Annotated in this window: 49 protein-coding genes and 1 pseudogene; 27 read left to right on the top strand and 23 right to left on the bottom strand. The window is 64.7% G+C overall.

Translation table 11 applies throughout. The features are described 5' to 3' along the window. The 4 genes from PHD22_RS04430 to PHD22_RS04445 all read right to left on the bottom strand — a co-directional run. A partial coding sequence (locus PHD22_RS04430) for a pilus assembly protein PilP (protein ID WP_299862851.1) occupies positions 1-430 on the bottom strand: 430 nt, incomplete at its 3' end. Further along, entirely contained in the window at positions 430-1,104 is a 675-nt protein-coding gene (locus PHD22_RS04435) for a type 4a pilus biogenesis protein PilO (protein ID WP_299862853.1), read from the bottom strand. The genes PHD22_RS04430 and PHD22_RS04435, both read right to left, overlap by 1 nt. Then, a complete protein-coding gene (locus tag PHD22_RS04440; RefSeq protein ID WP_299862856.1) occupies positions 1,104-1,706 on the bottom strand; it encodes a PilN domain-containing protein in 603 nt (200 codons plus the stop codon). The genes PHD22_RS04435 and PHD22_RS04440 overlap by 1 nt, the downstream gene beginning before the upstream one ends. Then, positions 1,703-2,779 carry a pilus assembly protein PilM gene (locus PHD22_RS04445; RefSeq protein WP_299862859.1) on the bottom strand — a complete coding sequence of 359 codons (1,077 nt, stop codon included), beginning with the start codon at positions 2,777-2,779 and terminating at the stop codon, positions 1,703-1,705. Before PHD22_RS04445 ends, PHD22_RS04440 begins: the two co-directional genes overlap by 4 nt. A 175-nt stretch (positions 2,780-2,954) precedes the next feature. Here PHD22_RS04445 and PHD22_RS04450 point away from each other — a divergent pair, with 175 nt between their 5' ends. After that, a complete protein-coding gene (locus tag PHD22_RS04450) occupies positions 2,955-5,252 on the top strand; it encodes a penicillin-binding protein 1A (protein ID WP_299862980.1) in 2,298 nt (765 codons plus the stop codon). Positions 5,253-5,267: 15 nt separating this feature from the next. On the opposite strand, the gene cyaY is transcribed toward PHD22_RS04450, so the two are convergent. Continuing rightward, positions 5,268-5,588 carry an iron donor protein CyaY gene (gene cyaY / locus PHD22_RS04455; RefSeq protein WP_299862862.1) on the bottom strand — a complete coding sequence of 107 codons (321 nt, stop codon included), beginning with the start codon at positions 5,586-5,588 and terminating at the stop codon, positions 5,268-5,270. Between the two features lie 47 nt (positions 5,589-5,635). On the opposite strand from cyaY, the gene PHD22_RS04460 reads away from it, so the two are divergent. From PHD22_RS04460 to PHD22_RS04475, 4 genes are read left to right on the top strand one after another with little or no spacing between them, the layout of a single operon-like run. Further along, positions 5,636-5,836 carry a lipoprotein gene (locus tag PHD22_RS04460; RefSeq protein WP_299862865.1) on the top strand — a complete coding sequence of 67 codons (201 nt, stop codon included), beginning with the start codon at positions 5,636-5,638 and terminating at the stop codon, positions 5,834-5,836. Then, entirely contained in the window at positions 5,833-7,095 is a 1,263-nt protein-coding gene (gene lysA / locus PHD22_RS04465; protein WP_299862868.1) for a diaminopimelate decarboxylase, read from the top strand. Before PHD22_RS04460 ends, lysA begins: the two co-directional genes overlap by 4 nt. 42 nt (positions 7,096-7,137) lie before the next feature. Next, complete coding sequence (locus tag PHD22_RS04470; RefSeq protein ID WP_299862871.1) at positions 7,138-8,274, top strand: efflux RND transporter periplasmic adaptor subunit; 1,137 nt, start codon at positions 7,138-7,140, stop codon at positions 8,272-8,274. Continuing rightward, positions 8,271-11,330: an efflux RND transporter permease subunit gene (locus PHD22_RS04475; RefSeq protein WP_299862873.1), complete on the top strand. Its 3,060-nt coding sequence runs from the start codon at positions 8,271-8,273 to the stop codon at positions 11,328-11,330. The genes PHD22_RS04470 and PHD22_RS04475 overlap by 4 nt, the downstream gene beginning before the upstream one ends. A gap of 41 nt (positions 11,331-11,371) precedes the next feature. Here the strand turns inward: PHD22_RS04475 and PHD22_RS04480 are convergent, their stop codons facing one another. From PHD22_RS04480 to PHD22_RS04505, 6 genes are all read right to left on the bottom strand, one after another. Then, on the bottom strand, positions 11,372-12,811 hold the full coding sequence (locus PHD22_RS04480) for an exonuclease domain-containing protein (RefSeq protein WP_299862876.1): 1,440 nt from the start codon (positions 12,809-12,811) through the stop codon (positions 11,372-11,374). Positions 12,812-12,953: 142 nt separating this feature from the next. Further along, positions 12,954-13,142 carry a DUF3460 family protein gene (locus PHD22_RS04485; protein ID WP_299862879.1) on the bottom strand — a complete coding sequence of 63 codons (189 nt, stop codon included), beginning with the start codon at positions 13,140-13,142 and terminating at the stop codon, positions 12,954-12,956. Positions 13,143-13,179: 37 nt separating this feature from the next. Beyond that, positions 13,180-15,390 carry a bifunctional (p)ppGpp synthetase/guanosine-3',5'-bis(diphosphate) 3'-pyrophosphohydrolase gene (locus tag PHD22_RS04490; protein ID WP_299862882.1) on the bottom strand — a complete coding sequence of 737 codons (2,211 nt, stop codon included), beginning with the start codon at positions 15,388-15,390 and terminating at the stop codon, positions 13,180-13,182. A gap of 23 nt (positions 15,391-15,413) precedes the next feature. Further along, complete coding sequence (gene rpoZ / locus PHD22_RS04495) at positions 15,414-15,629, bottom strand: DNA-directed RNA polymerase subunit omega (RefSeq protein WP_299862886.1); 216 nt, start codon at positions 15,627-15,629, stop codon at positions 15,414-15,416. A gap of 1 nt (position 15,630) precedes the next feature. After that, positions 15,631-16,245: a guanylate kinase gene (gmk, locus tag PHD22_RS04500; RefSeq protein WP_299862889.1), complete on the bottom strand. Its 615-nt coding sequence runs from the start codon at positions 16,243-16,245 to the stop codon at positions 15,631-15,633. A gap of 9 nt (positions 16,246-16,254) precedes the next feature. Continuing rightward, a complete protein-coding gene (locus PHD22_RS04505; protein ID WP_299862892.1) occupies positions 16,255-17,121 on the bottom strand; it encodes a YicC/YloC family endoribonuclease in 867 nt (288 codons plus the stop codon). A gap of 96 nt (positions 17,122-17,217) precedes the next feature. Between PHD22_RS04505 and PHD22_RS04510 the strand changes: the two genes are divergently transcribed. Beyond that, the gene (locus PHD22_RS04510) at positions 17,218-18,165 is read left to right on the top strand and encodes a serine/threonine-protein kinase (protein ID WP_299862895.1); all 948 of its coding nucleotides are present in this window, start codon (positions 17,218-17,220) and stop codon (positions 18,163-18,165) included. Then, entirely contained in the window at positions 18,165-19,076 is a 912-nt protein-coding gene (locus tag PHD22_RS04515; RefSeq protein ID WP_299862899.1) for a PP2C family serine/threonine-protein phosphatase, read from the top strand. The genes PHD22_RS04510 and PHD22_RS04515 overlap by 1 nt, the downstream gene beginning before the upstream one ends. 144 nt (positions 19,077-19,220) lie before the next feature. On the opposite strand, the pseudogene PHD22_RS04520 reads toward PHD22_RS04515, so the two are convergent. Further along, positions 19,221-20,039, bottom strand: a pseudogene (locus tag PHD22_RS04520) (IS5 family transposase). A gap of 79 nt (positions 20,040-20,118) precedes the next feature. On the opposite strand from PHD22_RS04520, the gene PHD22_RS04525 reads away from it, so the two are divergent. The 19 genes from PHD22_RS04525 (at position 20,119) to PHD22_RS04615 (ending at position 34,752) form a co-directional block, all read left to right on the top strand. After that, positions 20,119-20,319 carry a type II toxin-antitoxin system HicA family toxin gene (locus PHD22_RS04525; RefSeq protein ID WP_299862901.1) on the top strand — a complete coding sequence of 67 codons (201 nt, stop codon included), beginning with the start codon at positions 20,119-20,121 and terminating at the stop codon, positions 20,317-20,319. A 13-nt stretch (positions 20,320-20,332) separates the two neighbouring features. Continuing rightward, a complete protein-coding gene (locus PHD22_RS04530; RefSeq protein ID WP_299862904.1) occupies positions 20,333-20,728 on the top strand; it encodes a type II toxin-antitoxin system HicB family antitoxin in 396 nt (131 codons plus the stop codon). 131 nt (positions 20,729-20,859) lie between these two features. Next, positions 20,860-21,201, top strand: coding sequence for a hypothetical protein (locus tag PHD22_RS04535; protein ID WP_299862907.1), 342 nt, complete (start codon positions 20,860-20,862; stop codon positions 21,199-21,201). Between the two features lie 152 nt (positions 21,202-21,353). Next, complete coding sequence (locus tag PHD22_RS04540; RefSeq protein ID WP_299862910.1) at positions 21,354-21,614, top strand: DUF4258 domain-containing protein; 261 nt, start codon at positions 21,354-21,356, stop codon at positions 21,612-21,614. Beyond that, entirely contained in the window at positions 21,611-21,808 is a 198-nt protein-coding gene (locus PHD22_RS04545) for a DUF2283 domain-containing protein (RefSeq protein WP_299862913.1), read from the top strand. The genes PHD22_RS04540 and PHD22_RS04545 overlap by 4 nt, the downstream gene beginning before the upstream one ends. Before the next feature lie 217 nt (positions 21,809-22,025). After that, positions 22,026-22,463, top strand: coding sequence for a recombinase family protein (locus PHD22_RS04550; protein ID WP_299862916.1), 438 nt, complete (start codon positions 22,026-22,028; stop codon positions 22,461-22,463). Between the two features lie 124 nt (positions 22,464-22,587). Next, positions 22,588-23,328, top strand: coding sequence for a ribonuclease PH (rph, locus tag PHD22_RS04555; protein ID WP_299862920.1), 741 nt, complete (start codon positions 22,588-22,590; stop codon positions 23,326-23,328). 23 nt (positions 23,329-23,351) lie between these two features. Next, the gene (gene rdgB / locus PHD22_RS04560) at positions 23,352-23,945 is read left to right on the top strand and encodes an RdgB/HAM1 family non-canonical purine NTP pyrophosphatase (RefSeq protein ID WP_299862923.1); all 594 of its coding nucleotides are present in this window, start codon (positions 23,352-23,354) and stop codon (positions 23,943-23,945) included. Positions 23,946-23,984: 39 nt separating this feature from the next. Next, positions 23,985-25,214 carry a radical SAM family heme chaperone HemW gene (gene hemW, locus PHD22_RS04565; RefSeq protein ID WP_299862926.1) on the top strand — a complete coding sequence of 410 codons (1,230 nt, stop codon included), beginning with the start codon at positions 23,985-23,987 and terminating at the stop codon, positions 25,212-25,214. A gap of 5 nt (positions 25,215-25,219) precedes the next feature. Beyond that, a complete protein-coding gene (locus tag PHD22_RS04570) occupies positions 25,220-26,455 on the top strand; it encodes a class I SAM-dependent methyltransferase (RefSeq protein WP_299862929.1) in 1,236 nt (411 codons plus the stop codon). Between the two features lie 141 nt (positions 26,456-26,596). Beyond that, complete coding sequence (gshA, locus tag PHD22_RS04575) at positions 26,597-27,892, top strand: glutamate--cysteine ligase (protein WP_299862932.1); 1,296 nt, start codon at positions 26,597-26,599, stop codon at positions 27,890-27,892. 14 nt (positions 27,893-27,906) lie between these two features. Beyond that, a complete protein-coding gene (gene gshB / locus PHD22_RS04580; RefSeq protein WP_299862935.1) occupies positions 27,907-28,848 on the top strand; it encodes a glutathione synthase in 942 nt (313 codons plus the stop codon). Then, positions 28,839-29,885 (top strand): FAD:protein FMN transferase, encoded by a 1,047-nt coding sequence (locus tag PHD22_RS04585; RefSeq protein ID WP_299862982.1) that lies wholly within the window; start codon positions 28,839-28,841, stop codon positions 29,883-29,885. The genes gshB and PHD22_RS04585 overlap by 10 nt, the downstream gene beginning before the upstream one ends. A gap of 42 nt (positions 29,886-29,927) precedes the next feature. After that, complete coding sequence (locus PHD22_RS04590; RefSeq protein ID WP_299862938.1) at positions 29,928-30,320, top strand: PTS fructose transporter subunit IIA; 393 nt, start codon at positions 29,928-29,930, stop codon at positions 30,318-30,320. 54 nt (positions 30,321-30,374) lie between these two features. Continuing rightward, complete coding sequence (locus PHD22_RS04595) at positions 30,375-30,644, top strand: HPr family phosphocarrier protein (RefSeq protein ID WP_299862939.1); 270 nt, start codon at positions 30,375-30,377, stop codon at positions 30,642-30,644. 31 nt (positions 30,645-30,675) lie between these two features. Then, entirely contained in the window at positions 30,676-32,397 is a 1,722-nt protein-coding gene (gene ptsP, locus PHD22_RS04600; RefSeq protein ID WP_299862941.1) for a phosphoenolpyruvate--protein phosphotransferase, read from the top strand. A gap of 162 nt (positions 32,398-32,559) precedes the next feature. Further along, on the top strand, positions 32,560-33,681 hold the full coding sequence (locus PHD22_RS04605; RefSeq protein WP_299862944.1) for a homoserine O-acetyltransferase: 1,122 nt from the start codon (positions 32,560-32,562) through the stop codon (positions 33,679-33,681). 10 nt (positions 33,682-33,691) lie between these two features. Then, positions 33,692-34,288: a methionine biosynthesis protein MetW gene (gene metW / locus PHD22_RS04610; protein ID WP_299862947.1), complete on the top strand. Its 597-nt coding sequence runs from the start codon at positions 33,692-33,694 to the stop codon at positions 34,286-34,288. A gap of 8 nt (positions 34,289-34,296) precedes the next feature. Continuing rightward, the gene (locus PHD22_RS04615; RefSeq protein ID WP_299862950.1) at positions 34,297-34,752 is read left to right on the top strand and encodes a ribonuclease HI family protein; all 456 of its coding nucleotides are present in this window, start codon (positions 34,297-34,299) and stop codon (positions 34,750-34,752) included. On the opposite strand, the gene PHD22_RS04620 is transcribed toward PHD22_RS04615, so the two are convergent. The 7 genes from PHD22_RS04620 to PHD22_RS04650 all read right to left on the bottom strand — a co-directional run bounded on the left by PHD22_RS04620 (position 34,705) and on the right by PHD22_RS04650 (position 39,542). Further along, positions 34,705-35,268: a Gx transporter family protein gene (locus PHD22_RS04620; RefSeq protein ID WP_299862952.1), complete on the bottom strand. Its 564-nt coding sequence runs from the start codon at positions 35,266-35,268 to the stop codon at positions 34,705-34,707. The two genes, PHD22_RS04615 and PHD22_RS04620, sit on opposite strands and share 48 nt — an antisense overlap. Continuing rightward, entirely contained in the window at positions 35,249-35,653 is a 405-nt protein-coding gene (locus tag PHD22_RS04625) for a NusG domain II-containing protein (protein ID WP_299862955.1), read from the bottom strand. Before PHD22_RS04625 ends, PHD22_RS04620 begins: the two co-directional genes overlap by 20 nt. Then, positions 35,653-36,492: an RNase adapter RapZ gene (rapZ, locus tag PHD22_RS04630; protein ID WP_299862958.1), complete on the bottom strand. Its 840-nt coding sequence runs from the start codon at positions 36,490-36,492 to the stop codon at positions 35,653-35,655. Before rapZ ends, PHD22_RS04625 begins: the two co-directional genes overlap by 1 nt. Before the next feature lie 135 nt (positions 36,493-36,627). Beyond that, complete coding sequence (locus tag PHD22_RS04635) at positions 36,628-37,638, bottom strand: nucleoid-associated protein (RefSeq protein ID WP_299862961.1); 1,011 nt, start codon at positions 37,636-37,638, stop codon at positions 36,628-36,630. A gap of 212 nt (positions 37,639-37,850) precedes the next feature. Continuing rightward, positions 37,851-38,222, bottom strand: coding sequence for a diacylglycerol kinase (locus PHD22_RS04640; RefSeq protein ID WP_299862964.1), 372 nt, complete (start codon positions 38,220-38,222; stop codon positions 37,851-37,853). A 21-nt stretch (positions 38,223-38,243) separates the two neighbouring features. After that, positions 38,244-39,047 carry an alpha/beta hydrolase gene (locus tag PHD22_RS04645; RefSeq protein WP_299862967.1) on the bottom strand — a complete coding sequence of 268 codons (804 nt, stop codon included), beginning with the start codon at positions 39,045-39,047 and terminating at the stop codon, positions 38,244-38,246. Positions 39,048-39,050: 3 nt separating this feature from the next. Beyond that, positions 39,051-39,542, bottom strand: coding sequence for a flavin reductase family protein (locus tag PHD22_RS04650; protein ID WP_299862970.1), 492 nt, complete (start codon positions 39,540-39,542; stop codon positions 39,051-39,053). Positions 39,543-39,646: 104 nt separating this feature from the next. Between PHD22_RS04650 and mutY the strand changes: the two genes are divergently transcribed. Continuing rightward, positions 39,647-40,726 carry an A/G-specific adenine glycosylase gene (gene mutY / locus PHD22_RS04655; RefSeq protein WP_299862972.1) on the top strand — a complete coding sequence of 360 codons (1,080 nt, stop codon included), beginning with the start codon at positions 39,647-39,649 and terminating at the stop codon, positions 40,724-40,726. Here the strand turns inward: mutY and PHD22_RS04660 are convergent. The 4 genes from PHD22_RS04660 to PHD22_RS04675 all read right to left on the bottom strand — a co-directional run bounded on the left by PHD22_RS04660 (position 40,686) and on the right by PHD22_RS04675 (position 45,362). Next, entirely contained in the window at positions 40,686-41,291 is a 606-nt protein-coding gene (locus PHD22_RS04660; RefSeq protein WP_299862975.1) for an LON peptidase substrate-binding domain-containing protein, read from the bottom strand. The genes mutY and PHD22_RS04660 overlap by 41 nt on opposite strands. Beyond that, complete coding sequence (locus PHD22_RS04665) at positions 41,288-41,914, bottom strand: flavin prenyltransferase UbiX (protein WP_299862985.1); 627 nt, start codon at positions 41,912-41,914, stop codon at positions 41,288-41,290. Before PHD22_RS04665 ends, PHD22_RS04660 begins: the two co-directional genes overlap by 4 nt. A gap of 154 nt (positions 41,915-42,068) precedes the next feature. Beyond that, entirely contained in the window at positions 42,069-43,571 is a 1,503-nt protein-coding gene (locus tag PHD22_RS04670) for a sodium:solute symporter family protein (protein ID WP_299862977.1), read from the bottom strand. Between the two features lie 69 nt (positions 43,572-43,640). Further along, entirely contained in the window at positions 43,641-45,362 is a 1,722-nt protein-coding gene (locus PHD22_RS04675) for an EAL domain-containing protein (protein WP_299862978.1), read from the bottom strand. Positions 45,363-45,507 lie beyond the last annotated feature (145 nt).

Below are 45,507 nucleotides of genomic sequence, written 5' to 3' on the forward strand. Positions count from 1 at the left end.
TTGCGGTTTCGTTGATGGCGGTCACCTGCCCATAATTCTGACCCAGGTAGTTGCCCACCCGCACCTGGTGCAGGGTCTTGTCCATGGCGACGATGGCATGGGCCTGACCGCCTTTCAGCAGCACGCCGACCATCTTCAGGCTTTCAAGGGGGTAGGCCTCAAGAGGCTCCTTGCGCCGGTTTGCGTCGGGGATGAACTGGTTGGACTTCTTGTCCGGCTCCAGCTTGGCCGGGCGAAAAGGGTCGACAAGCCCCGCTGCGTCATAGGCCACTTCCTCGCCCTGCTGAATGGGTGGCAGGGGACGCAGATTGGGTTTCAGGTCACGGGAGGCCTCATTCATCCAGGCACGCATGTCCTGCTGCTCGTCGGAGCAGGCAGCGAGAGACACGGACAGGGCCAGAGGCAGCAGAAAGGCGGCTTTCTTGCTCATCACTTGGGACCCTTTTCCTTGGCTTTGGCCTTGCGCAGCTGAGCCACTTCCTCATCGTCCAGATAACGATAGGTCACCGCCGTGGCGTCAAACTTGAGCGTGCCCTCTTTGGTCGCTTCGAGCGCGATGTCATTGAGGGTGACAATACGGGGCATTTTGGCGACATCGCTGACAAACTCCCCCAGATCGTGGTAGGAGCCGACCACACGCACGACGATGGGCAACTCTGCGTAGAAATCCTTGGAGGACTCGGCCCCCGGCTTGAACAGCTCGAATTGCAGGCCCCGTCCAAGCCCTGCCTGGTTGATGTCCGCCAGCAGGGATTCAATCTCGGAACTGTTAGGGAGCTGCTTGAGAAGAGCACCGAACTGCCGGTCGATTTCGCTCAGCTGGCGTCGGTATTCCGCCAGGTTGATGGCCTGGCGCTTCTTGTTGAGCCAGTCCTCCTTCAAGGTGAGCTCATCACTCTCCTTGACCGTCAGCTGCTCGAGCTGGCCCTGCCAGTCAAACCACCACCCTGCCAGTACGATCGCAAAGAAGATCGAGGCCAGGGCGACGACACGGGGAACCAGGGGCCATTGGCCCGGATCATTGGGATCCAGACCACGAAACTCCCTTTGCAGGTCTTCCAGATCAAGCGTGCGCAAGCGCTCCAGGGTTTCCTTGATACTCATCAGGGCTTACCCCCCGTCCCTGTCACACCTTTGTTTTTGAGCTCGGCGGCATCGGGCGCTTTCAGGCTCTCGATGCTCACATTGAGATTGAACTCGCTGACCCGCCGATTGTTGATGGTGGCAGCCTTGACTTCGACCAGACTGGCCTGTTCCAGGTAAGGCGAAGCATCCAGGTTGCGCATCAGCGCAGACACCCGGGCGTTGGACTGGGCATATCCCGTCAGGTTGATCTGCTTGCCACTCTGCTTGAGGCTCTTGACATAAACGCCCTCGGGCATCTGACGGGCCAGTTCGTTGAAGATGTGGACCGTACCGGTGCGGCTGGTCTGCAGGGATTCGATGACCTGCTTGCGCGCCAGCAGCGCCTCAGCCTGCTCCCGCAACCCCCGGATCTCGACGATCTCCTTGTCCAGAACTGCGATCTCCTCACGCAGGAAGGCGTTTTTCTCCTCCTGAGCGGTGACCTGACCGTCGATCAGGGAGCGGCCTGCGAACCACACGAGCAAACCACCGAAGGCCACCAGGGCCGCCAGCAGAATGAACTGATGACGACGGGCCTTGCGCTTTTCTTCCCGGTGGGGAAGCAGATTGATGCGGATCACGAGTCAAACCTCCGCAGGGCCAGACCACAGGCTACCAGCAGGGCGGGCGCGTCAATGGCGAGGTTCTTGGGGCGGATCTTGCTGCCGAGCGTCATGCTGGCAAAGGGGTTGGCCACCAGGGTATTGACCTGGGTTCGACCGGTCACGGTCTCGGCCAGGCCGGCAATCACGGCACAACCACCCGCCAGCACAATGTGATCCACCTGATTGAACTGGGTCGAGGTGAAGAAGAACTGGAGGGCCCGGGACACCTCCAGCGCCAGGGCGTCCATGAAGGGGCGCAGCACCTCGGTCTCGTAACTCTCGGGAAGCGAGCCGGTACGCTTGCCCGCTTCGGCTTCCTCAAGGGACAGGCCAAAATGACGCATGATGTCCTGGGTCAGGAGGAAACCACCGAACGCCTGCTCCCGGGCATAGACCTGCACGCCATTGCGCAGCACGGATACATTCATCACGTTGGCACCGGCATCCACCAGGGCGATGATCTTGTCCTCACCCCTGTCCGGCAACTGCTCCTGAACCAGTTCAAAAGCGGCCAGGGCGGCATAGGACTCCACATCCATCACCAGCGCCTTGAGCCCCGCCGACTCGGCGGCAGCGACCCGGTCCTCCACCTTTTCCTTGCGGGATGCGGCGATCAGGACCTCGTCCTCTTCGGTACCGGAGGCCGCGGGGCCCAGCACCTGAAAATCCAGATTGACCTCATCCAGGGCAAAGGGGATGTACTGATTGGCTTCGGACTCGACCTGCACCTCCAGCTCCTGGTCTCGCAGGCCGGCAGGCAGGATGATCTTCTTGGTGATGACGGCCGAGGCCGGCAGCGCGAGGGCAACGAACTTGGTGGCAGTGTTGAGCCTCCGCCAACCCCGGCGGATCGCATCCCCCACCGCCTCCAGACTGGCAATGTTGCCATCAGCCACAGCATCCCGGGGAAGGGATTCGATCGCATAACGTTCGACCCGATACCCCCCTCCAGCAGCCGCGGACAGCTCAACCATTTTGACCGATGACGACGAAATGTCGACGCCGATCAGGGGGCGCGCCCGGGGGCTCAAAAAGGATAGGTCGATCACGAAAAATCCTGAAAATTCTTTATGTTAGGCGCAATTACAACAATCTACCTGAAATCCTAACAACAACCATGACATGTGTAAAGCAAGCCTCGGGGCGCCCGCCCTGCAACAGCAGGACCGTCCAGGCCCTGCGCCTCGTATAATGCCCTACTTCACAAAGACTCCTGCTTCCGTCATGCGCTGGGTTCTCTACCCCTTCGTTGCCCTTCTCGGCCTGCTGGCCATCGGCCTTGCCATCGTCGCCCTCGTGGTGTCCTTTGCATGGCCCACCCTGCCCACTCTGGAAGCCCTGACCGCCTACCAGCCCAAGATCCCCCTGCGGGTTTACACCGCCGATGGCGAACTGATCGGCGAATACGGAGAGGAGCGTCGTGCCTTCATTCGCATCCAGGATGTTCCCCCCGTCCTCAAGCAGGCCATCCTGGCCGCCGAGGATGACCGCTTCTACGAGCATTCCGGGGTGGATTTCGCCGGCATACTTCGAGCCGCCAGCGCCAACCTGGTCACAGGCGGCAAGCGCCAGGGCGCCTCGACGATCACCATGCAGGTGGCCCGCAACTTCTTTCTGAGCCGGGAAAAAACCCTGTCCCGCAAGCTCTACGAGATCCTGCTGGCCTTCAAGATCGAGCAAAACCTCACCAAGGACCAGATCCTTGAGGTCTACGTCAACCAGATCTTCCTGGGACGCCGGGCCTACGGCTTCGCAGTGGCCTCCCACACTTACTTCGGCAAGCCCATCCGTGACCTGAACATCCCCGAAGCGGCCATGCTGGCAGGCCTGCCCAAGGCGCCCTCCGCCTACAACCCGGTGGTCAACCCCAAGCGCGCAGCGCTGCGCCAGCATTATGTATTGCGGCGCATGGCCGAGCTGGGCTTCATCTCCGAGGCAGAGCACCAGAATGCACTGGAGACGCCCCTCAAGGTGGTTACCAGCGCAGTGGATCTGGGCAGCAGCGCAGCCTACGTGGCAGAGATGGCTCGCCAGATCGCCTATGAGCAATACCGCGAAGAGGCCTACACGCGAGGCATCAAGGTCATCACGACCATCCGCAAGGACGAACAACAGGCGGCATACCAAGCCCTCCGCCAGGGCATCATGGAATACGATCGACGCCACGGTTATCGAGGCGTCGAAGGCTATGTGGACGCAAGCCGAACCAGCATGGACCAGCATGAGGCGCTCGACGAAGCCCTGGCCGAAACCCCTGACATGGATGACCTGAAGGCGGCCATCGTGACCCAGGTCGACAAAGGCACGGTCATCGCCTACCGCTACGGAGAAATCCACCGCATCAGCGGCGACGGGCTGCGCTTTGCTGCCCCGATGATCGGTGACAAGGCTCCCCCCAACAAACGCATCCGCCCGGGCGCGATCATCCGCATCGTACGAAACCAGAACGGCTGGGCCATCAGCCAGCTGCCCGAGGTGGAGGGGGCCCTGGCAGCAGCAGACCCACGTACCGGGGCCGTTCGCGCCCTGGTGGGCGGATTCGACTTCAACCGCAACAAGTTCAACCACGTCACCCAGGCCTGGCGCCAGCCCGGCTCCAGCTTCAAGCCCTTCATCTACTCGGCGGCTTTTGAAAAGGGCTACGGCCCCAACAGCGTGGTGGAAGACGCCCCCCTGTCCTTCCCGGCAGGAGAAACAGGCTCCCAGGCCTGGGAGCCCAAAAACTACGACGGCAAGTACGACGGCCCCATGTCGGTCCGCTCCGCCATGGCACGCTCCAAGAACATGGTTTCGATCCGCCTGCTGAAATCCATCGGCCCGCGCTATGCCCAGGACTACATCACCAGGTTCGGCTTCGATGCAGAGCGGCATCCCCCTTACCTGACCATGGCCCTGGGCGCCGGCTCGGTGACCCCCTGGCAGATGCTGCGTGGCTACTCGGTGTTTGCCAACGGCGGCTACCGGACCGAACCCTACGTGGTCCAGGAAATCCGCGACGAAGCCGGGACCGTGCTGGGCAGGGTAGACCCACCGGTCGCCGGAGAAACGGCTGAACGGGCCATCGACGAACGCAACGCCTACCTGATGGATTCGATCATGAAGGACGTGGTCCGGCGCGGCACGGCCACCAAGGCCCTGGTCCTCAAGCGGGGCGACCTGGCGGGCAAGACCGGCACCACCAACGACTACCTGGACGCCTGGTTCTGCGGCTACCAGCCCACGGTGGTCGCCGTGGCCTGGATCGGCTTCGATCAGCCGCGCAAGCTGGGCCGCGGAGAAACCGGCGGCGCAGCCGCGCTTCCCATGTGGATCAACTACATGCGCAAGGCACTGGACGGCACGCCCGAAACCTACCCGACCGCACCCGCGGGCCTGATCCGCATCCAGCCCAGCGGCGGGGACGAGGAGATGATCTACCAGGAAAACCTGCCCGCCGCACCACCTGAAGCGCCCCCCGAACCGGCCAGCGGACCGGCCGACGAAACGCCCGCCCTGCCGGCACTCTCCCCCGCAACGGGCTGACCGCCAAAACGCCGGTCAGCCCGCGAGGCTGACCGGTTCGCCCGCCTGCTCACTCATGCAACAGGACAGCACCGAATAGAAATCCGCCCCATCCCGGGTGCCCACCCAGCGCCCCCCTTCGGGTTTAAAATGGAATCCGCCGGATTTGGCAGCCAGCCAGATCTCACGGGCGGCACTGTGACGATTCACAATGATCTTGCTGCCGTTGTCGAACTCCAGCTCAACAATCCCTCCCGGCTTCAGCTCATAATCGAAATCGATGCTGCAAGCCTCCAGCAGACTCTCCAGATGCGCCAGCTCGAGCTCTGCCAGTGCGTTGAATTCCGCTTCGTTCATCGCCTAATCCCCTGATCTGTTAACATTTGCGCTTTTGCGCGGAACCCATGCGAAACATCGCCTTTGCTGCCGCCACGTGCGGCACGATCCTGCTGGCCGGCTGCGGCATCAAGGGCCCGCTGTACCTCCCGCAGATCCCCAGGCCCGCGGCCCAGGCCACCCAGCCTGCCGAACCTGCACCGATCGCCCCGAAGGGTGCAACGGCCGTCGATCATAACAAACCCGCCCCCCAGGACATCGCTCAATGACCACCGCCCTGCCCGTCCCGACCCTGACCACCGGATCCGCCGGCCTGACCCTCGAAGGGGTCGCCCTGTGCGAGATCGCCGAGCGCTTCGGCACGCCTACCTACGTCTATTCCCGTGCCGCCCTCACCAGCGCCTTCAACGCCTATCAGCAGGCCCTCGGGCTGCGCAAATCGCTGGTCTGCTACGCGGTCAAGGCCAACTCCAGCCTGGGCATCCTGTCGGTCTTTGCAAAACTCGGGGCTGGATTCGACGTCGTCTCGGGTGGCGAGCTGGCCCGCGTGCTGGCTGCCGGTGGAGATCCTGGCAAGGTGATCTTTTCCGGCGTGGGCAAGAGCGTGGCTGAAATGCGCTACGCCCTGGAAACGGGCATTGGCTGCTTCAACGTGGAATCCGCTGCCGAGCTGGACCGTCTCCAGGAGGTGGCTGCGCAGATGGGGAAACGCGCCCCCATCGCCTTCCGGGTCAATCCGGACGTCAACCCCAACACCCACCCCTATATTTCCACCGGCCTGCGGGGCAACAAATTTGGCGTTGCCTTTACGGAAGCCCTTGACCTGTACCGCAGGGCTGCCCGGCTGTCCCACATCGAGATCAGCGGCATCGACTGCCACATCGGCTCCCAGCTGCTGGATCCGGCGCCCATGACGGAAGCGGCAGAAAAGATCCTCGGCCTCGTGGACCAGTTGGCCAGCGAAGGCATCACCCTCGACCACATCGACCTGGGCGGCGGTCTTGGCATCCGCTACCGGGACGAGGAGCCCCCCACACCGACCGATTACCTCAAGCCTCTGCTCGCCTGCTTTGCCGGTCGCGAGGAAGCCCTGTGCTTCGAGCCGGGCCGCTCCCTGGTGGGCAATGCGGGCCTCCTGCTGACCCGCATCGAATACCTCAAGCCCGGCGTCGAAAAGAATTTCGCCATCATCGACGCGGCCATGAACGACCTGGCCCGCCCGGCGCTCTATGACGCCTACCACGAGATCGTCGCCGTCGCCCCGCGCGAACTTCCGGCCACCCGCTATGAAGTGGTCGGCCCGATCTGCGAGAGCGGCGACTTCCTCGGCCACGACCGCCACCTCTCCGTCGCAACCGGTGACCTGTTGGCCATTTTGTCCGCAGGCGCCTACGGCATGACCATGAGCTCCAACTACAACACCCGCCCCCGGGCTGCAGAAGTGCTGGTGGATGGGACGGAAACCATCCTGATCCGCGAACGTGAAACCCTGGAACATCTGCTCAAGGGCGAACGCCCCCTGCCCTGAACGGTACCCGCCACCGCCCCTCCACCTCGCCGCGTGCGTCCGATGACCAAAACCTTTCGTTTTGCCCCCTGCGCAAGCCTGCTCCTGGCCCTCGGACTCTCCGGCTGCGGCAAGCCCGCCGACACCCCACCGGCCACAGCCGGCGGGCCACCCCCCACCCCGATCACCACCACGGCCGCACGCAGCGTGGCCCTGGATGTGACCGAGGATACCCTCGGCACCCTGGAGGCGCTGATCGATCCGAAGATCGCCGCCGAGGTCGCCGGGCGGGTTACCCGGGTCGCCGTGCGCAGCGGTGACCCGGTAAGGGCCGGCCAGTTGCTGGCGGAACTGGATGCCACCGACTTCACCACCCAGGGTCAGGCCGATGGGGCCGAAGTCACCCGTCTGGAAGCCCTGCTGGCTCAGGCAGAACGCTTTGCCCAACGCCAGCAGGATCTGGTGGCGCGGGGCTTCATCTCCAGAAATGGAGCCGAAGACAGCCTGACCCAGCGGGATGCCCTGCGCGCCCAGTTGGCCAACGCCCGGGCACGGGCGACCGGCACCCGCAACAACCTGGGGCGCACCCGGGTGGCGGCCCCCACCGACGGCATCATCGAGACCCAGATCGTCTCCCCCGGAGACTATGTGAAGGTGGGTGACCCCCTGTTCAAACTGGTCTCCAACCGGATCCTGCGGGCCCACCTGCCCTTTCCGGAGTCGGCCGCACAACGTATCCGCAGAGGCCAGCCGGTTCGACTGAGTCCCGCCCAGGCGCCGGAACAGGTCATCGAGGGGACCGTGGAAGACATCAAGCCAACCCTCAGCGAAAGCAGCCGGGCCATCGATGTCCTGGTGCGGGTCAGCGGCAACGACAGCCTGCTTTCCGGCGGTACGGTCAATGGATCGGTGGTCACCGGGCGCAAGCCGGCCGCCATCGTGGTACCCGAACAGAGCGTCGTGCTCCGTCCTGCGGGCAAGGTGGTCTATGTGATTGCCGATGGCAAGGCCCAACAACGGATCATCGAGGCAGGCTTCAAGGGGGATGGCCGGATCGAGGTGCTCAAGGGGCTGACGGAGGGGGAAACGGTAGCCGAGAATGGTGCCGGTTTTCTGACTGACGGTGCCGCAGTCACGGTCAAGGCTCCCGCGGGATCCCCGCCGCCCCAGGCCGCGGCCACAACCGGCACAAAACCATGACCCTGCCCGAACTCTCCGTCAAGCGCCATGTGCTGGCCTGGATGATGAGCGCCGTCCTGGTCCTGGTGGGTATCATCGGCTACCAGCGGATCGGCATGGACCGTTTCCCACAGATCGAATTCCCGGTGATCTCGGTCACCACGACCCTCAAGGGGGCCAACCCGGACATCGTCGACTCGAGCATCACCAACGTGATCGAATCGTCGGTCAACAGCGTACCGGGGATCGAGCACGTCCAGTCCACCTCGTCTCCCGGCGTTTCGGTCATCAACATCACCTTCTCCCTCGAGAAAAAGGTGGACGTGGCCTTCAACGAGGTGCAGTCGAAGGTCAACCAGGTCCTGCGCCGCCTCCCCAAGGACGTGGATCCACCGGTGATCGCCAAGGTGGAAACCAACGCCCAGCCGATCATGTGGCTGGCCCTTCAGGGGGACCGCACCCAGCAGCAGCTCAACCAGTACGCCCTCAACGTCCTGAAGAAACGCCTGGAAACCATCGACGGGGTTGGCGAGGTCCGCCTGGGGGGAAGACGGGACAGGACAATCCGGATCAACCTGCGACCGGACCGGATGGCCGCCCTGGCGGTCACCGCCCAGGACATCAACGACGCCTTCGCCAAAGAGCATGTCCAGCTTGCCGGCGGTTTCGTGGTCGGCCAGAAGACCGAGAGCCTGGTCAAGCTGGATCTGGAGTTCCACAAGGTCGACGAGCTGCGCAACCTGGTCGTGGCCTATCGGGACAAGGCCCCCATCCGGCTGGCCGACGTGGCCGAGATCGAGGACGGCCTGGCCGACAACCGCCAGCTGGCACGCTTCAATGGCAAGCCCACGGTGGGCCTGGGCATGGTCAAGATCGCCAATGCCAATACGGTCGCCATCACCGATCGCATCATCGAAAAGGTGGAAAAGGAGCTGCAGCCCGCCCTGCCACCGGGCATGACCCTGTCCATCGTGTCCAACGACTCGGTGTTCATCCTGGAGATCGTCAAATCCCTCAAGGAACACCTGATCGAAGGGACCCTGCTGGCCTCGCTGGTGGTGTGGTTCTTCCTGCGCTCGGTACGGTCCACCTTGATCATCGCCCTGGCCATCCCGGTATCGCTGATGGGCGCCATTGCGGTGATCTACTTCGCGGGCTTCACCCTCAACTCCCTGACCATGCTGGCCCTGCTGCTGCTCATCGGCGTGGTGGTGGACGACGCCATCGTGGTCCTGGAAAACATCTTCCGCCACCGGGAGGAGCTGGACCCGGACCCGGTTTCTGCGGCGGTCAACGGCAGCAACGAGGTGGTCTTCGCGGTCATGGCCGCCACCCTCTCGCTGGTCTGCATCTTTGCGCCCGTGGCCTTCATCTCGGGCATCATCGGACAATTTTTCCGCAGCTTCGCCCTGGTGGTCACCTTCGGCGTGCTGGTGTCCCTGTTCGTATCGCTGACCCTGACGCCGATGCTGTGCTCCCGCTACCTGAAGGTGGAGAAACAGCACGGCCCCGTGTACCGGGCCTTCGACCGGTTCTTTGAAGGCATGGACCGGATGTACACCCACCTCCTGAACGGCGCCCTGACCCATCGGTGGTGGGTGCTGCTGGCCACCATCGCAGTGGTTGCCTCAAGTGCCTTCTTCTTCACCCACGTAGGCAAGGCCTTTACCCCGGACCAGGACGAAGGCCGTTTTCTGGTCGCCCTGCGCACGCCCCTGGGCTCCAGCATCGACTACACCGACTCTAAACTCCGGGAAGTGGAGGCCATCCTGGACCGTCATCCGGAAATCCGCTCCGAGTTTGCCCTGATCGGCCTGGGGACCGCTGGCCAGGTGAACCAGGGGACCGTGGTGGTGCGGATGGTGCCGCGGGAAGAACGCAGCATCAAACAGCAGGAAATCCTGCCGCTCCTGCGCAAGGAGTTTGCCCAGATCGCCGGCGCCCGGGTCTTTGCGGCACCCTATCCGATGGTCCAGGGCCAGCGGGGGGAGCCCCTCCAGTTCGTGCTGACCGAGGACAACCTGCAGGAGCTCGGCCGCCACGCCACAGCCCTGCAGCGCAAGCTCGCAGCGCTTCCGGTACTGGGACGCATCGACACAGACCTGCAGCTCGACCTGCCCCAGCTGGTCTTCGAGCCCGATCGCCTGCGGATCGCCGATGCCGGCCTGAGTACCCAGGACGTGGCCCAGGCCATCAACATGCTGACCGGCGGCGTGGACATTGCCAAATTCAATGATGAACCCGGGGACGGCCAGCGCTACGACATCCGGGTCAAGGCCCGGGAAGGCAGCTTCACCCAGCCCTCCGATCTTTCAAGGATCTTCCTGCGCAACAAATCCGGAGAGATGGTCCGTCTGGACAGCGTGGCCCGCTTCAAGGAAAGCCTGGGCCCGGCCGTGGTGGGCCGTTTCGACCTGCAGTACGCGGCCACCTTCTTTGCCACGCCGACGATTCCCCTGGGCGAAGCCGTGGAACTGGTCCGGCAGAGTGCCGCCGAGATCCTGCCCAGCGGCTATCAGGTCAAGCTGATCGGGCAGGCGGAAGAATTCGGCAAGACCCAGAAGTACATGGCCTTCACCTTCGCGCTGGCACTGACCCTGCTCTACATGGTCCTGGCCAGCCAGTTCAACAGCTTCCTGCAGCCCGCCATCGTGATGCTGGCCCAGCCCCTCGCCATTGTCGGTGGCGTGGCCGCCCTGTGGATCAGCGGGCAGACCCTCAACATCTATTCGATGATCGGGCTGGTGCTGCTGATCGGGTTGGTGGCGAAGAACTCCATCCTGCTGGTGGACCTGACCAATCAGCGGCGCGCCGAAGGCATGGCGGTCGATGCGGCCCTGCGCAACGCCTGCCCAATCCGGATGCGCCCGGTGCTGATGACCTCCCTGACGGTGATCCTGGCCCTTGCACCCGCCGCCCTGGGTTTCGGCGCCGGCAGTGAAACCAACCAGCCGCTGGCCGTCGCCGTGATCGGTGGCATGATCAGCTCCACCCTCCTGACCCTGGTGGTCGTACCGGCGGTGTACTCCCTGATCGAAGGCTGGCGGGAACGGCAGAGCGCACAGCGCACGGTCTGATGCCCCTGCGGGCAGATCGCACAGAGGGCCGCCGGAGCCGGTCAGACGGGCTGGATCGCGGCCTTTCCGGCGGCCCTATCCAGCCAGCGCTGAAGCAGACGGCAGGTCTCCAGATCGAAACGCCGCGGCGGCGGCGCCTTTCGCAGGGCCTCGAACGCGGCCGCACTGTCCACACTCCCCAGCAGGCACCAGCGGTCCACCAGATGCCAGACCTCCCGGGCGCCTCCGGCGCGGACCTCATGGATCATCACCGGCCCCGGCCAGGGCCAGTGCTTGAGGCGCAGGCTTTCCAGAACCTTGAGCAGGCGGGCATCATGCTCGGCGCTACTCTCCCGGCCCGCACAGACGCCGGCACAGCGCCGGGCCTGATGGGCCAGGCACGCCCCCTCGCCCCAGGGCTCGATGCCGACGCGGCGGGGACACAGCTTGTACAGGCTGGTCAGCTCCCGCAGGGCATGATCGGCCTCCTTCCGGCTGCGAAAGGCACCGAACACCTCGCCCCAGGTCAGGGGATCGCCCGCATTGAGGGGAACCCGGGTCAGCACCGGCCCCTGCCGTCGGTCCGGCTCGAAACGCAGCCCGAAGACGTTATCCTCCGGAGCGACCTTGTTCTCGCTGGGACGCAGTTCCCGCAACAGGCGGGACTCCAGCAGGAGGGACTCCAGCTCCCCGGCCGTGGCCCGCCAGTCCACCCGGCGCACCTGCTGAACGATACGGGCATCCCGCCCCTTCGGTCGCTCGGCGGCGAACAGCCCCAGCACCTGCGAACGCAGGTGACTGGCCCGGCCCACGAACAGGGGCACATCCTGCTCGCCAAAAAAGAGATACACCCCATGCCCCTCGGGCACGCCCTCCAGCACCCCCTCCGGCAGCCCGGCAGGCCGGCTGGGCGCACTCATTGCCTTGAGGACCGCTGCGTCCAGCGCGTCCGGCTCGAAGCTGCGGGACATGATCCCGGCAAACTGATGAAGCGCCTCGGCGTCGCCCAGGGCCCGGTGGCGCGCCGAACAGCTCAGCCCGTGCCGTTCGATCAGTGCATCGAGGCCGTGACGGTGATGCTGAGGATAAAGGGCGCGGGACAGTTTTACGGTACACAGCACCGACGCGTCAAAGGTCCGTCCCAGCCGGCTGAACTCGTTCTTGAGAAAACCGTAGTCGAAGCGCGCGTTATGGGCCACGAAGACGCAATCGGTCAGCAGGGTGCGGACCTGCTCTGCCACGGCGGCGAAACGGGGGGCGTCGGCCACCATCCCGTCGGTTATGCCCACCAGATCCTGAATATGAGCCGGAATCGCCCTTTCCGGATTCACCAGACTGGACCAGCGCTCCACCAGCACCCCTGCCTCGATGCGCAGGATGGCTATTTCGGTGACCCGATCCACTGCCGGATTGGCACCGGTGGTCTCCACATCGATGAACGCCAGGCGGGAATGGAGGGAAGTCAGAAAAACGGAACTAACGGGGGAAGAGGCAGAATCCACGGATGCGGCAACAATGACGGGTGGGATAAAGCATGAGGGCCCCGCAACCCCTGTCTGCACTCAAGGCGGGCAGGAGAAGCGGGACCCCGGATGACCTGGAAGGGCAGGCGCCCTTCTTCAGCTCAGCGGCAAACAGAATCCGTCAGGACTCTGCCGAGTAAGGATAGGGCTTCTGGTCCACCCGGGCCGCAGCATACTGCTGCTGGGTTTCGGCATCCTGGGGCTTGTCCCACCACAGGGCACGCCCCTTTTTCTGCTCTTCACGCTCCTCGGGATGCTTTTCCATCCATTCGCGCATGAACTTGGTGTGTTCGGATTCGTAACCAGCCATATGTATCTCCCTTTGATCGACGTGGATTCTAGCAGCCTCAGACCGCTTTCTGATCGGCCTTGAGGCGATTGATGCGGACCACCTCGGGAATGTTGCGCATCCCCCGGATGACCTTGGCCAGGTGCAGGCGATGAGTCACCTGCAAGGTGATGTAGATCGTGGAGTACGGCCCCTGCTCCCCATCGGTGCTGACGTTCTGGATATTGCACTCCTGCTCGGCAATGGCGTTGGCAACCTTGGCCAGCACGCCCCGCACGTTCTGGGTCAGAAGCTTGAGGGTGACATCGAACAGACGATCGGTGGCAGCCTCCCACTCCACGTCGATCCAGCGATCCCGCTCGCTGCGCAGCTTGCGGGCCTGGGGGCAGTCGTGCATGTGCACCTCCAGTCCCTGCCCCTTGCGGATGATCCCGACGATGGGGTCGCCCGGGATCGGCCGGCAACAGCGGGCCAGCTGGACAGCAACCCCTTCCGTGCCACGGATCAGGATGGCTCCTGCGGGCTTGGGCTTGACCACATCGGCCCGGCCGGATTCCACGTCCTGGATCTCCGCCAGGCGCCGGGCGACGATGGCGGGCAGGCGCTTGCCGAGACCGATGTCGGTCATCAGCTCCTTTCGACTCGGGAGGGAAAACTCCCGCAGGAACCGGTCCCAGGCGAAGGTGCTGACCTGACCGAGGGTCAGTCCATGAGGACGCAGGGCCTGGTTCAGGAGGCGCTCCCCCAGCGTGGAGGCCTCTTCCTGCTGCGCATTCTTGAGAAAATGACGGATCTGCGCCCGGGCCTTGCCCGTACGCACATAGCTCAGCCAGGCCGGATTGGGACTGGCGTGGGCTGCGGTGATAATCTCGATCTGATCGCCATTGTGGAGTTCGGTACGCAGGGGCATCAGCTCACCGTTGATGCGCCCGGCGACACAGCGGTTGCCCACGTCGGTGTGCACCGCATAGGCAAAATCCACCACCGTTGCGCCCCGGGGCAAAGCAAAGATCTTGCCCTTGGGAGTGAAGGCGTATACCTCTCCGGGAAACAGATCCACCTTCACGTGCTCCAGGAATTCGCTGGAGTCGCCGGAGGTGTTCTGTAGTTCGAGGAGGGACTGCAGCCAGGAGTGGGTCTTGTGCTGCAGCTCGGTGAGGGTCTTCTCGTCTTCCTTGTAGAGCCAGTGGGAGGCCACGCCGCTCTCGGCGATGTGGTTCATCTCGTGGGTGCGGATCTGCACCTCCACCGGCGTGCCGAAGGGACCGATCAGGGTCGTGTGGAGGGACTGGTAGCCATTGCCCTTGGGAATGGCGATGTAATCCTTGAACTTGCCGGGCACCGGCTTGTAGAGGGCATGCAGGGCCCCCAGCGCCCGGTAGCAGGTCTGGATGTCGGGCACGATGACCCGGAAACCGTAGATATCGAGCACCTGGGAGAAGCTCAGGTGCTTCTCGACCATCTTGCGGTAGATGCTGTAGAGATGCTTTTCACGTCCCCGCACCTCGGCCTGGATGCTCCACTGGGGCAGGCGCTCCTCGATCGCGTGGAGGATTTTGCCCACCACCTCGCGGCGATTGCCCCGGGCAGCAAGGATGGCCTTGGAGAGCACCGCGAAACGCATCGGATAACGGTGGGTGAACGCCAGCTCCTGGAGCTCCCGGTAGAGGCTGTTGAGGCCCAGCCGGTTGGCAATCGGCGCATGGATTTCCTGGGTTTCCCGGGCAATCCGGCGACGCTTGTCGGGCCGCATGTGGTCGAGGGTCCGCATGTTGTGCAGACGGTCGGCCAGCTTGATGAGGATTACCCGCAGATCGCTGGCCATGGCCAGCAGCATCTTGCGGAAGTTTTCCGCCTGGGCTTCCTCGTGGGACTGGAATTCGATCTTGTCGAGCTTTGACACCCCGTCCACCAGCTCGGCGGTAGTCCGCCCGAAGCGCTCGGCGATCTCCGCCTTGGAGATGTGGGTATCCTCCATCACGTCGTGGAGCAGCGCAGCACACAGGGCCTGGCCGTCCAGTTTCCAGCCGGCCAGGATTTCGGCCACGGCGACAGGATGGGAGATGTAGGGTTCGCCACTCTTGCGGATCTGCCCCTGATGGGCATCCGCAGAAAAGTGATAGGCCGCCTCAATGCGCCCGACGTCCTCGGCACGCAGATATGCCGCGACCAAGGCCTTCAGGCGGGCAAAGTCGAGGGGCAGGATGGAGGAAACGGGAGGCTGAAAGACGCCGCTACCAGTCACCGGAATGGGAGCAGCGGGTTCCATGTCACAACTCCCGGTCGGGGCGCTCAGGCCTGGCCGCGGTTGAGGACTTCGGTGCCGACCTTGCCAGCAGCAATCTCGCGGAGGGCAACCACGGTGGGCTTGTCCTTGTCGTGGCGATCCAGGTCCACCTGCGGCGTGGCACCGGCCGTCAGCTGACGGGCACGATAGGTCGCCGCCAGCGTGAGCTGGAAGCGGTTGGGGATTCGTTTCAGACAATCATCGACAGTAACGCGGGCCATATCAATCCTGTTCCAGGTAATGGAAAAACGCCGGCTTGCGCGCCTCCTGGTTGGCGTAGCGCAGTCGGGATGCCCTCACCACGGCCACCAGATCATCCTGGGCCGCGGTCAGGTCTTCGTTGATTATAACGTAGTCGAACTCAGCCACATGGCGCATCTCGCCGCGCGCTGCCAGCACGCGGCGGGCAATCACATCCTCGCTGTCCGTCCCGCGTCCGCGCAGACGACGCTCGAGCTCCTCGACGGAAGGAGGAAGGATGAACACACCCACCGCCTTGGGGAACACCTTGCGCACCTGCTGGGCGCCCTGCCAGTCGATCTCCAGCAGGATGTCGGTACCGGACCCGATCTGCTCGGCCAGCCAGGCCCTGGAAGTGCCGTAGTAATTGCCATGCACCTCCGCCCACTCGAGGAAGACACCCCTGTCCTTCAGGGACAGAAAGGTGGACAGATCCACGAAATGATAGTGCTGCCCCTCCACCTCACCGGGCCGGGGCGCCCGGGTGGTGTAGGAGACCGACAGCCTGACCTGGGGATCCCGTTCCAGCAACGCGGCGACCAGGGTGGTTTTGCCAGCGCCGGAGGGGGCGGTGACGATGAACAGAGTACCGGGCATGGACCTTCCTTATTCGACGTTCTGGACCTGCTCGCGCATCTGCTCGATGGCCAGCTTGAGTTCGACCGCGATGGCGGTCATGTCGGCGGCCATGGCCTTGGACCCGAGGGTGTTGGCCTCCCGGTTGAGCTCCTGCATCAGGAAATCCAGGCGCTTGCCCGCCGAACCTCCGGCCTTGAGGATGCGCTCCACCTCATCCAGGTGGGTGCTGAGACGGGACAGCTCCTCAGCCACATCCACCCGCTGGGCGAACAGCCCCACTTCCAGGCGGATGCGGTCATCGTCCAGGGTTGCTGCCGCATCGCGCAGGCGGTTGGCCAGCTTTTCCTGGTATTCCGCCACCAGCGCCGGCACCCGGGGCTGGACTGTGGTCACCAGCTCGCGCATCCGCGCAATCCGGCCGCGGATCATCTCGGCAAGCTTCTCACCCTCCCGGCGCCGGCTCGCCACCAGTTCGTCCAGGGCCGCCGCGATGGTCGCCGCAATATCTGCCTGCATCGACTCGAACGTGACACTGTCATCCGCCAGGATCCCGGGCCAGCGCAGCACCTCACCCACCGAAAGGGACGCTGCCTGGGGAAACCCTGCCAGCACGGCTGCCTGCGCGGCCTTGAGCTGGTTCAGGACGGCACCATTGATCGCGATGTCACGAGGTGCGCTATCCTTTGCCTGCAGGTTGAAACGGCATTCCACCTTGCCCCGCCCAAGGCGGCCGGTGATCGCCTCCCGAAGCATGGGTTCGGCCTGACGCAGGTCGTCGTTGATCCGGAAGGCCAGATCGAGGTAACGGGAATTGACGCTCCGCAACTCCAGGTGCAGGGCGACAGGGCCAAGGTCGCGGGTCTGGACGGCATAGCCGGTCATGCTGTGAATCATTGGATGTTTTTCCCGAGAGAGCGCGGCAAACGAAATTAACAAAGTAAACTGGAGGCTTCGAATGCCACCAAAGACCGAAGTGTAGCGCCCTGCCCGATGGCCACTCAACAAAACTGCGCCTTGCCGCCCGGCTTCCAGCTCGACCATTACCGGGTCGAGCGGCAGCTGTCGCTGGGTGGATTCTCCATCGTCTATCTGGCTTACGACCAGGACGGCACCCCGGTGGCCATCAAGGAGTACCTGCCCAACTCCCTCGCCCTGCGCGCCGAAGGAGAGGTAACGCCCCATGTGACCGAGGCCCACCAGGGTGCATTCCGTTACGGCATGAAGTGCTTTTTCGAGGAAGGCCGGGCCCTGGCCAAGCTGGTGCATCCCAACGTGGTCCGGGTTCTCAACTTCTTCCGGGCCAATGGCACGGTCTACATGGTGATGCAGTTCGAGCGGGGACGGACCCTCCACGACTACGTTCAAAAGAACAAGGGCAACGTCCGGGAACGCTTCATTCGCGGCGTGTTCACCCGCATGCTCAATGGCCTGCGGGAGGTCCATGCCCACAAGCTGCTGCATCTGGACATCAAGCCGTCCAACATCTACCTGCGCGCCGACGGCACCCCGGTACTCCTGGACTTCGGGGCGGCACGGCAGACCCTGATGTCCGACACACCGATCCTGAAACCCATGTACACCCCCGGCTTTGCCTCACCAGAGCAATTCACCAGCCGGGACGCCCTGGGACCCTGGAGCGACATCTACAGCGTAGGCGCCAGCCTGTACGCCTGTCTGGCCGGCACCTCCCCCCAACGCTCCGACGAGCGTCTGACCAACGACACCGTTGTCCCGGCCACCAAAGCCTGGGCGGGTCAATACTCGCCCCACTTCCTGGCCACCATTGACTGGTGCCTGCAACTGGATCCCCTGAAACGGCCGCAAAGCTGCTTTGCGCTGCAGAAGGTGCTGGCCCAGCGTCATCGGGAAGCGCCGCCGCCCCAGAAATCCTGGCTGGAAGGGTTGGGATCAAAACTTAAAACAATCATGGGTCGCTGATGAGATTCACCATTTACCAGGAGAGCCGCGTCGGCAAGCGACGCACCAACCAGGACCGGGTGGCTTACTCCTACACCCGGGATGCCTTGCTGATGGTGCTCGCCGACGGGATGGGCGGGCACCTCTACGGGGAGATCGCCGCCCAGCTGGCGGTGCAGTTCATTGCCCAGTCCTTCCAGCAGGAAGCCCGTCCGAAGGTCACCGATCCCATCCTGTTCCTGTCCCGGGTGATCAGCAACGCCCACCACGCCATCCTCGACTACGCCTTCGACAAGCAACTCTCCGACGTCCCGCGGACCACCATCGTCACCTGTCTGATCCAGGACGGCGTGGCCCACTGGGCCCACGCCGGGGACTCCCGCCTCTACATGATCCGCCGGGGCAAGGTGGTCGCTCAGACCCGTGACCACTCGCGGGTCCAGATGATGCTGGACCAGGGCCTGCTCGACGCCGAGGCGGCGGCAGTTCACCCCAGCCGCAACCGGATCTTCAGCTGCCTCGGTGGCAACCACCCACCCCAGATCGAGTTTTCACGGGCCGTGCCCCTGACCAACGGGGATGTTCTGGCCCTCTGTTCCGACGGCGTCTGGGGCCACCTGGAAAGCCACACGCTGGCATCCTTCCTGGAAAATGGCAAAGTCATGGAAGGAGTACCCCGGCTGATGAACGAAGCCGAGCGCCTGGGCGGCGCCCAGTGCGACAACCTCTCCCTCATCGCCATGAGCTGGCACGACGATCACCCGGAAGCCGACGGTCCGGACTCCGTCTCCACCCGGGGCATGGCCGCCGACGCCTTTACAACTCAGATGGAGGGCTTCGGGCGCAGCAAGCGCGACCAGGAAGATCTCTCCGAAGACGAAATCGAGCGAGCCATCCGCGAAATCAACGCAGCGATCCACAAGTTCAAGTGATGTTTCAGGCCACCTCATACGGTGGCCTTAGTTCTTTGAATTCAAGCACTTTTCAAAAAACACCGTTTCACGCCGTTTCACCCAAAATCACCCAATCGCCTACAATCTGTGTAGCTAGGTTTGTAGCTAGGAATTTGAAGTTCCCTAGAGCCTGTCCTGAACGATGTGCATGGCATCGGCCAGATGGGGCAGCCTGAGGCAGGCAAAGGCCAGATAGTGCACTCCAGCCAAGGTTTCGGGCAAGCGTTCGTAATCCCGGGCCAAGCGGCGAAAGCGCGCTGCCCAACCGAAACTGCGTTCGACCACCCAGCGCCGGGGTAACAGCACGAATCCCCGCTTGGCCTCGGGGAGTTTGACCACGTCGAGGGTGATGCCGTGTTCAAGGGCTGCATTGGCGGGGTTCTGGCCGGTATACCCCTGATCGACGTAGGCCAGGGTCACCTCCTGATTGCTCACGTCCTGGATCGCCTCGGCCAACTGGCCGACTTGATCCCGATCCTGTTCGTTGGCCGGCGTGACATGCAGCGCCAGCAGGTTGCCCAGCGTATCGACGGCCAGATGAACTTTCGAGCCCTTCTTGCGCTTGGCCCCGTTGTAGCCGGCGCGGGCACCGCTGGTGGGGGTCGATTGCAGCGTCCGGCTGTCCAGAATGGCCGCAGAGGGATGGGGTGTGCGCCCATCGGCCAGGCGCAGCAGCATGCGCAAGTCGTGCACGATGGCCTCGAAACAGCCGGCCTTGAATCAGCGCTGCATCTGCTGATGCACGCACGACCAGGGCGGCAGGTCGTTGGGCAGCATCCGCCACGGACAGCCGGTGCGCACCACGTAGCGAAGTGCGTTGAACACTTCCCGTAGATCGTGCCGGCGCTGGCCGGCATCAAGCGGAAACAGAATCAGGTAAGGGGCGACGAAGGCCCATTCTTCGTCGCTGACATCGGTCGGGTAGGGTTTTCGGTCTGCCATAGACCGCGAATCTTAAGGCTATGGCATGGTTCAGGACAGGCTCTAGGGATAGGCGAACGGGTTTGCTGCATCCCGCCCTATGTGTATCCTACACACCATAAACAGCGCCGACGTGATTCGCATGCTCAAGGCCGATGGCTGGGAAGAAGTCGCCACACGGGGCAGCCATCACCAGTTCAAGCACCCCGCCAAACCCGGCCGGGTGACGGTGCCGCACCCGAAGAAAGACCTTCCGACGGGAACGCTGCATTCGATCCTGAAACAAGCCGGCATCAAGTAAAGGAGGCCCCGCGATGCGCTACCCCATTGCAATTGAACCTGGCAACGATGCCAACGCTTGGGGCGTTGTTGTGCCCGATCTGCCGGGCTGCTTTTCAGCAGGAGACACCCTTGACGAAGCCATCGAACAGGCTCGTGAAGCCATCGTGCTTCACCTTTACGGGCTACTTGATGACGGGGAGGACATCCCACCGCCCCGCCCCGTGAGTGAACACCAGGGCCGGCCGGAGTTTGCGGGCTGGATCTGGGCTGTGGTGGAGATCGATCCCGCGATGCTCGATAGCCAAGTCGAACGGGTCAATATCACCTTGCCCCGGCGGGTGCTGTCCCGTCTGGATCGTGCCGCACGGGCGGCCGGTGAAACCCGGTCGGGCTACATCGCCCGGCTGGCCCTGGGGGAGCGGGTGTAGTCGTTACCGTCGTTCTGCCCACTCTCTGTTATTCCAGCGCCGGGCATGTCCCGGCGTTGTGCTTTCTGGCGCCCGGGTGCCGCCGGCCCTCGCCCTTGGTCTTTCACCTGGCGGGCGGACACAGCGGCCCCGTGGGCTTCCCTTCCACACTCCGGGCGCTGCATTGGGCGGTGTATCTCGAAAGCCATGCCCGGCGCTGCTATGGCGCGGCACAGGCCGGCGAAGCGGATACGGCACGGCGGATCCTGGAGCGGATTGCAAAGGGGGATCTTCCGCGGGAGGGCTTCGGGACGCGGGACATTCAGCGGGCGTGCTGGTCAGGGCTGGCCGATCAAAAGCAGGTTTCCGCCGGGTTGGATCTGCTGGTGGAACTGGGACACCTGGAAGCCTGGCAGGAGCCAACCCGCGGGCGGGTCAAGACGCTGTACATCGTGAATCCGAAGTCTTCACAGACTGCTGTGGCGAAGCACTGAGCGGAGCCGATTTTCCCCCACATGCACCAGGAAGCGAACTGACAAAACTGACAGAAGGGGCTTTTGTCAGTTTTGTCAGTGACCCCGCGGGGGGTGTATGGGGGAAATTTCGGGGCATTGCCTGGCGTCGCTGCTATGTTATGGTTCAAGCCATGCACTCACGCCGATTTGACCGCCCGATCATTCTGACCCGTCATGCCCGCTTGCGCATGGATGAGCGCAATATCAGCCAAGCGGAATTGCTGGCGGTAATCGATACCGGAGAAACACGATACAAGGACGACTCCCACCTGTGGGCGTTCAAGCACATTTCAGAGCGTGCCGACAATCTTGTTTGCGCGGTGCTGGTGCTCGAAGATTCGGTAGTGGTCAAGACCGTGATGCATCACTTCAGTTTGGAGGCCTCGCCATGAGAACCACGTATTACGACGATGACGACATTCTTGTGATTCGCCTGAGTGACAAGCCTATTGCTCGCGAGGTGTCGCAGGACTGGAACACCCATGTCAGTTACGCCGCCGATGGAACCGCCGTGGAAGTGGTTGTTCTGGATGCCCGTGCAAGCGGGGCGTTGCCGGTAGAGGTTGCGCACGGACACGCTGCTTGACGGGGCTTCTGTAGGAATGTTTTCAAATCGGGGGGCGAGTCCCCTAATCCAAGACCAGCGCCGGGCACGTCCCGGCGTTGTGCTTTCTGGCAGACGGGCGCCGCCGGCCCTTCGCCCCCTCGAAGCCGTGCCCGGCCGTTTCCCCTGCGTTTCTCGATTTTGGCGTTTCGGTCGATAGCTCAAAAGGTATAGGTTTTGAGCCAGAAAGAAGCCCGCCATGTCCGCCATCGTCGCCTATGCCCGCGTCTCGACCGATGACCAAACCTGCGAGAACCAGCGCCGCACCATTTCGGCCCGCTACGCCGTAGCGAAGTGGTTCACCGATGACGGGGTATCGGGTGCGATCGCTGCGACCGAGCGCCCATCGATGGCGGCCCTGCTGGCCTATGTGCGGGAGGGGGACGTGGTAATCGTTGCCGCAATCGACCGGCTCGGGCGCAACACCATTGACGTGCTCTGCACCGTTGAAGCCCTGAAGGCCAAGGGCGTGTCGGTGGTTTCGATGCGGGAAGGCTTCGACCTGGTGCCCCCCGCCGGCAAGCCCCTGGGGCGGTCCAAGAGCCTTGACGATGCCGCCGTTGGCGCCGGCGGAGCACTTCGGCATTTAGGTGGCGAGTGTGAAGCGGGCTTGCTCGAAGGTAAGTGCAAGGCGTGACCAATGCCGGCTGTGAAGCTGGCACAATCAGGGGACGCCTAAAGCATCCGTGTAGCTAGAGGCAGCCAAACCCCTACCACACAAGGCTTTCAACCACAAGCAGAAGAACCCATCCCAAGTTCAAATGACCGACACCTCCTTCGCCCGCCCCAGTGGCCGCACGCCCGCCCAGCTCCGCCCCATCCGCATCACCCGCGGCTTTACCCGCCACGCAGAAGGCTCGGTGCTCATCGAATTCGGCGACACCCGGGTGCTGTGCACGGCCAGTGTCGAAGAGAGCGTCCCCCCCTTCCTGCGCGGCAAGGGCCAGGGCTGGCTGACCGCCGAATACGGCATGCTGCCCCGCTCCACCCACACCCGCAGCGCCCGCGAAGCGGCCAAGGGCAAGCAGAGCGGCCGGACCCAGGAGATCCAGCGCCTGATCGGGCGCAGCCTGCGCGCCGTGGTGGACATGACCGCCCTGGGCGAGCGCCAGATCACCATCGATTGCGACGTGCTTCAGGCTGACGGAGGCACCCGCACCGCATCCATCACAGGCGCCTGCATTGCTGTCCATGAAGCCCTGGAGGGGCTGGTCAAGGCCGGCAAGCTGCCTGCCAACCCGATGCGCGACTTCGTCGCCGCCATCTCGGTGGGCATCTACAAGGGGGTTCCCGTGCTCGACCTCGATTACCCGGAAGACTCCGGCTGTGAAACCGACATGAACGTGGTCATGACGGGCAGCGGCGGCTTTGTCGAAGTCCAGGGCACCGCCGAAGGCGCGCCCTTTTCCCGCGCTGAACTGGACAGCCTGCTGGAACTGGCCGGCACCGGCATTGCCGAACTCGTTGTGGAACAGAAAAAGGCCCTCGGCATTCCAGCCTGAGCGCCACGAAAGCGAGGCCCCCCATGAAACAGCTCGTCCTGGCCAGCGGCAACGCCGGCAAGCTCAAGGAACTCTCCGCCCTGCTCGCCCCCCTCGGCATCGAGGTGCTGCCTCAGTCGGCCTTCCAAGTCCCGGAAGCCGAAGAGCCTCACCCAAGCTTCATCGAAAACGCCATCGCCAAAGCCCGCCACGCCGCCCATGTCACCGGCCTGCCGGCCCTGGCTGACGACTCGGGGCTGTGCGTGCACATCCTGGGAGGATCCCCCGGCGTCCTGTCAGCGCGCTTCGCCGGCGAACCCAAGTCCGACCAGCGCAACAACGAACTGCTTCTGACCCGACTTGCCGGCCAGACAGATCGCCGGGCACGCTTCTACTGCGCCCTCGCCCTGGTCCGTCACGCGGACGACCCCCAGCCCCTGATGGCTACCGGCGAATGGCACGGGGAAATCCTCGATGCCCCCCGGGGCAGTGCCGGCTTTGGCTACGACCCCCTGTTCCTGGTGCCCGACCTGGAGCAGACTGCCGCCGAAATCCCCGCCGAACTCAAGAATGTCCTGTCCCACCGGGGCAAGGCCTTCCGCCAGCTCCTCGACAAGCTGCAGGCCGAACTGGCCTGACCTTTTGCCGGCCCTGGGCCGGCCTCGCTGCACATGCCGATGTCCAACCACCGCACCATCCCCATTACGCCTCGCTCTCCAGCTCCCCGCAGCGACCAGGGCGGCTTCGAATCCCGCCTCAGCGCATCGCCTCCCCTGGCGCTCTATGTGCATTTCCCCTGGTGCGTGAAGAAGTGCCCTTACTGCGACTTCAACTCCCACGGAGTACGCGACGAAGGCATTCCCGAAGCGGCTTACATCCAGGCCCTGATCGCCGATCTGGAAGGCGCACTGCCTCAGATCTGGGGACGACGGGTGCACAGCATCTTCATCGGCGGCGGCACCCCCAGCCTGCTGAGTCCGGACGGGCTGGACCAGCTCCTCACCGGCATCCGGATGCGCACCCTCCTCGACCCGATGGCCGAAATCACCCTGGAAGCCAACCCGGGCACTGTGGATGCGGGTCGTTTCAAGGCCTTCCGGGAAACCGGTGTCAATCGCCTGTCCGTGGGCATCCAGAGCTTCAATGAGCGCCACCTGCAGGCTCTGGGACGCATCCATGGCCGGGCGGAGGCCATCGCCGCCGCCGAAGCCGCGCTGACCCACTTCGATGCGGTCAACCTGGACCTGATGTACGCCCTGCCGGAACAAAGCCTCGCCGAAGCCCGGGCGGATCTGGAAACCGCCCTTGCCCTGGCCCCGCCCCACCTGTCCTGCTACCACCTGACCCTGGAGCCGAACACGGCCTTCGCCTCGGCACCGCCCCCCATCCCCGATCCGGACTCGGCCGCCGACATGCAGGACCACATCGAGGAACGCCTGGCGGAAGCCGGCTATATCCACTACGAGACCTCGGCCTTCGCCAAACCCCACCAGGAATGTCGCCACAACCTGAACTACTGGACCTTCGGTGACTACCTGGGGATTGGCGCAGGCGCCCACGGCAAACTCTCCTCCCACGCAGGCATCATCCGGGAAACCCGGCCCAGGCACCCCTCCGCCTACCTGACGGCCAGCGGGACGGGCAGCTTCGTGCAGGAGCGCCGCACCATCGGCGCCAGCGAGCTGCCCTTCGAATTCATGATGAATGCCCTGCGGCTCAACAACGGCTTTCCCCGCCGGCTGTTCGCCGAGCGCACCGGCCTGCCCTTCGAAGCGCTGGAGGCCGGCCTGCTGAAGGCACGGCAGCAGGGCCTGGTGGAGGTGGATGGCGACATGATCCGCCCGACCCGCCAGGGACGGCATTTCCTCAACGAACTGCTGGTGCTCTTCCTGGCAGGGGAAAACTGAGCCTGATGCCCTCCGCCAACACCCCCCCCCTCCCCGACCCGACCCAGCTCGGTCAGGTGTTCACCCCCGACCGGGTAGTACGGGCGATGCTGCGCCTGCGCCACAACCCTGGCCGGGTCCTGGAGCCGTCCTGTGGTGACGGAGCCTTTCTGCGTCAGCTCAACAACGCGGTGGGAATCGAGCTGGACCCCCGCCAGTGCCCACCGGATGCCCTCAACATCGACTTCTTCGCCTATCCGGAAGAGGAGAAATTCGACACGGTGATCGGCAACCCGCCCTATGTGCGCTACCAGGACATGCCCGCCAGCACCCGTGCCCTGCTCCGCCTGGACGGCTTCGATGAACGCAGCAACCTTTACCTGTTCTTCATCGAAAAGTGCATCCGGCACCTGAAGCCGGGGGGTGAGCTGATCTTCATCACTCCCCGGGACTTCCTCAAGGCCACCAGCGCGCGCAGCCTCAACCGCTCCCTGCACCAGCGGGGCACCATTACCCACGCCATCGAACTGGGAGATGCCCGGGTATTTCCCAACGCCGTCCCCAACTGCCTGATCTGGCGCTACGAGCTGGACAACCTGTGTCATCAGACCGCCTGGGCGCATCTGGGCCAGGGGGATGACCTCAGCCATGGGCTGGACCACCCCCACTGGCAATTCCGCCACTTCGCCGAAAGCGCCGGCCATCTGCTGTTCTGCAAGGGGACATATCCCCTCAGCCTGAGCCGGATCGCCAGCGTACGGGTGGGGGCCGTATCCGGCGCCGACCTCCTCTTCGTAAACGATGAAGCCGGTACCCGGGACTTCGTCCACTCGGGGACCGCCCGCAGTGGCCGCACCCGCCGGATGATCTGGAGCGAACCTGGCGAAGCCCCACCGGCGGCCCTGCTCCCCCACAAAACCCGTCTGATGGCCCGGCGCATCCGCCCCTTCGACGAGAGCAACTGGTGGCAATGGGGCCGGGGCTACCCCCAGAGCGATGCTCCGCGCGTCTATGTCAATACCAAGACCCGTCACCCTCACCCCTTCTTCACCCACCCCTGCTGCCACTTCGACGGGGCCGTCATGGCCCTCTTTCCCCACCGCCAGGACGTGAATATCGACGCTTTCCGGGATGTCCTCAATGGGGTCGACTGGGCCGATCTGGGCTTCGTCTGTGACGGACGTTACCTGTTCACCCAGCGCAGCCTCGAGAACGCACCCCTGCCTGGCGAATTCGCCGCCTTCCTGCCCGAACCGGCCTGAAGCGGGTGCGCCGGAAAAGGGCGAACCGGAGGGATGGTGTAACATCGAGTGAACGATAACGGGCCGCGCGGGTCCATGACGCTCCTTCCAGGCGTCGGGCCACCGACGCACCGCCCACCCGAGAACAGTCTGCGAGGCACCATGGTCCCCCATCTCACCACCGCACTCACCGGCCCCCTGCTGGAGCTGGAACGCCATTTCCTCGACAAGGCCTGCGCCATCGAGCGCTGGATGCGTACCCAGTGGCAGGAACACATGCCCCCCTTCTACGGCTCCACCGACCTGCGCAACTCCGGCTTCAAGCTGGCGCCGGTGGATCTCAACCTCTTCCCGGGTGGTTTCAACAACCTCAACGACGCCTTCATGCCCCTGTGCGTCCAGGCAGCCCAGGCCGCCATCGAGCGCATCTGCGTGGGGGCCGGCTCGATCCTGCTGATTCCGGAGAACCACACCCGCAACCAGTTCTACCTGCAGAACGTGGCCAAGCTGGTGTCCATCCTGCGCCTCACCGGCCTGGAAGTCCGGCTGGGCAGCCTGCTGCCCGAGATCACCGAGCCGACCGTGGTCGAGCTGGCCAATGGCAGCAGCCTCACCCTCGAGCCCCTGGTCCACCATGACAACCGCCTCGGCCTGAAGGACTTCAAGCCGTGCGCCGTGCTGCTCAACAACGACCTGTCTGCCGGCATTCCGGCCATGCTCGAAGGGCTCTCCGACCAGTGGGTCATTCCCCCGGTCCATGCCGGATGGCATTCCCGCCGCAAATCCAACCACGCGGCCGCCTACGACAAGGTCACCCAGGATTTCTGTGCTGCCATCGGCATCGACCCCTGGCGCATCAACCCGGCCTGGGATACCTGTTCGGGCCTGGATTTCCATGCCCGCACCGGAGAGCAGGAACTGGCCGACAAGGTCGCAGCGATGCTCGACCACATCCGCGCCAAGTACAAGGAGTACGGGGTGAGCGACGAGCCCTTCGTGGTGGTCAAGGCCGACGCCGGCACCTACGGCATGGGCGTCATGACGGTCAAGGACGCCGCCGAGCTGATCGGCCTCAACCGCAAGCAGCGCAACAAGATGAGCGTGGTCAAGGAGGGCCTGGAGGTGCACGACGTGATCATCCAGGAAGGCGTGCATACCTTCGAGACCCTCAACGGCGCGGTCGCCGAACCGGTGGTCTACATGATGGATCACTACGTGGTGGGCGGTTTCTACCGGGTCCACACCCAGCGCGGCCGCGACGAGAACCTCAACGCCCCGGGCATGCACTTCGAACCGCTGGCCTTCGACACCTCCTGCAGCCTGCCCGACAGCAACCAGGGCCCTGATGCGCCGCCCAACCGCTTCTACGCCTACGGCGTGGTGGCCCGTCTGGCCCTGCTGGCCGCAGCCCTCGAGATCGAGGCCACCGAGCCCACTTCCGTGGCCGTGGCCGCCTGAGTCCGGAGCACCCGATGAAATTCGCCTTCATCCTCGACCCTCTTCATCAGCTCAAGGCCTACAAGGACTCCAGCATCGCCATGCTGCGGGCAGCGGCCCGTCGTGGCCATCAGGTCTTCGCCATCCAACGGCCGGATCTGATCTGGGAAGCCGGCACGGTGTCGGCGCGGGCCCTCGCCCTCACGGTGAGCGACAACGATGACGACTGGTACCGGCCTGGCGACGAAACCCACCTGCCCCTGACTGCCTTCGATGCGGTGCTGATGCGCCAGGATCCGCCCTTCGACTTCGAATACGTCACCGCCACCTGGCTGCTCGAGCGGGCCACCCAGGCCGGCGCCCGGGTCTTCAACCACCCCTGCGCCATCCGCGATCACTCCGAAAAACTGGCCATCACCGAGTTTCCCCAGTTCACGCCACCGACCCGGGTGGCCCGTGCAGCAGCGGATCTCAACGCCTTCATCGATGCCCACGGGGACACCATCCTCAAGCCCCTGGACGGCATGGGCGGCAGCCAGATCTTCCGGGTGAAGGCCGACGACCCCAACCGCAACGTGATCATCGAGACCCTCACCGACAACGGCCAGCGCACCATCATGGCCCAGGGTTTCCTGCCGGCCATCTCCGGCGGCGACAAGCGGGTGCTGATCATCGGCGGGAAGGTCATCCCCTACGCCCTCGCCCGCATTCCAATGGCCGGCGAGACCCGTGGCAACCTGGCTGCCGGCGGCCGCGGAGTGGCCATGCCCCTCACCGACGGTGAGCGTGCCATCGCCGAATACCTCGCCCCGATCCTGTGGGCCCGCGGGCTCCTCATCGTCGGCCTGGATGTCATCGGCGACTGCCTCACCGAGATCAACGTCACCAGTCCCACCTGCATGGTCGAAATCACGGCCCAGATGGGCTTCGACGTTCCTGGCGCAGTCATCGACGCCCTTGAGGAGGCCTGCTCCTGACGCTCCGGGCTCTCGCCTGGCTGGCCAGCGCCTGTCTGCTGCTCCTTTCAGGCTGCAGCAGAGAACGTCTCCACCAGCAGGAGGCCTATGTCTTCGGCACCCGGGTGGAAGTGCTCACCTGGGACTCATCCGAGGACAAGGCCCGGACAGCCATGGCCGAGGTATTGCGGGAATTCGACCGGCTGCACCGGGCTTACCATGCCTGGGAGCCCTCAGAGCTGACCGCCCTCAACGACGCCATTGCCGCCGGACGCCCGGACATCCCGGTATCGGATGAGCTGGCTGCCATGCTCGCCGACGCCCAGCGCATCTCCGCCACCGGCGACGGGCTCTTCGACCCGGCCCTGGGCAGGCTGATCCAGCTGTGGGGCTTCCATACGGATACCTTCCAGCCCGTTCGTCCCGACCCTGCCGACCTCAATGCCCTGCTCCGGGCCCGGCCCCGGATCGCCGACCTGAGCATCGCCCACAATACGGTCACCAGCCCCAATCCGGCCGTCCAGCTGGATCTGGGAGGGTATGCCAAGGGCTATGCCCTCGACCGGGCTGCCGCCATCCTGCAGGACAAGGGCATCTCCAACGCCCTGATCAACATCGGCGGCAACCTGCTGGCCCTGGGCAGCAAGGGCGACCAACCCTGGCGGGTGGGCATCCAGCACCCCAGGGAACCCCGGCCCCTGGCCACCCTGCCCCTGCGGGACGGGGAGGCCATCGGCACCTCGGGGGATTACCAGCGCTTCTTCGAGATGGAGGGTGAGCGCTACTGCCACCTCCTGGATCCCCGCAGCGGCCAGCCGGCACAAGGCACCCAGGCGGTCACCGTCCTGGTCACCCCACGCCCGAGGGCCGGCACCCTGTCCGACGCTGCCAGCAAGCCCGTCTATCTCGGGGGAGAAGCCTGGCGCGACTACGCCCGGCGTTTCGGCATAGCCCATGCTTTGCGGGTGGATGGGGCAGGCCGTGTCGAAGTCACCCGGGCCCTGAAAGACCGCCTGCAGTTTGGCAAGGACATCATCCCCACCCGGGTCGTGGATTGAAGCCCCGTTGTCCGACCAGCCCCTTGGGATAGAATGGCACCCATGATCGGTGTCCTCCTCATCACCCACGGAACCCTCGGCGAAGCGCTGATTCAGTGCGCCTGCCACGTGATGAACCGACGCCCCGTTCAGATGCTGCAACTGGGCGTCAGCTCCCAGGACGATCCCCTCGACATCCTGCCCCTGGCCCACCAGCTGCTTCAGATGGTGGACTCCGGTGAGGGCGTGCTGGTGCTCACCGACATCCTCGGCGCCACACCCGCCAATCTGGCCGCCAAACTGCTGGCGCCCGGCCGGGTCGAGGGTGTGGCCGGGGTCAATCTGCCCATGCTGCTGCGAACGATCACCTACCGGGAGCGGGGCATGGAGCTCCTGGTCAAGAAGGCCGTGGCCGGCGCCTGCGAAGGCGTCGTTCACATGAAGCCGACGGCCTGAGGCCGCCACACCCGCCCCTCGCCCCATCCACCCCTTCACAGGAAGAACCGACCCATGCCGCGCCAGGAAGCTGAAATCATCAACAAGCTGGGCCTGCACGCCCGTGCCTCTGCCAAGCTCACCCAGACCGCCAGTGCCTTCCAGTGCGAAGTGTGGCTGGAACGCAATGGCAAGCGGGTCAACGCCAAGAGCATCATGGGGGTAATGATGCTGGCCGCCGCCAAGGGCACCAGGATCACCATCGACACCACCGGCAGCGATGCCGATGAAGCCATGACGGCGATCCTCGCGCTGATCAACGACTACTTTGGCGAAGGCGAGTAAGCCCTCCCGACGCACCCCACCAGAGGTTGACATGAGCTTCACGGTCCACGGACTCGGCGTTTCCCAGGGCATTGCCATCGGTCATGCCCACCTGGTCTCCCACGCCCTGCTTGAGGTGGCCCATTACACCATCGCCCCAAAGCACATGGAGGCAGAGGTCCTGCGCCTGCAGGGTGCGGTGGCCGAGGTGAAGGCCGAACTGACCGGGCTGAAGGTATCCACCTCCAGCGGCACGGCGCCCTCCGAAGTGGACGCCTTCGTGGGCATGCACATCATGTTCCTCGAAGACCCCATGCTGGTGGGTGCGGCAGAGAACCTGATCCGCACCCGCCGGGCCAATGCGGAATGGGCTCTGGTCCAGCAGATGGAACAGCTGGTGGACCAGTTCGAAGCCATTGAGGATGCTTACCTGCGCGAGCGCAAGGCCGACGTGGTGCAGGTGGTCGAGCGCATCGTCAAGGTGCTGCTGGGACACCCCGGTCATCTGCCCCCCAAACGCAAGGATGGGCTGGGCACCATTGTCGTGGCCCACGACCTTTCCCCCACCGACACCATCGGCTTCAAGGAACATGCGGTGGCCGGTTTCATCACCGACGTCGGTGGCCCCACCGGACACACGGCCATCGTGGCGCGCAGCCTGTCCATCCCCGCAGTGGTGGCCCTGCGCCACATCCGTCACGTGGTCAAGGATGACGAGCTGATCATCATCGACGGCACCCGGGGGATCGTCATCGTCGCCCCGGACGAGCGGATCCTGGAAGAATTCCGCCTGCGCAAGGCCGAACTGGAGCTGGAGCGTTCGAAGCTGAAGCGCCTCAAATCCACCCGGGCTGCCACCCTCGATGGAGAAGAGGTCCAGATCCTCGCCAACATCGAGCTGCCGCCCGACGCAACCCAGGCCAAGGCCGTCGAGGCAGATGGCGTGGGCCTGTTCCGCACCGAGTTCCTGTTCATGAGCCGGGACAGCTGGCCCGACGAAGATGAACAGTTCGAGGCCTACAAGACCGTTCTCAAGACCATGGCGGGCAAGCCCGTCACGGTGCGCACCCTGGACGTGGGTGCCGACAAGGAACTGGAAGGCGCCAGCCGCCAGGAAGACAACCCGGCACTGGGCCTGCGGGCCATCCGCTACTGCCTGGCCGAGCCCAAGATGTTCCTGACCCAGCTGCGCGCCCTGCTGCGGGCCAGCCACTTCGGCAAACTGAAGATCCTGATTCCGATGCTGTCCAGCAGCAACGAGATCGACCAGACCCTGATCCTGCTGGACAAGGCCAGGAACCAGTTGCGGGAACGCCGGATCAAGTTCGATGAGAACGTCCCCGTCGGCGGCATGATCGAGGTCCCGGCCGCGGCCCTGTGCCTGGGCGCTTTTACCCGGCGCCTGGACTTCCTGTCCATCGGCACCAATGACCTGATCCAGTACGCCCTGGCCATTGACCGGGGCAACGAGGCTGTCGCCCACCTCTACAACCCGCTCCATCCAGCCGTGCTGCGGCTGATTCATCAGACCATCCAGGCCGGTGCCAAGGCCGGCATCCCGGTATCCGTATGCGGTGAGATGGCCGGTGACCCGGACTGCGCCCGCCTCCTGATCGGCATGGGGCTGCGCCAGTTCTCCATGCACCCGGCCCAGATCCTGGAGGTCAAGCAAGCGATTCTGCGGGCGGATGCCAGTGACCTGACCGCCAAAGTCCAGAAGCTCCTCAAACTGGACGATCCGGACAAGGTACGGGAGGCGGTCGACAGGCTGTGAGCGCGAATTTGACTTGCTGCCGGAGCTCGCGTTAATCTTTGCCATCAGCGCCGATTTGAACCCTTCAGCTTGCGGGCGCTATAAAAATACGGCTAAAGCGACGGCAGCCCAGCCCGCGACCGTTCGCCGACTGGGTTTTTCGTTTCAGGAACGAAAGAAAAGATGACTCACAACTCCGTTGGTATCGTGGCGCCCCAACGGGCCCACTTCAGTGAGCCGCTGCCCTTGAAGAGCGGCGGCACGCTCCCCGCCTATGATCTGGTCTACGAGACCTATGGCCGTCTCAACGCCAGCCGCAACAACGCCGTGCTGGTCTGTCACGCCCTGTCAGGCTCCCACCACGTGGCGGGGGTTCATGCAGATAGTGGTGCCGTAGGCTGGTGGGACAACCTGGTGGGGCCCGGCAAACCCCTCGATACCGAGCGCTTCTTCGTGATCGGGGTGAACAATCTGGGAGGCTGTTACGGCAGCACCGGGCCCAACAGCATCCACCCCGCCACCGGCAAGCCCTGGGGCGCCGACTTCCCCTTCGTCACCGTCGAGGACTGGGTAGTTACCCAGGCCCGGCTGGCCGACCTGCTCGGCATCGAGCGCTTTGCTGCCGTGGTCGGCGGCAGCCTCGGCGGCATGCAGGCCCTGTCGTGGACCCTGCAGTACCCCGACCGGGTCGGTCACGCCCTGGTGATTGCCTCCGCGCCCAAGCTGACCGCCCAGAACATCGCCTTCAATGAAGTTGCCCGCCAGGCCATCCTCAAGGATCCGGAGTTCCACGGCGGCCACTATTACGAACAGGGCGTGGTACCTGCCCGCGGCCTGGCCCTGGCCCGGATGATCGGCCACATCACCTATCTGTCCGATGACTCGATGGACCAGAAATTCGGCCGCAGCCTGCGCCACGAAAAACCTGTATTCAGCTACGACGTGGAGTTCGAGATCGAGTCCTACCTGCGTTATCAGGGCGACAGGTTCGCCGGCTTCTTCGACGCCAACACCTACCTGCTGACCACCAAGGCCCTGGACTACTACGATCCGGCCTTCGACTACAACGGTGATCTGGTGGCGGCCTTGGGCCGGGCCAAGGCCGACTACCTGGTGGTGTCCTTCAGTACCGACTGGCGCTTTGCCCCTTCCCGCAGCCGGGAGATCGTCTATGCCCTGATGCACAGCGACCGGCGGGTCAGCTACGCCGAGATCGACTGCCCGGCCGGCCACGACTCCTTCCTCCTCGACGACCCCCAGTACCACGCAGTACTGCGGGCCTACATCGACAACATCCGGCTGTGAGGAACGTGTGATGAGCTTCCAGCGCTACGACTACGATGTGATCGCCAACTGGATCGAGCCGGGGGAACGGGTCCTTGACCTGGGCTGCGGTGACGGCAGCCTGCTGCGCCACCTGACTGAAGTGCGGCAGGTGCGCGGTTACGGGGTGGAAAACGATCCGGAACGGATCGTCGCCTGTGTCCGCAACGGGATCAACGTGATCCAGATCAACCTGGATCAGGGGCTGGCGGGCTTTGACGACGGTTTCTTCGATCACGTGATCATGAGCCTGTCCCTGCAGGCCATGCACAACACCCAGGGGATCCTGAAGGAGATGCTGCGGGTCGGCCGGGAGGCCGTGGTCAGCTTTCCCAACTTTGCCTACTGGCGCCACCGGCAGTCCATCCTCAACGGCCACATGCCCGTCTCGAAGAACCTGCCCCACCAGTGGTACAACACCCCCAACGTCCGCTTCTTCACGATCGCCGACTTCGACGATCTGTGCGTTCAGGAGGGCATCGCCATCCACGAACGGCTGGCTTTCGACGAGGACAGGATCATTGTGGATGAACCCAACTTCATGGCCAGCGTAGCCCTCTACCGCCTGGGGCGACAGGTCGGCTGCTGAGCCTCTCCATGAGCGCCGAGCAGCCCCCTCCCCCCTGGCAAATCTGGTTCGACGGCTGCGCCCACCCCAATCCGGGCCGGCTCGGCCTGGGCGTCGTACTGATCGGCCCGGCGGGTGAGCGACTCGAATCCTCGACGCTGGGCGGCAGCGGCTGCAACAACGAAGCGGAAATGCTGGCGCTGGCCCGGGCCCTCGAGATGGCCCGGACAGCAGGAGCCCGGCAGTTGCACATCCGCGGGGACAGCGATTTTGCGGTGCGTCATGTGCGGGGCGAACACATCACCCGGCTCCCGCACCTGAAGACCCTGATCGCCCGTGTCCAGGACAGTCTCGCGGCCTTCGAGCATGCCCGCCTGGAGTGGATTCCCCGACACCGCAATCCGGATGCCGACCGCCTGTCCCGGGCGGCCCTCGGCTTACCGCACAAGCCCGCTCCGCGTCCCGTCGCCCGTCGCCGGCGCTGAATGCTCTGCCAGCAGGCGGGCTGCCATCAGGCCATTGATCAGGCCGAACAGCGCCGCCGCCAGCGCAAATACCGGGACCAGATAAAAGACCCCATCGTGGGGTACCAGCCACGCACGGGCCACCACCAGCTGCCCGCCGATATGGGCGAAAGCCGCCAGGATGCTCTGGCTCACCGGCCCGAACAGGCGAGGAGGCAGATATCTGCTCAAGGCCAGGACCACCAGGCTGGCTACCCCCCCGGCCAGGCTCAGGAAGAAACCCGGCGCCAGGAACTGGCCCAGCACCAGGCTCCCCACCAGCACCCTCAAAAGGGCAACCCAGGCCGCCTCCCGCCAGCCCCAGCGGACCAGCACCACCAGGGTGATGATGTTGGCCAGACCCGGCTTGACCCCCGGCAGGGGCAGGGGGATGGCGGCCTCTGCCACCGTCAGCACGATGGCCGCAGCGGCATGGCGGGCCACCCGCTGATCGTCCGGAGTGGGCGTCAGGATCCGCTCAGTAGTTGAGGGAGTCATAGTCAGCGCGGCTTCCGGACAGGGCCAGACTCACCTGATTGGGGGCGCAGATGGCCACCGCCCCCGAGGTACTCAGCCAGCCCTGCCGGACGCAGTACTGGCGGGGCCCCGGGTCGCTGGCCACCCGGGCCCGGCCGGGCTGGATCTCGATGCGGGTGATGCCCAGGGGCCCGGGCACCTCGAAGGTCCGCGGAGTCTTCAGATCCACTTCGGCAAAGATCCGGCCTCCAGCCTTGACGACGGCCTTGTCCGGGCGCCCCCCCTGCCACAGGAACAGGGCCGACCCGACGCTGGCCCCCAGGGCCAGGAACAGCACGAGCAGATCTCCCGGCCTGAGATGGCGCGCCCAGGCTGCGAACCAGGGGCGCAAGGCCGGACCGGCCATCACTTGAAGGAGCGGTGACGCACCTGAACCCGGGCATTGTCCTTGAAGCGCTCGGCCAGCTGCTCGGCGATGAAGACGGAACGATGCTGCCCCCCGGTACAGCCAATGGCGATGGTCAGGTAACTGCGGTTGTCATTCACATAGGCCGGCAGCCAGGACGCCACGAACCGGTAGATGTCGTCGATCATCTGCCCCACCTCCGGCACCCGGTTCAGGAAATCAATCACCGGCTGGTCGCGACCGGTGAGCGGGCGCAGGGCGGCATCGTAGTAGGGGTTCGGCAGACACCGCACGTCAAAGACGAGGTCGGCATCCAGGGGGATGCCATGCTTGAAGCCGAAGGACTGGAACAGGACCGCGATCTGGCTGCCTGCCTCCAGGCCCATGAAGGCCTTGACCCAGTTGCGCAGGGTGTTGGCGGACAGCTCGCTGGTATCAAGGCGCTGCCCCAGTTCGGAGATGAGGGCCAGTGCCTCCCGTTCCCGGGCAATGGCCTCGGCCAGGGTGGCACAGCCGTCCCCCAGGGGATGCTTGCGGCGGGTTTCGGAGAAGCGGGCGATCAGGGTCTCGTCCCGGGCGTCGAGAAACAGGAAGCGCACGTCGGCCACCATGGCCTTGAGGGTTTCCACCTGCCTGGGCAGCGCCGAAATGCTCGCACCCGAACGGACATCCACCGCCACCGCGATGCGCTGGTAGCCTGCTCCCCGCAGATGGCTCACCAGCTGGGGCAGCAGGGCCGAGGGCAGGTTGTCCACGACGTAATGGCCGCAATCCTCCATCACGTTGAGCGCCACACTCTTGCCCGAGCCGGACAAACCACTGATCAGAACGAGTTGCATGTCAGGGACCTGTTGAGGGTTGAAAACGGCTGATTTGACTACCAGACTGCGGTGGCGCGGCCTTTCCCAGCGAAAGCCACGGAAACAGCATAAACAAAATTTTTGACACGAACCATACCCGCCTCCCGAAGGCGTTCACGCCTCCAGCAGGAGCTTGCGCAGACTCTCCGGCACATTGGTCAACACCAGGGTATTGCTCTCCCCGTCATACTGGATCGTCCCGGCCCGCAGGCCGCTGCGCTCGAACTCCAGCTTCCAGTCCTGGGCTGCAGCCCGGAAACGGATCAGGGGCTTGAGGGCCCGCTTGTCAGGCACAAAGCCGCTGGCCAGATCGAGGGTTTCATCCTGCAGGGTTTGCACGAGGCGTTGCGGCGCTGCCGGAAAGATCCGCTCGGCCACCGCCGCCATGTCCACCGGCGCACCGGTTTCTCCCATTTCCTCCAGCACCGCATGGGCCCGCTCCAGCAGCTCATCCCGCAGCGGAGCCTCGAGCTGCTGGGTCTCGGCGAAATGCCCCAGACTGTCCACCAGCTTCTTCGTCTCCTTCAAGGCAATCACCACATCGGTGCACCCCAGGAAACGCTTGAACCAGCTGGCCAGGTCCCCACGCCCCTTGAGGAAGCTGATGTAGCGTTCGGCACCCGCCTGCCAGGCGCTGATGTCGATGCGCCCGGCCACCTGCAGGGCAGAGAAATCCAGGTGAGAGCGGTCATGGAGACTGAGCCCCTCCCCGATCACCGTTCCCAGGGTCTCTTTCAGGAGCGCAACATAGAGGCAATCGGCGCCGAACACCGTGGCCCGGGCCACCAGCACGTAGCCGCCTTCCTCCACCTTGTCCTCGTCGATACGCTGCTGCAGGTGGGCTACCATCTCCCGGGACAGCCGGGCGAAGTCCATGCTGCCCTCCACCGCGTGCTCCCGGACCCAGCGCACCATCGGAAAGCTCCGCTCATCCTGCTCGAAGTGGCCGTAGCCCTTGCCCGGCCGCTCGGCAAAGTGGCGGCACAGGCGCTCCATCAGGCGGCTGGCAGCCTCATCCAGGGGGTTGGCCACTTCCCGGAGTTCGACCCGGGATGGCCCTGCGGCCTCCCGGATCAGCTGGTGGATGACGAGATGGGAGAGCGCGTGGGAAGTAGTGTCAGTCATTTCAGAAGCGCATGGTGCGCCGGTTTCCTGGCAATTGGCGGAGCGCCTCCCGGCGTTGCTGGCCAGAGCTCGCAGGTCGGGCCACAGCAGCCTCCCGGACAGCCAGCTCGGGAGGAATGTTCGCGCCCACGCCCCGCGGGCAGAAGCCCGTGGTCGCGCAGGTGCAATTGACGCAAGGCTTGCGTCCAGTCGGAAGATTCATGGGTAAAGACTCAGGCAAAGAGCACCAGGCCCCAGACGGCGGCCACATTGACCAGCGCGACGAACACTGCCGCACTGCCGATGTCCTTGGCCCGCTTGGCCAGGTGATGATGTTCCAGGGAAATCCGATCCACCGCAGCCTCAAGGCCTGAGTTGATCAGCTCGACGATCAGCACCAGCAGCACGCTGGCCACCATCAGCGCCTTTCCCACCGGCGTGGCCGGCAGGAACAGGGCCAAGGGTACCAGCAGGCCAGCCAGCCAGGCTTCCTGGCGGAAGGCATCCTCGTTGCGATAGGCCGCACCGAGGCCTGCCATGGAATAGTGAAAGGCGTTCCAGACCCGGCGCACACCGGTCTTGCCTTTGAAGGGGCTCTCGTCCATCGGGAATAAAAAGCAGTCAGCCTAGAGCAGGAAAGTGACCGGGGCATGATCGAGCCCCTGCAGGAAACGACGCACTTCTGCAGCGAAGGCTTCCGGCTCCTCGAAGGGCGCCAGATGGCCCGCTTCCAGTTCCCGGTAGGTGGCCGCCGGAATCCGTTCGGCCATCCGGCGCACCACCTGCGGTACGGATACCCGGTCATGGACTCCGGCCAGCACCAGGGTGGGCATGGTCAGCCCGGGCAGGGCTGCGCGCTGATCAAAAGCCACCAGCGCCTCCATGGCCGTCCGGTAACTGTCCGGGGGGATCTCCGCCATCAGGTCCACGGCATCCGCCACCACCTGTGGATCCCCTCCGGGACCCACCATGCCCGGAATCAACTCGATGGCCAGTTCGCGCATGCTTGCTCCCTCATCCAGAGGGCCCAGCCTCCGCTCGAGAAAGGCCTGCTGCAAGGGACCGGAAGCCGCCCCGAAGGCCGGCGTGCAGCAGGCGAGGACCAGGCCCGAAACCCGGTTGGGGAAACGCGCAGCCACCTGCAGGGCAACCATGCCACCCATGCTGTGCCCCACCAGAACGGCCTGATCAAGGCCCGCTGCATCGAGCAGGGCGATCAGGGCGTCCGCCAGAAGATTGAAATCCAGCGACCGGATCGGAGCACTGGTGCCATACCCCGGCATGTCCCAGGCCAGGCCTCGCCACCCCGGGGGCGTCAGGGCGGGCAGCAGGTCGAGGGCGCCTGCAGCCCCGCCACTGACGCCATGGAGGAAGAGCAGGCCCCGCTGTCCGTGGCCGGTCTCGATCCAGCGCGGGGTCGATGCAGTCATGGCTCAGGCCAGGTGACGGTACGCCCCCCCCTGGAAGACCAGGGGCCTGCGGGCCACGTCGCGATCAAACGCAACCACCTCGCCGATGAAGATGACATGATCACCGCCGGGATGGCGGGCAAACTGGCGGCACTGAAAGCTGGCCGCACAGCCGGTCAGGATGGGCACTCCGCCTTCTCCTTCGGAATACGCCACACCGGCAAACTTGTCGTCCGCCCGGCTGGCGAAGCGCTGGGAGAGGTCCTGCTGGCCCTCTGCCAGCACATTGATCGCGTACACTGCCGCACTTTCAAAGATGGGTACGCTGGGCAAGTGGCTGGACAGGCTCCAGACCACCAGCGGCGGGGTCAGGGAGACGGAGTTGAAGGAACTCACGGTAAGACCGATGGGCGCGCCGCCGGGCGCCCGGGCGGTGATCACCGTCACTCCGGTAGGGAACATGCCCAGCGTGTCGCGAAAGGCGCGGACCGCCGGATCATTTTTAGTCACAGTCATAGTGGCATCATGGGGGCCAGCCTGCACGGCAGGAGCCAGCCCGGGACCGGTTGGGGGGCTGCATTATCGCCGCCCCCGGGGCCCAGCGTCGAGGGGTTAAGAGATTGAATACATTTGCAGAAACCCTGATCACCTGGCAGAAGGCCCATGGCCGCCACGATCTGCCCTGGCAGGTGCGGGATGCCTATCGGGTATGGCTTTCGGAAATCATGCTCCAGCAGACCCAGGTGGACACGGTGATTCCCTACTACCAGCGCTTCCTGGAGCGCTTCCCCGACCTGCCCAGCCTGGCCCTGGCCGGGGTGGAGGACGTGCTGACCCTGTGGAGTGGTCTGGGCTACTACGCCCGGGCCCGCAACCTGCACAAATGCGCCCGGGAGGTGATGGCGCGGCACGGCGGGGTCTTTCCCGCAGACCCCGCCCAACTGGTGGCATTACCCGGCATCGGTCGCTCCACGGCTGCCGCCATCAGTGCCTTTTCCTACGGCACCCGGGCAGCCATCCTGGACGGAAACGTGAAGCGGGTGCTGACCCGGGCCTTCGGCATCGAAGGCTTTCCCGGTCGCAAGGAGGTGGAGGACGCCCTCTGGCGCCTGGCGGAGCAGCTGCTCCCGGAACGGGACGTGGACATCTACACCCAGGCCCAGATGGACCTGGGGGCCACGGTATGCACCCGCAGCCAACCGGCCTGCACTCTCTGCCCGCTTGCCGGATGCTGCGTGGCCCTGCGGGAAGGCAAGGTCTCCAGCCTGCCCACCCCGCGGCCCAGGAAAATCAAGCCGGAACGCAGTGGCCGCTTTGCGGTGATCCTGGCGGGAGACGCGGTCCTGCTGGAGCGCCGCCCCCCCACCGGGATCTGGGGCGGGCTGCTGAGTCTGCCGGAACTGCCGGAAGATGCCTCCACGGAGGAGTGGGTGTCTGCCCGCTACGGCCTGAGGGTGGATCGGATCAGTCCCCTGGCAGGATTTCGCCATGTGTTCACCCATTTCACCCTGAACCTGAAACCGGAAGCCGTGGAGGTGAGCCGGACCGACGCCTGCGGCGAACCTGGCATCCTGTGGCAGCCCCTCACCCAGCTGGACCAAGCCGCCCTTCCGGCACCCATCCGCAAGCTGCTCGACGCGCTGCTCCGGGATGACCTGTTCAGTCCAGCAGGCGGTGCTGGCGCAGGTACTGCAGGATGATCTCCAGCCGCGACAGGGTATCGTCCAGTTCCAGCAGGCGCTGGCGGGCCCGGTTGGGAATGGGCAGCACCTCGGCCAGTCGGTAACCCACCCACGTGGGATCCTCAAAACGGTGGGGCGGAGGGAAGAGCTCCTCGCCCGCGTCCTCCACGATCGCCCGGGCCAGGGCCGGGAGCCCTGCCAGCGCGGGGGGAATGGGCACCACCGGCGGCTCCGGCAGCAGCTCCACCCGGGCCGTCTGGAGGCGGTCGGCCTCGATCCGGCGCTCCAGCACCCGGAAGCGCGCGCCCCCGCGGGTGGTCAGAAACAACAGACCCGGCTGGTTCATGTCCCAGTGCACGATGTTGGCCAGGGTCCCCAGGGCATGGGGCGTGGCTGGCTGCCCCACCTCACCCCCCTCCTGGATCAGACAGACGCCGAAGGGACTCTCCGTCCGCATGCAACGGGCTGCCATGTCCAGGTAACGCGCCTCGAACAGCTTGAGGGGCAGGACCCCGTCAGGAAACAGGATCGTGCCCAGGGGAAACAGGGGGATTTCGAGAACTTCCGGGGCCCGGGTGCTCATGACTCACCCTCCGTACCTTCGCCCCAGCGGGGCATCAGCTCATGGGGGACCGCCAGCTGATCAAGGATGCGTGCCACGACGAAATCCACCAGATCCTCCACCCGCCGCGGGTGGTGGTAGAAGCCGGGGTTGGCAGGGAGGATCACCACGCCCATCCGCGCCAGACGCAGCATGTTCTCCAGATGGAGGACCGAGAAGGGTGTCTCCCGGGGCACGATGATCAGCTTGCGCCCCTCCTTGATGGCCACGTCGGCGGCCCGTTCGATCAGGTTGCTGGCCAAGCCCGCCGCAATGGAGGCCAGGGAGCCCATGGAGCAGGGGCAGACCACCATGGCATCCGGGGGATTGGAGCCAGAGGCGGGAGGGGCGAACCACTCCTCCCGCCCGAACACCCGTAACTGGCCTTCCCGAGCACTGAAACGCCCGGCGAGCAGGGACTCCACCTCGGCGGGGCGGGCCGGCAGGCTCAGATCCATTTCCTGGCGGGCCACGACCTGGGCCACCTGGGAGTAAAGCAGCCAGACCCGGCAGCCGGCAGCCAGCAGGCACTCCACCAAGCGCAGGCCGTAAGGCATTCCAGAGGCGCCGGTCAGGGCGACAGCCACGGTTTTCGGGTTGTCCAGGTGCATCATCAAGGAACCAGGGGAAAGGGGAAAAACAGCACGAAGAAAGAGACGGGCCATGGCCTCCAAGGTTCCCGGGCCCGGCGCAGAAAGCCCCCCGGAGCCCCGCCCGCGGGCCCATGGGGCGCTGGCGGGAAGCCCCGGACCCCTGCGCTCAGTGGCGGTGCACCACCCCGATGCCCTCGTGGGCAACCCCGTGCTGGGCCGCCGCGTGATGGCCATGGCGGAGGCGCTCATGGATTCCATGTTCGTGAGGGATGAACTGCTTCATCAGGGAGCCCACCACCATTCCGATGGTGCTGGCCAGCAAACCGGCAAGCTGGGCAGGCACAAGGGGATCCTCGCCTCCGGCCAGATGAATGCCGATCCACACGGACACACCGCAGAAGATGGAGGCCAGTGCCCCCTGATTGGTGGCCCGGCGCCAGAACAGGCCGCACAGGAGGGGAATGAACGCGGCCACCAGGGTGACCTGATAGGCGTTCTCCACCATCTTGAAAATGCTGGCATCGGACACCATCGCATACAGGGTGACCAGCACCGTGAATATGAAGGTGACGGCCCGCATCCAGAACAGGAGCTGTTTGTCGGTCATGTGGGGCATGGCCGGGCGCAGGATGTTCTCGGTAAAGGTGACCGACGGAGCCAGCAAGGTGGCCGAAGCGCAGCTCTTGATGGCAGAGAGCAGCGCGCCGAAGAAAAGGATCTGGGCCACGAGAGGCGCCTTCGAGAGGACCAGCTCGGGGAGGATCATCTGGGAGTCGGTCTGCATCAGACGCTGGACCATCGCCGGATCGATCAGGGTGGCCGAATAGGCCAGGAACATGGGCACAAAGGCGAACGCCAGATACAGGGTGCCGCCCACCACCGAACCCCACACGGCAACCTTCTCGGACCTGGCTGACTGGACCCTCTGGAAGACGTCCTGCTGGGGGATGGAACCGAGCATCATGGTCACCGCCGCGGCAATGAAAGCGAGAATTTCCTTCGCGTCGGCCTCCGGAAAGAAGGCAGTCTTGCCTTCGCTGATCGCATGGCTGACCACCACGCTCACGCCGCCAGCCATCTCGCTGACTTCACCACCAATCCACAGCATGCCGATCACGATGATGATCATCTGCAGGAAATCGGTGACCGCCACCGCCCACATCCCGCCAAACAAGGTGTAGATCAGGATGGTCATGGAGCCGATCCACATGCCCGCCGTCTGGCTGACCTCACCCCCCGACACCACGTTGAAGACCAGCCCCAGCGCCGTGATCTGGGCCCCGACCCAGCCCAGATAGGAGACGACGATGGCGAGGGTGGTGGCCACCTCCACGCCCCGCCCGTAGCGCCGCTTGTAAAAATCGCCGATGGTCAGCAGATTCATCCGGTACAGGGGTGCTGCAAAGAACAGGCCCACCAGGATCAGGCACATGGACGAGCCGAAGGGGTCAGCCACCACCCCGCGCAAGCCCTCATTGAGGAAGGTGGCAGGCACTCCCAGCACCGCCTCCGCGCCAAACCAGGTGGCAAACACGGTGGCCGTGACCATGTAAAAGGGCAGATGGCGGCCGGCAACCGCGAAATCCCTCGCGTTGTGGACGCGGGTGGCGGCCATCAGGCCGACAGCCACCGAGATCAGCCAGTAGGCGATGACGAACCAGAACAGCATCGAAGGCGGGAAAAGCGTTGAAGAATCCGCGGATTATAGGGCCCGGAAGCGGCTCCGCGGCCGGCTTTTTCAGGCCGGCTGCCGTGCTGCCAGCCAACCGGCGGCAAACTCGTCGGGTGGCACGGCCTTGCCGTAGAGCCAGCCCTGGAGATGATCGCAGCCGAGACCGCGCAGGGTGCTGGCCACGAGCTCGGTTTCGACCCCCTCAGCCACCAGTTCCATACCCAGATTCCGGCCCAGGCCAACGATGGCGGTCACGATGGCCCGGTCCTCCGGCCCCGCATTGATCTCCCGCACGAAGGACTGGTCGATCTTCAGCTTGTCCAGGGAGAAGCGCTTGAGATAGGCCAGGCTGGAGTATCCCGTCCCGAAATCATCCACGGCCAGGGACAGACCCAGCGCCTTCAGCTCGGCCAGTTGCCGGGCGGCCTGCTCCACATCGCGCATCACCATGCTCTCGGTCACCTCCAGCACGAGGAGACGGGCCGGCACGCCATGGCGCTCCAGGGCCGCGGCCACCGAATCGACAAAGTCGCTGCGGCGGAACTGGAGTGCGGACAGGTTGATGGCGACGGGCACGGGCTGATGTCCGTCCCGGACCCAGTCAGCGATCTGGGCACAGGCCATCTCCAGCACCCGGTCGCTGATGGGAAGGATCAGGCCGCTCTCTTCCGCCAGGGGAATGAAACGTCCGGGGGATACCGGTCCCAGTTCCGGATGGGACCAGCGGAGCAAGGCTTCCGCACCCACCAGCCTGCCATCCGCCGCGGACACCAGGGGCTGGTAGTGGAGGCGCAGCTCATCCCGCTCCACCGCCCGCCGCAGGGCGTGCTCCAGGGAAAGCCGCTCGCTGGGAGGCGCGAGCATCCCGTCGGCAAAGAAAGCCATCGTGTTGCGCCCTTCTTCCTTGGCCCGGTACATGGCCATATCGGCCCGATTCAGCAGCGCTTCGGCGCTGCCCCCGTCATCGGGCCAGACCGCCACCCCGATGCTGGATGACAGGCTGAACTCGCACCCGGACAGGTGGAACGGCTCATCCAGGGCCCGGAGCAGGCGTCCGATGCGGGACACCTGCTCCGACCGGCCTTCCGGCACTGGCATCAGTACGACGAATTCATCTCCCCCATGCCGCAGGGCTGCGTCACCCTCCGCCAGCACCGCCTCCAGGCGATGGGCGACCTCCACCAGCAGCTGGTCGCCACTGGGATGCCCCAGGGTGTCATTGACGTTCTTGAACCGGTCTAAATCCAGGAAACACAGGGCCAGCCGTCCTCCTTCATGACGGACCCGGTCGCGGGCCGCAGCGAACTTGTCCTCCAGGCTGACCCGCGAAGGCAATCCGGTCAGAAAATCATGATTGGTCAGAAAACGGATCCGGGCCTCGTCTTCCTTGCGCTGGCTGACATCGGAAAAAACGAGTACGGAATGGGCCAGCTGCCCATCGGGGCCAGGTACCCCATTGACCGAAAAGTCCGCCGGAAACGCGGACCCATCGACCCGCCGGACCCACACTTCCCCCTTCCAGGCCCGGCCTTGAGCCACCACCGCCCGCATTTCCCCCGCAAACCCCCTGGGGTTCCGGTCCGGGTCGATGAGGGACAGGGGCCGCCCCTTGACGTCGCCCTCCGGGTAGCCCGTCAGCTGGGTGAAAGCCCGGTTGATCATCACAACCCGCCGTCCCCGATCTATCACCACGATGCCTTCCGAGTTGTTCTCGAACACCCGCGCCGTCAAGTGCAGCCGCTCTTCCCGCCGGTAGTTGCGCAGGGCAAAGGCAATATCCGCGCTCATTTCCTCCAGCAAGGCAACGGTTTGCCCATCGAAGAAACCCGCTTCGGACTTGCTCAGAACGTGTTCACAATCTTTTGAGGAGCAGCACCAAAAATGCCAAGTGGGTGAACTGCAAGCTGGTGTTGATCCAGCGCTCGCAGTTTTT

Source organism: Zoogloea sp. (genome assembly GCF_028693495.1).
Classification (GTDB): Bacteria; Pseudomonadota; Gammaproteobacteria; order Burkholderiales; family Rhodocyclaceae; genus Zoogloea.

Excerpts from the sequence above, each read along its gene's own strand:
- PHD22_RS04435 (WP_299862853.1), bottom strand. The coding sequence starts at position 1,104 with ATGAGTATCAAGGAAACCCTGGAGCGCTTGCGCACGCTTGATCTGGAA.
- PHD22_RS04450 (WP_299862980.1), top strand. The coding sequence starts at position 2,955 with ATGCGCTGGGTTCTCTACCCCTTCGTTGCCCTTCTCGGCCTGCTGGCC.
- cyaY (WP_299862862.1), bottom strand. The coding sequence starts at position 5,588 with ATGAACGAAGCGGAATTCAACGCACTGGCAGAGCTCGAGCTGGCGCAT.
- PHD22_RS04460 (WP_299862865.1), top strand. The coding sequence starts at position 5,636 with ATGCGAAACATCGCCTTTGCTGCCGCCACGTGCGGCACGATCCTGCTG.
- lysA (WP_299862868.1), top strand. The coding sequence starts at position 5,833 with ATGACCACCGCCCTGCCCGTCCCGACCCTGACCACCGGATCCGCCGGC.
- PHD22_RS04470 (WP_299862871.1), top strand. The coding sequence starts at position 7,138 with ATGACCAAAACCTTTCGTTTTGCCCCCTGCGCAAGCCTGCTCCTGGCC.
- PHD22_RS04475 (WP_299862873.1), top strand. The coding sequence starts at position 8,271 with ATGACCCTGCCCGAACTCTCCGTCAAGCGCCATGTGCTGGCCTGGATG.
- PHD22_RS04485 (WP_299862879.1), bottom strand. The coding sequence starts at position 13,142 with ATGGCTGGTTACGAATCCGAACACACCAAGTTCATGCGCGAATGGATG.
- PHD22_RS04490 (WP_299862882.1), bottom strand. The coding sequence starts at position 15,390 with ATGGAACCCGCTGCTCCCATTCCGGTGACTGGTAGCGGCGTCTTTCAG.
- rpoZ (WP_299862886.1), bottom strand. The coding sequence starts at position 15,629 with ATGGCCCGCGTTACTGTCGATGATTGTCTGAAACGAATCCCCAACCGC.
- gmk (WP_299862889.1), bottom strand. The coding sequence starts at position 16,245 with ATGCCCGGTACTCTGTTCATCGTCACCGCCCCCTCCGGCGCTGGCAAA.
- PHD22_RS04505 (WP_299862892.1), bottom strand. The coding sequence starts at position 17,121 with ATGATTCACAGCATGACCGGCTATGCCGTCCAGACCCGCGACCTTGGC.
- PHD22_RS04510 (WP_299862895.1), top strand. The coding sequence starts at position 17,218 with ATGGCCACTCAACAAAACTGCGCCTTGCCGCCCGGCTTCCAGCTCGAC.
- PHD22_RS04515 (WP_299862899.1), top strand. The coding sequence starts at position 18,165 with ATGAGATTCACCATTTACCAGGAGAGCCGCGTCGGCAAGCGACGCACC.
- PHD22_RS04525 (WP_299862901.1), top strand. The coding sequence starts at position 20,119 with ATGTGTATCCTACACACCATAAACAGCGCCGACGTGATTCGCATGCTC.
- PHD22_RS04530 (WP_299862904.1), top strand. The coding sequence starts at position 20,333 with ATGCGCTACCCCATTGCAATTGAACCTGGCAACGATGCCAACGCTTGG.
- PHD22_RS04540 (WP_299862910.1), top strand. The coding sequence starts at position 21,354 with ATGCACTCACGCCGATTTGACCGCCCGATCATTCTGACCCGTCATGCC.
- PHD22_RS04545 (WP_299862913.1), top strand. The coding sequence starts at position 21,611 with ATGAGAACCACGTATTACGACGATGACGACATTCTTGTGATTCGCCTG.
- PHD22_RS04550 (WP_299862916.1), top strand. The coding sequence starts at position 22,026 with ATGTCCGCCATCGTCGCCTATGCCCGCGTCTCGACCGATGACCAAACC.
- rph (WP_299862920.1), top strand. The coding sequence starts at position 22,588 with ATGACCGACACCTCCTTCGCCCGCCCCAGTGGCCGCACGCCCGCCCAG.
- rdgB (WP_299862923.1), top strand. The coding sequence starts at position 23,352 with ATGAAACAGCTCGTCCTGGCCAGCGGCAACGCCGGCAAGCTCAAGGAA.
- hemW (WP_299862926.1), top strand. The coding sequence starts at position 23,985 with ATGTCCAACCACCGCACCATCCCCATTACGCCTCGCTCTCCAGCTCCC.
- PHD22_RS04570 (WP_299862929.1), top strand. The coding sequence starts at position 25,220 with ATGCCCTCCGCCAACACCCCCCCCCTCCCCGACCCGACCCAGCTCGGT.
- gshA (WP_299862932.1), top strand. The coding sequence starts at position 26,597 with ATGGTCCCCCATCTCACCACCGCACTCACCGGCCCCCTGCTGGAGCTG.
- gshB (WP_299862935.1), top strand. The coding sequence starts at position 27,907 with ATGAAATTCGCCTTCATCCTCGACCCTCTTCATCAGCTCAAGGCCTAC.
- PHD22_RS04590 (WP_299862938.1), top strand. The coding sequence starts at position 29,928 with ATGATCGGTGTCCTCCTCATCACCCACGGAACCCTCGGCGAAGCGCTG.
- PHD22_RS04595 (WP_299862939.1), top strand. The coding sequence starts at position 30,375 with ATGCCGCGCCAGGAAGCTGAAATCATCAACAAGCTGGGCCTGCACGCC.
- ptsP (WP_299862941.1), top strand. The coding sequence starts at position 30,676 with ATGAGCTTCACGGTCCACGGACTCGGCGTTTCCCAGGGCATTGCCATC.
- PHD22_RS04605 (WP_299862944.1), top strand. The coding sequence starts at position 32,560 with ATGACTCACAACTCCGTTGGTATCGTGGCGCCCCAACGGGCCCACTTC.
- metW (WP_299862947.1), top strand. The coding sequence starts at position 33,692 with ATGAGCTTCCAGCGCTACGACTACGATGTGATCGCCAACTGGATCGAG.
- PHD22_RS04615 (WP_299862950.1), top strand. The coding sequence starts at position 34,297 with ATGAGCGCCGAGCAGCCCCCTCCCCCCTGGCAAATCTGGTTCGACGGC.
- PHD22_RS04620 (WP_299862952.1), bottom strand. The coding sequence starts at position 35,268 with ATGACTCCCTCAACTACTGAGCGGATCCTGACGCCCACTCCGGACGAT.
- PHD22_RS04625 (WP_299862955.1), bottom strand. The coding sequence starts at position 35,653 with ATGGCCGGTCCGGCCTTGCGCCCCTGGTTCGCAGCCTGGGCGCGCCAT.
- rapZ (WP_299862958.1), bottom strand. The coding sequence starts at position 36,492 with ATGCAACTCGTTCTGATCAGTGGTTTGTCCGGCTCGGGCAAGAGTGTG.
- PHD22_RS04635 (WP_299862961.1), bottom strand. The coding sequence starts at position 37,638 with ATGACTGACACTACTTCCCACGCGCTCTCCCATCTCGTCATCCACCAG.
- PHD22_RS04640 (WP_299862964.1), bottom strand. The coding sequence starts at position 38,222 with ATGGACGAGAGCCCCTTCAAAGGCAAGACCGGTGTGCGCCGGGTCTGG.
- PHD22_RS04645 (WP_299862967.1), bottom strand. The coding sequence starts at position 39,047 with ATGACTGCATCGACCCCGCGCTGGATCGAGACCGGCCACGGACAGCGG.
- PHD22_RS04650 (WP_299862970.1), bottom strand. The coding sequence starts at position 39,542 with ATGACTGTGACTAAAAATGATCCGGCGGTCCGCGCCTTTCGCGACACG.
- PHD22_RS04660 (WP_299862975.1), bottom strand. The coding sequence starts at position 41,291 with ATGAGCACCCGGGCCCCGGAAGTTCTCGAAATCCCCCTGTTTCCCCTG.
- PHD22_RS04670 (WP_299862977.1), bottom strand. The coding sequence starts at position 43,571 with ATGCTGTTCTGGTTCGTCATCGCCTACTGGCTGATCTCGGTGGCTGTC.
- PHD22_RS04675 (WP_299862978.1), bottom strand. The coding sequence starts at position 45,362 with ATGAGCGCGGATATTGCCTTTGCCCTGCGCAACTACCGGCGGGAAGAG.